Source organism: Aeromonas sp. A04 (genome assembly GCF_047780465.1).
GTDB classification, from domain to species: domain Bacteria; phylum Pseudomonadota; class Gammaproteobacteria; order Enterobacterales; family Aeromonadaceae; genus Aeromonas; species Aeromonas bestiarum.
Genome location: NZ_JBLNHP010000009.1, coordinates 1 through 56,980, shown reverse-complemented (window position 1 = coordinate 56,980; position 56,980 = coordinate 1). Strand labels below are relative to the sequence as shown.

At 59.9% G+C, this 56,980-nt stretch carries 51 protein-coding genes and 1 tRNA gene (1 of these 52 cut by a window edge); 33 read left to right on the top strand and 19 right to left on the bottom strand.

Annotation, left to right across the window (positions count from 1 at the left end):
• Both ACM3N8_RS19685 and barA read right to left on the bottom strand, forming a co-directional pair.
• Positions 1-81, bottom strand: partial view of a DUF1456 family protein gene (locus tag ACM3N8_RS19685; protein WP_005318863.1) — the start only. The gene continues 399 nt to the left of window position 1, outside the view; 81 of the gene's 480 nt are visible here — the first part of the coding sequence; it begins with the start codon at positions 79-81; its stop codon lies beyond the left edge, outside the window.
• 131 nt (positions 82-212) lie between these two features.
• On the bottom strand, positions 213-2,924 hold the full coding sequence (gene barA, locus ACM3N8_RS19680; RefSeq protein ID WP_043142137.1) for a two-component sensor histidine kinase BarA: 2,712 nt from the start codon (positions 2,922-2,924) through the stop codon (positions 213-215).
• Positions 2,925-3,154: 230 nt separating this feature from the next.
• Between barA and rlmD the strand changes: the two genes are divergently transcribed.
• The 14 genes from rlmD to rpoS all read left to right on the top strand — a co-directional run bounded on the left by rlmD (position 3,155) and on the right by rpoS (position 18,106).
• A complete protein-coding gene (gene rlmD, locus ACM3N8_RS19675; protein ID WP_290019308.1) occupies positions 3,155-4,474 on the top strand; it encodes a 23S rRNA (uracil(1939)-C(5))-methyltransferase RlmD in 1,320 nt (439 codons plus the stop codon).
• A gap of 373 nt (positions 4,475-4,847) precedes the next feature.
• Entirely contained in the window at positions 4,848-7,058 is a 2,211-nt protein-coding gene (gene relA / locus ACM3N8_RS19670) for a GTP diphosphokinase (protein ID WP_043142131.1), read from the top strand.
• Between the two features lie 175 nt (positions 7,059-7,233).
• Positions 7,234-8,031, top strand: a complete 798-nt coding sequence (mazG, locus tag ACM3N8_RS19665; RefSeq protein WP_043554948.1) for a nucleoside triphosphate pyrophosphohydrolase — start codon at positions 7,234-7,236, stop codon at positions 8,029-8,031.
• A gap of 141 nt (positions 8,032-8,172) precedes the next feature.
• A complete protein-coding gene (gene pyrG / locus ACM3N8_RS19660; protein WP_042872670.1) occupies positions 8,173-9,810 on the top strand; it encodes a glutamine hydrolyzing CTP synthase in 1,638 nt (545 codons plus the stop codon).
• An 89-nt stretch (positions 9,811-9,899) separates the two neighbouring features.
• The gene (gene eno / locus ACM3N8_RS19655) at positions 9,900-11,201 is read left to right on the top strand and encodes a phosphopyruvate hydratase (protein ID WP_103472742.1); all 1,302 of its coding nucleotides are present in this window, start codon (positions 9,900-9,902) and stop codon (positions 11,199-11,201) included.
• A 179-nt stretch (positions 11,202-11,380) separates the two neighbouring features.
• Positions 11,381-11,698, top strand: coding sequence for a cell division protein FtsB (gene ftsB / locus ACM3N8_RS19650; protein WP_042872668.1), 318 nt, complete (start codon positions 11,381-11,383; stop codon positions 11,696-11,698).
• Positions 11,691-12,377: a 2-C-methyl-D-erythritol 4-phosphate cytidylyltransferase gene (ispD, locus tag ACM3N8_RS19645; protein WP_098980695.1), complete on the top strand. Its 687-nt coding sequence runs from the start codon at positions 11,691-11,693 to the stop codon at positions 12,375-12,377. Before ftsB ends, ispD begins: the two co-directional genes overlap by 8 nt.
• A gap of 168 nt (positions 12,378-12,545) precedes the next feature.
• Complete coding sequence (gene ispF, locus ACM3N8_RS19640; RefSeq protein WP_042872662.1) at positions 12,546-13,022, top strand: 2-C-methyl-D-erythritol 2,4-cyclodiphosphate synthase; 477 nt, start codon at positions 12,546-12,548, stop codon at positions 13,020-13,022.
• On the top strand, positions 13,022-14,080 hold the full coding sequence (gene truD / locus ACM3N8_RS19635; protein WP_290019309.1) for a tRNA pseudouridine(13) synthase TruD: 1,059 nt from the start codon (positions 13,022-13,024) through the stop codon (positions 14,078-14,080). Before ispF ends, truD begins: the two co-directional genes overlap by 1 nt.
• Positions 14,061-14,822: a 5'/3'-nucleotidase SurE gene (surE, locus tag ACM3N8_RS19630; protein ID WP_042872659.1), complete on the top strand. Its 762-nt coding sequence runs from the start codon at positions 14,061-14,063 to the stop codon at positions 14,820-14,822. Before truD ends, surE begins: the two co-directional genes overlap by 20 nt.
• A 4-nt stretch (positions 14,823-14,826) precedes the next feature.
• Positions 14,827-15,444 carry a protein-L-isoaspartate(D-aspartate) O-methyltransferase gene (locus ACM3N8_RS19625; protein ID WP_043142113.1) on the top strand — a complete coding sequence of 206 codons (618 nt, stop codon included), beginning with the start codon at positions 14,827-14,829 and terminating at the stop codon, positions 15,442-15,444.
• The gene (locus ACM3N8_RS19620; protein ID WP_181003708.1) at positions 15,441-16,022 is read left to right on the top strand and encodes a YqaA family protein; all 582 of its coding nucleotides are present in this window, start codon (positions 15,441-15,443) and stop codon (positions 16,020-16,022) included. Before ACM3N8_RS19625 ends, ACM3N8_RS19620 begins: the two co-directional genes overlap by 4 nt.
• 9 nt (positions 16,023-16,031) lie before the next feature.
• Complete coding sequence (locus ACM3N8_RS19615) at positions 16,032-17,075, top strand: peptidoglycan DD-metalloendopeptidase family protein (RefSeq protein WP_241280531.1); 1,044 nt, start codon at positions 16,032-16,034, stop codon at positions 17,073-17,075.
• Between the two features lie 47 nt (positions 17,076-17,122).
• The gene (gene rpoS / locus ACM3N8_RS19610) at positions 17,123-18,106 is read left to right on the top strand and encodes an RNA polymerase sigma factor RpoS (RefSeq protein ID WP_042872653.1); all 984 of its coding nucleotides are present in this window, start codon (positions 17,123-17,125) and stop codon (positions 18,104-18,106) included.
• Between the two features lie 88 nt (positions 18,107-18,194).
• Here the strand turns inward: rpoS and tsaD are convergent, their stop codons facing one another.
• Positions 18,195-19,208 carry a tRNA (adenosine(37)-N6)-threonylcarbamoyltransferase complex transferase subunit TsaD gene (gene tsaD / locus ACM3N8_RS19605; protein ID WP_043142105.1) on the bottom strand — a complete coding sequence of 338 codons (1,014 nt, stop codon included), beginning with the start codon at positions 19,206-19,208 and terminating at the stop codon, positions 18,195-18,197.
• A 179-nt stretch (positions 19,209-19,387) separates the two neighbouring features.
• On the opposite strand from tsaD, the gene rpsU reads away from it, so the two are divergent.
• From rpsU to ACM3N8_RS19580, 5 genes are all read left to right on the top strand, one after another.
• Entirely contained in the window at positions 19,388-19,603 is a 216-nt protein-coding gene (gene rpsU / locus ACM3N8_RS19600; RefSeq protein ID WP_005309452.1) for a 30S ribosomal protein S21, read from the top strand.
• A gap of 15 nt (positions 19,604-19,618) precedes the next feature.
• Positions 19,619-20,062 (top strand): GatB/YqeY domain-containing protein, encoded by a 444-nt coding sequence (locus ACM3N8_RS19595; protein WP_290019310.1) that lies wholly within the window; start codon positions 19,619-19,621, stop codon positions 20,060-20,062.
• 88 nt (positions 20,063-20,150) lie between these two features.
• On the top strand, positions 20,151-21,938 hold the full coding sequence (gene dnaG / locus ACM3N8_RS19590; protein ID WP_043142101.1) for a DNA primase: 1,788 nt from the start codon (positions 20,151-20,153) through the stop codon (positions 21,936-21,938).
• 183 nt (positions 21,939-22,121) lie between these two features.
• Entirely contained in the window at positions 22,122-24,017 is a 1,896-nt protein-coding gene (rpoD, locus tag ACM3N8_RS19585) for an RNA polymerase sigma factor RpoD (protein ID WP_290019324.1), read from the top strand.
• A 195-nt stretch (positions 24,018-24,212) separates the two neighbouring features.
• Positions 24,213-24,289 (top strand) — tRNA-Ile (locus tag ACM3N8_RS19580).
• Positions 24,290-24,426: 137 nt separating this feature from the next.
• Here the strand turns inward: ACM3N8_RS19580 and ACM3N8_RS19575 are convergent.
• From ACM3N8_RS19575 to purH, 4 genes are all read right to left on the bottom strand, one after another.
• Positions 24,427-24,990, bottom strand: coding sequence for a cytochrome b/b6 domain-containing protein (locus tag ACM3N8_RS19575; RefSeq protein ID WP_098980690.1), 564 nt, complete (start codon positions 24,988-24,990; stop codon positions 24,427-24,429).
• Positions 24,971-25,345 (bottom strand): cytochrome b562, encoded by a 375-nt coding sequence (locus tag ACM3N8_RS19570; RefSeq protein ID WP_103472747.1) that lies wholly within the window; start codon positions 25,343-25,345, stop codon positions 24,971-24,973. Before ACM3N8_RS19570 ends, ACM3N8_RS19575 begins: the two co-directional genes overlap by 20 nt.
• 280 nt (positions 25,346-25,625) lie before the next feature.
• Positions 25,626-26,915, bottom strand: coding sequence for a phosphoribosylamine--glycine ligase (gene purD, locus ACM3N8_RS19565; protein ID WP_290019311.1), 1,290 nt, complete (start codon positions 26,913-26,915; stop codon positions 25,626-25,628).
• A 117-nt stretch (positions 26,916-27,032) separates the two neighbouring features.
• Complete coding sequence (purH, locus tag ACM3N8_RS19560) at positions 27,033-28,625, bottom strand: bifunctional phosphoribosylaminoimidazolecarboxamide formyltransferase/IMP cyclohydrolase (RefSeq protein WP_098980688.1); 1,593 nt, start codon at positions 28,623-28,625, stop codon at positions 27,033-27,035.
• Between the two features lie 420 nt (positions 28,626-29,045).
• On the opposite strand from purH, the gene zntR reads away from it, so the two are divergent.
• The 3 genes from zntR to ACM3N8_RS19545 all read left to right on the top strand — a co-directional run bounded on the left by zntR (position 29,046) and on the right by ACM3N8_RS19545 (position 30,392).
• Positions 29,046-29,483: a Zn(2+)-responsive transcriptional regulator gene (gene zntR, locus ACM3N8_RS19555; RefSeq protein ID WP_043142084.1), complete on the top strand. Its 438-nt coding sequence runs from the start codon at positions 29,046-29,048 to the stop codon at positions 29,481-29,483.
• A gap of 4 nt (positions 29,484-29,487) precedes the next feature.
• Positions 29,488-30,039, top strand: coding sequence for a dihydrofolate reductase family protein (locus ACM3N8_RS19550; protein WP_416016524.1), 552 nt, complete (start codon positions 29,488-29,490; stop codon positions 30,037-30,039).
• 134 nt (positions 30,040-30,173) lie between these two features.
• Positions 30,174-30,392 carry an alternative ribosome-rescue factor A gene (locus tag ACM3N8_RS19545; RefSeq protein ID WP_043554937.1) on the top strand — a complete coding sequence of 73 codons (219 nt, stop codon included), beginning with the start codon at positions 30,174-30,176 and terminating at the stop codon, positions 30,390-30,392.
• A 117-nt stretch (positions 30,393-30,509) separates the two neighbouring features.
• Here ACM3N8_RS19545 and hemW read toward each other — a convergent pair whose 3' ends face one another.
• Positions 30,510-31,655, bottom strand: a complete 1,146-nt coding sequence (gene hemW, locus ACM3N8_RS19540) for a radical SAM family heme chaperone HemW (RefSeq protein ID WP_290019315.1) — start codon at positions 31,653-31,655, stop codon at positions 30,510-30,512.
• Positions 31,656-31,738: 83 nt separating this feature from the next.
• Positions 31,739-32,335 carry an XTP/dITP diphosphatase gene (locus tag ACM3N8_RS19535; protein ID WP_042872625.1) on the bottom strand — a complete coding sequence of 199 codons (597 nt, stop codon included), beginning with the start codon at positions 32,333-32,335 and terminating at the stop codon, positions 31,739-31,741.
• 236 nt (positions 32,336-32,571) lie between these two features.
• On the opposite strand from ACM3N8_RS19535, the gene ACM3N8_RS19530 reads away from it, so the two are divergent.
• The 3 genes from ACM3N8_RS19530 to ACM3N8_RS19520 all read left to right on the top strand — a co-directional run bounded on the left by ACM3N8_RS19530 (position 32,572) and on the right by ACM3N8_RS19520 (position 35,430).
• Positions 32,572-33,735, top strand: coding sequence for a multidrug effflux MFS transporter (locus ACM3N8_RS19530; protein WP_043142070.1), 1,164 nt, complete (start codon positions 32,572-32,574; stop codon positions 33,733-33,735).
• 102 nt (positions 33,736-33,837) lie between these two features.
• The gene (locus ACM3N8_RS19525; RefSeq protein ID WP_416016510.1) at positions 33,838-34,887 is read left to right on the top strand and encodes an oxidoreductase; all 1,050 of its coding nucleotides are present in this window, start codon (positions 33,838-33,840) and stop codon (positions 34,885-34,887) included.
• Between the two features lie 309 nt (positions 34,888-35,196).
• Positions 35,197-35,430, top strand: coding sequence for a hypothetical protein (locus tag ACM3N8_RS19520; RefSeq protein WP_043142271.1), 234 nt, complete (start codon positions 35,197-35,199; stop codon positions 35,428-35,430).
• Between the two features lie 98 nt (positions 35,431-35,528).
• Here ACM3N8_RS19520 and ACM3N8_RS19515 read toward each other — a convergent pair whose 3' ends face one another.
• From ACM3N8_RS19515 to ACM3N8_RS19505, 3 genes are read right to left on the bottom strand one after another with little or no spacing between them, the layout of a single operon-like run.
• A complete protein-coding gene (locus ACM3N8_RS19515) occupies positions 35,529-35,723 on the bottom strand; it encodes a hypothetical protein (RefSeq protein ID WP_416016509.1) in 195 nt (64 codons plus the stop codon).
• Positions 35,689-36,240, bottom strand: a complete 552-nt coding sequence (locus tag ACM3N8_RS19510) for a GNAT family N-acetyltransferase (RefSeq protein WP_098980682.1) — start codon at positions 36,238-36,240, stop codon at positions 35,689-35,691. Before ACM3N8_RS19510 ends, ACM3N8_RS19515 begins: the two co-directional genes overlap by 35 nt.
• 55 nt (positions 36,241-36,295) lie before the next feature.
• Positions 36,296-36,850 (bottom strand): GNAT family N-acetyltransferase, encoded by a 555-nt coding sequence (locus ACM3N8_RS19505; protein WP_098980681.1) that lies wholly within the window; start codon positions 36,848-36,850, stop codon positions 36,296-36,298.
• A gap of 352 nt (positions 36,851-37,202) precedes the next feature.
• Here ACM3N8_RS19505 and ACM3N8_RS19500 point away from each other — a divergent pair, with 352 nt between their 5' ends.
• Complete coding sequence (locus ACM3N8_RS19500; protein ID WP_290019317.1) at positions 37,203-38,972, top strand: M4 family metallopeptidase; 1,770 nt, start codon at positions 37,203-37,205, stop codon at positions 38,970-38,972.
• Between the two features lie 51 nt (positions 38,973-39,023).
• Here the strand turns inward: ACM3N8_RS19500 and ACM3N8_RS19495 are convergent, their stop codons facing one another.
• Positions 39,024-39,923, bottom strand: coding sequence for a LysR family transcriptional regulator (locus ACM3N8_RS19495; RefSeq protein WP_043142060.1), 900 nt, complete (start codon positions 39,921-39,923; stop codon positions 39,024-39,026).
• Positions 39,924-40,132: 209 nt separating this feature from the next.
• Between ACM3N8_RS19495 and mdtH the strand changes: the two genes are divergently transcribed.
• A complete protein-coding gene (gene mdtH, locus ACM3N8_RS19490; RefSeq protein WP_416016508.1) occupies positions 40,133-41,326 on the top strand; it encodes a multidrug efflux MFS transporter MdtH in 1,194 nt (397 codons plus the stop codon).
• An 88-nt stretch (positions 41,327-41,414) separates the two neighbouring features.
• Here mdtH and ACM3N8_RS19485 read toward each other — a convergent pair whose 3' ends face one another.
• The 3 genes from ACM3N8_RS19485 to aspA form a co-directional block, all read right to left on the bottom strand.
• Positions 41,415-42,500 carry a porin gene (locus ACM3N8_RS19485; protein ID WP_290066385.1) on the bottom strand — a complete coding sequence of 362 codons (1,086 nt, stop codon included), beginning with the start codon at positions 42,498-42,500 and terminating at the stop codon, positions 41,415-41,417.
• Between the two features lie 200 nt (positions 42,501-42,700).
• Positions 42,701-44,020, bottom strand: a complete 1,320-nt coding sequence (locus tag ACM3N8_RS19480; RefSeq protein ID WP_042872604.1) for an anaerobic C4-dicarboxylate transporter — start codon at positions 44,018-44,020, stop codon at positions 42,701-42,703.
• Positions 44,021-44,147: 127 nt separating this feature from the next.
• The gene (gene aspA, locus ACM3N8_RS19475; RefSeq protein ID WP_043142053.1) at positions 44,148-45,590 is read right to left on the bottom strand and encodes an aspartate ammonia-lyase; all 1,443 of its coding nucleotides are present in this window, start codon (positions 45,588-45,590) and stop codon (positions 44,148-44,150) included.
• A 451-nt stretch (positions 45,591-46,041) separates the two neighbouring features.
• On the opposite strand from aspA, the gene ACM3N8_RS19470 reads away from it, so the two are divergent.
• Positions 46,042-46,518: an FxsA family protein gene (locus tag ACM3N8_RS19470; protein ID WP_043142052.1), complete on the top strand. Its 477-nt coding sequence runs from the start codon at positions 46,042-46,044 to the stop codon at positions 46,516-46,518.
• A 24-nt stretch (positions 46,519-46,542) separates the two neighbouring features.
• On the opposite strand, the gene ACM3N8_RS19465 is transcribed toward ACM3N8_RS19470, so the two are convergent.
• Complete coding sequence (locus ACM3N8_RS19465; protein WP_181003711.1) at positions 46,543-47,895, bottom strand: MATE family efflux transporter; 1,353 nt, start codon at positions 47,893-47,895, stop codon at positions 46,543-46,545.
• A 233-nt stretch (positions 47,896-48,128) separates the two neighbouring features.
• Here ACM3N8_RS19465 and ACM3N8_RS19460 point away from each other — a divergent pair, with 233 nt between their 5' ends.
• The 5 genes from ACM3N8_RS19460 (at position 48,129) to ACM3N8_RS19440 (ending at position 52,892) form a co-directional block, all read left to right on the top strand.
• Positions 48,129-48,422 carry a co-chaperone GroES gene (locus ACM3N8_RS19460; RefSeq protein ID WP_005318973.1) on the top strand — a complete coding sequence of 98 codons (294 nt, stop codon included), beginning with the start codon at positions 48,129-48,131 and terminating at the stop codon, positions 48,420-48,422.
• Between the two features lie 39 nt (positions 48,423-48,461).
• Entirely contained in the window at positions 48,462-50,096 is a 1,635-nt protein-coding gene (groL, locus tag ACM3N8_RS19455; RefSeq protein WP_043554921.1) for a chaperonin GroEL, read from the top strand.
• A 96-nt stretch (positions 50,097-50,192) separates the two neighbouring features.
• Positions 50,193-50,690, top strand: coding sequence for a molybdopterin-binding oxidoreductase (locus ACM3N8_RS19450; protein WP_172955411.1), 498 nt, complete (start codon positions 50,193-50,195; stop codon positions 50,688-50,690).
• Positions 50,691-50,713: 23 nt separating this feature from the next.
• Positions 50,714-52,645 (top strand): putative bifunctional diguanylate cyclase/phosphodiesterase, encoded by a 1,932-nt coding sequence (locus tag ACM3N8_RS19445; RefSeq protein ID WP_098980676.1) that lies wholly within the window; start codon positions 50,714-50,716, stop codon positions 52,643-52,645.
• A 58-nt stretch (positions 52,646-52,703) separates the two neighbouring features.
• Positions 52,704-52,892, top strand: coding sequence for a hypothetical protein (locus ACM3N8_RS19440; protein WP_080741189.1), 189 nt, complete (start codon positions 52,704-52,706; stop codon positions 52,890-52,892).
• Positions 52,893-52,949: 57 nt separating this feature from the next.
• Here the strand turns inward: ACM3N8_RS19440 and rluA are convergent, their stop codons facing one another.
• Positions 52,950-53,606 (bottom strand): bifunctional tRNA pseudouridine(32) synthase/23S rRNA pseudouridine(746) synthase RluA, encoded by a 657-nt coding sequence (gene rluA / locus ACM3N8_RS19435; protein ID WP_290019321.1) that lies wholly within the window; start codon positions 53,604-53,606, stop codon positions 52,950-52,952.
• A gap of 109 nt (positions 53,607-53,715) precedes the next feature.
• On the bottom strand, positions 53,716-56,583 hold the full coding sequence (gene rapA / locus ACM3N8_RS19430) for an RNA polymerase-associated protein RapA (RefSeq protein WP_290019322.1): 2,868 nt from the start codon (positions 56,581-56,583) through the stop codon (positions 53,716-53,718).
• Between the last annotated feature and the right edge of the window lie 397 nt (positions 56,584-56,980).

The following is a 56,980-nucleotide window of genomic DNA, read 5'->3' as shown; positions in this document are numbered from 1 at the left end:
CTTGGCAAACATCTCGACCATCTGGTCATTGCTGATGGTGAGGGCGTAGCGCAGACGGCGCAGAATATCGTTGTTGGTCATGTTGACTCCTGTAGAAACGGCGCAACTTTACCATCTGGCGCGCCCCGCGTCAGAAAAAGCGGGGCAGGCCCTGTCAGGAAAAGGGGGCAAGGGACTGCTGCCAATGGCGGGCAGCCCTGCATCCCGCTCATTCAGACGAGGTAGCGTGGCGCCTCCTGACGCACCTGCTCCATCGCATCCTGCAACTCCAGCAATTCGGGTTCCAGCTCGCTGACCGGCACCCCGTCGCGCAGCTGCTGTTCCAGCTGGGAGAGCAGCCGTTGCAGGCCGGGCACCCCGGAATAGGCGCAGCCGCCGTTGAGGCGGTGCAGCTGGGCCAGCACCTCGGCATCCTCCACCTGACCGGCGAGGGCCGCCTCCAGCACGGGATCCACCTCGTCGAAACTGGCCATCAACATGGTCAGCATCTCCTTGGCGAGATCCAGCTTGCCGGCGGCCTGACGCACCGCCAGAGACCAGTCTATCTGCTGATCCGCGTGGTTCTGGTGGCGACGGTGGGCGAAGTCGGTGATCAGCTGGGCCAGCATGCTCTCGTCGATGGGCTTGGCCAGATAGTCATCCATCCCCTGCCGGATCAGCCGCTCCCGCTCGCCGGGAATGGCGTGGGCGGTCACCGCCACGATCGGCGTCTCTGTGTTGAGGGACTGGCTGCGGATCGCCTGGGTGGCGCTGATGCCATCCATGATCGGCATCTGTATATCCATGAAGATGATGTCGAATGGCTGGCTCTGGGCCAGTCTGACCGCCTCCTTGCCGTTCTTGCACACCACCACCTGGCTCACCATCTCCTTGAGCATGGCGGCGATCAGCTTGAGGTTGGCCGCATTGTCGTCCACCGCCAGCACCTTGACTTGCTGCACCTGGCGCTGGGTCGGGGCGGGCAGCGGCGCGCTCTTGGCTGCCTCGGGGGAGAGCAGGGCGTGCAGCAGCTTGCGGTGGTTGGTGGGCTTGGAGAGACAGTGCTGGGCGCCGTGGGCCAGCATGGCGTCATAGAGCGCGGGCTCGTGGCTGCTGAGCAGCACTATGGTGTTCTGCTGGCCGTCCAGCCCGTCGAGGCGGGCGATCACCTGCTGCGGTGTGTGCAGTGTGCTGCTGCCGATGATCACCATGTCCTGGTTGCTCATCTCGGGCCAGATGGTGTCGATGGCGAGCGACTGCACATCCAGCTGCCACTCCGCCAGCAGGGCGCAGAGGGAGGAGTGGCTGAAGGGATCCGGCTCCAGCAGCCAGACTCGTTTGCCCTGGATGCGATCCAGCGGCAGCTTGTCGGTCTGGGGCAGGGGAGAGACGTCCATGTCTAGGCTGAAGGAGAAGATGGAGCCCTTGCCCAGTTCGGATTCGAAACGGATCTGGCCCCCCATCTGCTGCACCAGCTTCTGGGTGATGACGAGGCCGAGGCCAGTGCCGCCATAGCGGCGCGAGATGGAGGAGTCGGCCTGGTTGAAGGCCTGGAACAGCTGGCGCTGCTGCTCTTCCGAGATGCCGATGCCGGTATCGCGGATCAACACGTTGAGCCGCACCTTGTTGCCGTTGCTGCCCCCGGTCTGCTCGATGCGCACATCCACGTTGCCGCGCTCGGTGAACTTGATGGCGTTGCCGGTGAGGTTGGTCAGCACCTGCTGCAGGCGCATGGGGTCGCCGGTGAGGTAGTCCGGCACCTCGGCATCCACCTGCAGGGAGAGTTCGAGCTGCTTGTCGTGGGCGCTGGGGCCGAGCAGGTGCATGGTCTCGTTGAGGGTGTCGCGCAGGCTGAAGGGTATGTGCTCCAGTTGCAGCTTGCCCGCCTCCAGCTTGGAGAAGTCGAGGATGTCGTTGATGATGCCGAGCAGGTTGCGGGCCGACTTCTCTATGGTCTGCATGTAGTCGGTCTGGCTCGGCGTCAGCGCCGTCTTGAGCAGCTGGCGGGTGAAGCCGATGACGCCGTTGAGCGGGGTGCGCAGCTCGTGGGACATGTTGGCGAGGAACTCGGATTTGACCCGCGCCGCCTCCTGCGCCCGCTTCTTGGCCATGTCGAGCTCGACGTTCTGGATCTCGATCTGCTCCAGCGTCTCGCGCAAGTCAGAGGTGGCCTGATCGATGTTCTGCTGCATCTCCTCGTGATATTCCGAGAGCGCCTTGGCCATGGCGTTGATGCCGTTTTTCAGCATGTCCAGCTCGCCGGTGAGCTGGCCGCTGACCCGGGTGTCGAGCCGCCCCTCCCTGATCTTGTGCACCGCCTGCACCATGTCGGTGATGGGCTGGGTCACGCTCTTGACCAGCCTGAAGCCAAACAGGGTACTGACGGCCAGACCGATGAGCACCATGATCACCGCGAAGAAGGTGTCGCGATACTGCAGGATCATGGCCCTGTCTGTGGTCATCTGCATGGAGATGTAGCCGATCATGGGCGGCTCCACGTCGCTGGGCAGCGGGAAGCCATCCATGCTGGTCTCGGCCTGGATCGGGGTGCGCAGTATGATGTCGTCACCATAGAGGGTGACGCTGGTCAGCTCGGGGATCTGGCTGCCATCGGGCAGCCGCAGCCGGGTGAAGTCCCTGTGGTAGTTGGACGTCACGAACAGCTGGTTGTCCTGGGTGAAGACGGCGATGGACTTGATGAGCGGCGAATTCTTGCGGTGAGTCAGGCCAATCAGCCGCTTGAGCGACTCCCGGCTGTGCTGGGTCATGCCGTATTCACTGGCGATGGCCAGCGGCTCTATGATGTTGATGCCCTGATCGATCAGGTTGTTTTCCAGCTGCTGGTAGCGGTGGAAGGTGAAATAGCCGGCCATCAGGCCGCCAATGATCAGGGTCGGCAATATGGTAAAGGCCAGCACCCGGGCTCGCAGGCCGTACTTGGTCATGCGAATGGTCCCCCGATGAGCAGGGTGGGCAAGATGGTCAATGGCACGACATGAGCGCGCAGGCCGGATTGGGTCATGCGGATAGTCCCCCGAAGAGCAGGGTTGGCAAGAAGGCAAACGACAGTGGGCGGGCCCGCAGGCCGGATTTGGTCATACTATTATTCTTGTGGGACAATAGCCTGCTGCAGATTCCACAATCATGACATAGCCACCTATAGGCACCAAGTTTTATGGCCCAGTTTTTCAAGCCCCAAAAGAAATCCACCCAGCCCCAACGTATTGAATTTACGGTAGACAGTCTGGATCACCACTGCGTCGGTATCGGCCGTCATCAGGGCAAGGCGATCTTCATCGAAGGGGCGCTGCCCGGCGAGCAGGTCAAGGCCCGCATCCTCGAAGACAAGAAGCAGTATGCCCACGCCGCCTTGCAACAGGTGGTGACCCCGGCAGCCAATCGCATCGCCCCCTTCTGCAGCCACTACCGCGAGTGCGGCGGTTGCAATGCCCAGCATCTCGGTGAGGCGGATCAGCAGGCCGCCAAGGAGGCCGGTTTGGTCAGCCTGTTCGAGCGGCTGGGGCAGATCAAGGCGCCAGCGCTGGAGCCCGTGCTGACAGGGGAGTCTCGCGCCTACCGCCGGGTCTGCCGGCTGGCCATCAAGTTTGACAAGAATGGCCGCTGCACCCGGGTCGGTTTTCGTCGTCGCCAATCCAACGACCTGGTGGAGATCGAGGACTGCCCCGTGCTGGCCGAGCCGCTCTCTGCCCTCATTAACCCTCTGCGCGACTGCCTCAATCGCCTCAAGAGCCAGCGTGAGCTGGGCCATGCCGAACTCATTCAGGCCGAGCAGGGGATCATGATGCTGCTGCGCCATACGGGTCGTCCCAACGAGGGGGATCGCGCCCTGCTGGTGGCGTTTGCGCAGACGCAGGGGATAGACCTCTATCTGCAGGCTGCCGATGAACGCATCGAGCCATTGCACCAGGTATTCCAGCCATCCTACTCACTGGATGGCCTGTCTCTTGCATTTGCTCCTGGTGACTTCATTCAGGTCAACGGCCCCATCAACCAGAGCATGGTGGCCCAGGCGCTGGCGTGGCTCGGGGCGAGCAAGGATGACAAGGTGCTGGATCTGTTCTGCGGCATTGGCAACTTCACCCTGCCACTGGCCCGTCAGGCCCGGGAAGTGGTGGGCGTGGAAGGGGAGCTGGCCATGGTGGCCCGCGCCGAGGAGAACGCCCGTCGCAACGGCATCGACAATGCCCGTTTCTACAAGGCGGACTTGAGCGGTGACATAGTCGGCATGTCCTGGGCGCGGGAAGGGTTCGATCTGGTGCTGCTGGATCCGGCCCGCCCCGGTGCGCTGGAGGTGATGGGGCACGTCGTGAAACTTTCACCCAAGCGAGTGGTCTACGTTTCCTGTAACCCGGTCACCCTGGCCCGTGACAGCCAGGTGCTGGTGAAAGGGGGCTACCGACTGGTACGTCTGGGGATGCTCGACATGTTCCCCCACACCGGCCATCTGGAGTCCATGGCCCTGTTTGAGCGGTAATGAACGGAGTAATCCAGCCCCTTGGTCTGATGCGTGTGGGGGCCGGATATGTTCTTTTATTCCGGTATATCTGGTGTCCATCAGGCTGTTTGAGCGGGAGTGAACTGAGTAATCCAGCCCCTTGGTCTGATGTGTTTGGGGGCCGGATATGTTCTTTTATTCTGGTGTATCTGGCGTCCATCAGGCTGTTTGAGCGGGAGTGATTGGGGTAATCTAGCCCCTCGTAAATCGGCTGGGCCTGTTGGAGAACTCTATTGTCTTTATTGACAATATGCCTTGAAAAGTTCTCCAGATATCCCCATCTGAGGCAGTCTCATCAGGTGAGGGGGAGGAAGCGGTAGCTTTCGGCCCAATAATTTAAAGGATTGATACCATGGTTGCGGTTCGCGATATTCATTTGAAAGACAACTTCACCCTGGAAGAGTGGGTCAGCTCGCTCTCCTTGAGTGACAGTGACAAGGATCAGTTGCGAACCGTCTACCAGTATTGTCTGACGCTCGGTGACGAGGCGCTCACCAACCGCCTGCTGGTGCGTGGCGTCGAGATGGCGGGCATTCTGCTGATGCTCAGCATGGATCTCGGCACCCTCAAGGCCGCCATCATCTACCCCTTCGTCGAAGCCGGCCTCATCAGCCAGGAGCGGATGGACGAAGACTTCGGTCCCAAGATCGCCAAGCTGGTGGAAGGGGTGCTGGAGATGGAAGCCATCCGCTCCCTGCAGACCCTGCACCGCAGCGAGACCTCGCCGGAACAGGTCGACAACGTGCGCCGCATGCTGCTCGCCATGGTCGAGGATGTGCGTGCCGTGGTCATCAAGCTGGCGGAGCGGATCGCCTGCCTGCGGGAAGCGAAGAAGGCGGATGAAGAGACCCGGGTGCTGATGGCCCAGGAGATCACCAACATCTATGCCCCGCTGGCCAACCGGCTCGGCATAGGTCAGCTCAAATGGGAGCTGGAAGATCTTGCCTTCCGTTACCTGCACCCGGACACCTACAAGCAGATCGCCAAGCAGCTCGACGAGAAGCGCCTCGACCGGGAGCGCTACATCCGCGAGTTCGTGCAGTCCCTGCGCGATGCCCTCAAGGAAGCGGATGTGGAGGCTGAAGTCTATGGCCGTCCGAAACACATCTACAGCATCTGGCGCAAGATGCAGAAGAAGCACCTCGAGTTCAACGAGCTGTTCGACGTGCGCGCTGTGCGGGTGGTGACCAAGCGGCTGCAGGATTGCTACGCGGCGCTCGGCATAGTCCATACCCATTTCCACCATATTCCCCGCGAGTTTGACGACTATGTCGCCAACCCCAAACCCAACGGCTATCAGTCGATCCACACAGTGGTGGTGGGGCCGGAAGGCAAGACGGTGGAGATCCAGATCCGCACCGACCAGATGCATCAGGATGCCGAGCTGGGGGTGGCCGCTCACTGGCGCTACAAGGAAGGGGCCCAGGCCGCCAACAAGGCCAACAACTTCGAAGACAAGATCGAGTGGCTGCGCAAGCTGCTCGCCTGGCAGGAGGATCTCTCCGAGAGCGGCTCCCTGCTCGAGGATCTGCGCAGTCAGGTGTTCGAGGACAGGGTCTATGTGTTCACCCCGAAAGGGGATGTCATCGACTTGCCGGCGGGTGCCACCCCGCTCGACTTCGCCTATCACGTGCACAGCATGATCGGCCACCGCTGCATCGGCGCCAAGATTGACGGTCGTATCGTGCCCTTCACCTATGCGCTGCAAACCGGCGACCAGGTGGAGGTGATCACCCAGAAGGAGCCGAACCCGAGCCGCGACTGGATGAACCCCAACTCGGGTTTCCTGCGCTCCAGCCGGGCGCGGGCCAAGGTGGCCACCTGGTTCAGAAAGCTGGATCGGGACAAGAACATAGCCGCCGGCAAGGAGCTGCTGGAGAAGGAGCTGGACAGACACAACCTGACCCTCTCCAAGGTGGACAAGGTGGTGCTCGAGCGTTTCCACGCCGAGGAGCTGGAAGACCTGCTGGCCGGTATCGGCAGCGGCGACATCCGCATCAACCAGCTGCTCAACTACCTGGACACCCGTTACAACAAGCCGACGGCGGAAGAAGAAGATCGCCGTGTGCTGGAAAAACTGGAGCAGAAGGCCAATACCCCGTTCCGGCCCAAGCCCAAGGATCACATAGTGGTGGAAGGGGTCGGCAATCTGATGACCCACATCGCCCGCTGCTGCCAGCCCATCCCGGGCGACACCATTCAGGGCTTCATCACCATGGGGCGCGGGGTATCCATCCACAGGGATGATTGCGAGCAGCTCAAGGAGCTCTCCCGTCGCAACCCGGAACGACTGATCGATGCGGTGTGGGGGGAGAACTACTCGGGTGGTTATGGCCTCACCATTCGCATCCTCTCCAACGATCGCTCGGGTCTGCTGCGGGACATCACTACCGTGCTGGCCAACGAGAAGATCAACGTGATGGGGGTGCGTTCGCGCTCCAACGTGCGCGAGCAGACCGCCGAGATCGACATGGAGCTGGAGATTTACAACATCAACGCCTTCAACCGGGCGTTGGCCAAGCTCAGCCAGCTCAACGACGTGATCAGCGCCAAGCGCCTCTGATACCCAGCGACCGGCCCAGGGTGGGCCGGTCGCTTTTCCTCTGTTTGAACGACCTGAAAGCGGATCTCCCATGTCCCAACGTTACGACCTGCCCCAACTGCTCGACATGAGATTGATCGGCTGCACGGCTTGATGTCGCTTCATCCCCATTTAACGAATCGAAAGTGAGTAGCTCATGTCTCAACGTTACGACCTCTCTCAATTGCTCGATATCATGTCTCGCCTGCGTGACCCGCAAGAGGGTTGCCCCTGGGATCTCAAGCAGAGCTTCCAGACCATAGTGCCGCACACCCTGGAAGAGGCCTATGAGGTCGCCGATGCCATCGAAACCCGAGATTGGCAGGGATTGAAGGGGGAACTCGGTGATTTGCTGTTCCAGGTGGTCTTCTACGCCCAGCTGGGCAAGGAGCAGGGGCTGTTCGATTTCGCCGATATCGTCGATACGGTGAGCGAGAAGCTCATTCGTCGCCATCCCCATGTGTTTTCCGATGCGGATCTCGGTGACGAGCAGGCGGTGAAGGTGAACTGGGAGGCCGAGAAGGCCAAAGAGCGGGCCGCGCTCGACAAGGAAAGCGTGCTGGATGACATACCGCTCGCGCTGCCGGCCCTGACCCGTTCGGCCAAGATCCAGAAGCGCTGTGCCACTGTTGGCTTCGACTGGAAGACGCTGGGCCCTGTGGTGGACAAGATCCACGAAGAGATCGACGAGGTGATGGAAGAGGCGCTGATGGCCGACGTCGACGAGGCGCGGGTGAGCGATGAGCTCGGTGACCTGCTGTTTGCCACCGTCAACCTGGTACGTCATCTTGGCAAGGATCCTGAGCAGGTGCTGCGGGGCGCCAACAGCAAGTTCGAACGTCGCTTTCGTCAGGTTGAGCAGTTTATCGCCGCGGAAGGGCTGAAAATGACCGATTGCTCTCTGGAAAAGCTGGACGCAGCCTGGGACAAGGCCAAGGAAACCGAACAAAGTTGATTTGGCGCAAGATGAGGGGGCGGTGAGCCTGATAGATTTTTGTTCATTGTTTGGGAGAGGGGGTTTTGGTATACTGTTTCCCCGTCCTGCTTCATCCCCGAAGCACCCCTTAAAATTCCCTAAACTTCTTTCAGGTTCAGCATGACGACAAAATATATTTTTGTAACTGGTGGCGTTGTTTCATCCCTCGGCAAAGGCATTGCCGCAGCTTCTCTGGCAGCCATTCTGGAAGCCCGTGGTCTGGATGTGACCATCATGAAACTGGACCCCTATATCAACGTGGATCCGGGCACCATGAGCCCGACCCAGCACGGTGAAGTATTCGTAACCGAGGACGGGGCCGAAACCGATCTGGATCTGGGCCACTACGAGCGTTTCATCCGCACCAAGATGACTCGCCGCAACAACTTTACCACTGGTCGCATCTACGCCGACGTGCTGCGCAAAGAGCGCCGTGGCGACTATCTGGGCGCCACCATTCAGGTCATCCCGCACATCACCAACGCCATCAAGGAGCGGGTGATTGCCGGTGCCGAAGGCCATCAGGTTGCCATCGTCGAAGTGGGCGGTACCGTGGGCGATATCGAGTCCCTGCCGTTCCTCGAGGCCATTCGTCAGCTGGCTGCCGAAGTGGGCCGCAACAGCGCCATGTTCATGCACCTGACCCTGGTGCCTTACCTGGCTGCCGCCGGTGAAGTGAAGACCAAGCCGACCCAGCACTCGGTGAAAGAGCTGCTCTCCATCGGGATCCAGCCGGATGTGCTGATCTGCCGATCTGACCGTGCCATTCCGGCCAATGAGCGTGCCAAGATTGCCCTGTTCTGCAACGTGCCTGAGCGCGCCGTCATCTCCATGAAAGACGTCGACTCCATCTACAAGATCCCGGCCCTGCTCAAGTCCCAGAATCTGGACTCCTACTTCACCGAGCGTTTCGGTCTGGAGTGCAAGGAGGCCGACCTGTCCGAGTGGGAACAGGTGGTCTTCGAAGAGGCCAACCCGACTGCGGAAGTGACCATCGGTATGGTCGGCAAGTATGTCTCCCTGCCGGATGCCTACAAGTCCGTCAACGAGGCGCTCAAGCACGGTGGCCTCAAGACCCGTCTCTCCGTCACCATCAAGTACATCGATTCCCAGGATATCGAGACCCGTGGCTCCGAGCTGCTGGAAGGCCTGGACGCGATCCTGGTGCCGGGTGGCTTCGGTGAGCGCGGCGTGGAAGGCAAGATCCAGGCGGCCCAGTATGCCCGTGAAAACAAGATCCCTTATCTGGGTATCTGCCTCGGCATGCAGGTTGCCATGATCGAATTTGCACGCAACGTGGCGGGCATGACAGGGGCTCACTCCTCCGAATTCAAGAAAGATTGTGCCTATCCGGTCGTCGGTCTCATCACCGAGTGGGTGGATGACGAAGGCAACGTCGAGACTCGTACCGAGAAGTCTGATCTGGGCGGCACCATGCGTCTGGGCTCCCAGCTCTGCCACCTGGTCGAAGGTTCCAAGGTGCGTCAGATGTACGGCAGCCCGACCATTTACGAGCGCCACCGTCACCGTTACGAAGTGAACAACAAGCTGCTGCCGCAGATTGAAGCGGCAGGTCTGAAAGTGACCGGTCTCTCCGCCGACAAAAAATTGGTGGAAATTATCGAGATCCCGGATCACCCTTGGTTCGTGGCGGCGCAGTTCCACCCGGAGTTCACCTCGACTCCCCGTGATGGCCACGCCCTGTTCGCCGGTTTTGTGAAGGCGGCAGGCGAGTATCAGAAGCGTAATCTGAAGTAATTGAAAATAAATGCGGTTGAGGCTCTGTGCCACAGCCGCTTTTTTTGGCATATTTTTGTTGTTTTTTTACGAAACCTGAGGAAATACACATGTCCAAGATCGTTAAAGTGATCGGTCGTGAAATCATCGACTCCCGTGGTAACCCGACCGTTGAGGCCGAAGTTCACCTGGAAGGTGGTTTTGTTGGTATGGCAGCCGCTCCGTCTGGCGCGTCCACCGGTTCCCGCGAAGCGCTGGAACTGCGTGACGGCGACAAGAGCCGTTTCCTGGGTAAAGGCGTTCTGAAAGCCCTCGCCGCCGTCAACGGCCCGATCGCTCAAGCTCTGCTGGGTAAAGATGCCAAGGACCAGGCCGCTATCGACCAGATCATGATCGACCTCGACGGCACCGAGAACAAATCCAAGTTTGGCGCCAACGCCATCCTGGCTGTTTCCCTGGCCAACGCCAAAGCCGCCGCTGCTGCCAAAGGCATGCCGCTGTACGCTCACATCGCCGAGCTGAACGGCACCGCGGGTGTTTACTCCATGCCGCTGCCGATGATGAACATCATCAACGGTGGTGAGCACGCCGACAACAACGTCGACATCCAGGAGTTCATGATCCAGCCGGTTGGCGCCAAGACCCTGAAAGAAGCCGTTCGCATGGGCGCCGAAGTGTTCCACAACCTGGCCAAAGTGCTGAAGTCCAAGGGCTACAACACTGCTGTTGGTGACGAAGGTGGTTTCGCTCCCAACCTGAAATCCAACGCCGAAGCGCTGGAAGTGATCGCAGAAGCCGTTGCTGCTGCTGGCTATGTCCTGGGTAAAGACATCACCCTGGCCATGGACTGTGCTGCTTCCGAGTTCTATGACGCAGAGAAGAAAGAGTACAACCTGAAAGGCGAAGGTCGTATCTTCACCTCCAACGGTTTCTCTGACTACCTGGCTGACCTGACCACCAAGTTCCCGATCGTCTCCATCGAAGATGGCCTGGACGAATCTGACTGGGACGGTTTTGCTTACCAGACTGCTGAACTGGGCAAGAAAATCCAGATCGTGGGTGACGACCTGTTCGTAACCAACACCAAGATCCTGAAGCGCGGTATCGACAACGGCGTTGCCAACTCCATCCTGATCAAGTTCAACCAGATCGGTTCCCTGACCGAAACTCTGGCTGCCATCAAGATGGCCAAAGACGCTGGCTACACTGCCGTCATCTCCCACCGCTCCGGTGAGACCGAAGACGCGACCATCGCCGACCTGGCTGTTGGTACCGCTGCTGGCCAGATCAAGACAGGTTCCATGAGCCGTTCTGACCGTGTTGCCAAGTACAACCAGCTGATCCGTATCGAAGAAGCTCTGGGTGCCAAAGCTCCTTTCCGCGGTCTGAAAGAAGTTAAAAACCAGGCTTAATTCCAGCCCGCCCTTAATCTGCTCAAAGCCCCGCCAATCTGGCGGGGCTTTTTCGTTTCCGTCATCGCCGGGTGCGGTTTCTGCATTTTTTATTCCGGCCCAGCCCATCCGGGACACAGGCTTCCTTTTGTCTTGCCTGCGAATATGGGAAACTAGGCCGCTTGAAGGAGACTCAGTGCATGCGGCTACTCACTCTTATCCTGCTCTTCCTGTTGGGAGGGCTTCAATATGACCTCTGGCTGGGGAAAAATGGCCTGTCCGATTATCACGAATTGTCTGACGCCATCTCCCGGCAGCAGCAGGACAATCTGGTACTCAAGGATCGCAACAACCTGATTTATCGCGAGATTGACGATCTGACCTCGGGCCTCGAGGCCATAGAGGAGCTGTCGCGCAACGATCTCGGCTACATCAAGCAGGGCGAGACCTTCTACCGGATCATCCCCAAGGATAAGGACAAGGGCTCCAGCTCGGGAGACGCAGCCTACGATGACTGATCGCCAGACCGGGCTGACCGCCATAGTCCCCGCCGCCGGGATTGGCAGCCGGATGGGCGCCGATTGTCCGAAACAGTATCTGCAGCTGGCGGGACAGACCATTCTCGAGCATACCCTCGGCGCCCTGCTGTCACACCCGGCCATTGCCCGGGTGATAGTGGCGCTGGCGCCCCACGATCGCTGGTTTGATGCCCTGCCCGTTGCGACAGACCCGCGTGTCCTGCGGGTAGAGGGGGGCGCCGAGCGCGCCTTTTCCGTTCTCAATGCGCTGCATGTGGCAGAGGGGGAGTGGGTGCTGGTGCACGATGCCGCCCGTCCCTGTCTGACCCACGGCGATCTCGACCGGCTCATCGCCACCGCCATCCAGTGTGGTGGCGCCATTCTCGGCAGCCGGGTGCGCGACACCATGAAGCGTTCAGACGCCATGGGCAACATACTCGGCACCGTCGATCGCGAGCAGCTCTGGCATGCCCTGACGCCGCAGATGTTCCCCGCCCGCACCCTGCTGCGGGCGCTGGAGGAGGGGCTGGCCTTGGGGGCCACCATCACCGACGAGGCCTCCGCCATGGAGCGTGCCGGTTTCACAGTACGCATGGTGGAAGGGCGTGCCGACAACATCAAGGTGACCCGGCCGGAGGATCTCTCTCTGGCGGGGCTGTTTTTAAGCCAGCAGGCATAAGTCGATACACCCAGACAAGGAGCGAGCATGATCCGGATGGGACATGCGGTTGAGGTGCACAGGGTTTGGGTGGATGAGTCTCCTGCCTGTTTGGAGGATGTCAGGCCGATCTTGAGGTGAACAAGGTTTAGGCGGAGAAGTTTCCTGCGTGTTTGGAGGATGTCAGGCGTGATACGAATTGGACATGGTTTTGATGTACACAAATTTGGTGGGGTTGGCCCCTGCATGCTGGGTGGCGTCGCCGTGCCGTATGAACAGGGCCTGCTGGCCCATTCCGACGGCGATGTGGTACTGCACGCGGTGAGCGATGCCCTGCTTGGCGCCATAGGCGCCGGTGACATAGGCCGCCACTTTCCCGATACCGCCGCGCAATTCAAGGGGATCGACAGCCGGATCCTGCTGCGGGACGTGTTTGCCCGAGTAAAAAAGGCGGGTTATGCCATCGGCAATCTGGACGTGACCATCATAGCCCAGGCCCCCAAGATGGCGCCCCATATCGACGCCATGTGCGCCGTGCTGGCCGCCGACCTGATGTGTGATTTGAACCGGGTGAATGTCAAGGCGACTACCACAGAACAACTCGGGTTTACGGGGCGCAAGGAAGGGATCGCCACCGAAGCCGTCGTCTTACTGGTGAAACAATAATGTTGGAACAACTCAGTTATCTGCACGGAGCGCCCGCCGCCCGTGGCATCCTCAAGGCCGAGGCCAGTGATTTCGTGGTGGTTGAGGATCTCGGCTTCGAGCCCTGCGGCGAGGGCGAACACATTTTCGTGCGGGTGCGCAAAACCGGCGAGAACACCGCCTGGGTGGCGGGCCTGCTGGCCGATGCGGCCGGGGTCAATCGCAACGCTGTGACCTGGGCTGGCCTCAAGGATCGCCACGCCGTGACCGAGCAGTGGTTCGGCATTCACCTGCCGGGTAAGGCAGAGCCGAACCTTTCGGTGATCGAGAGTGACAGCATCCAGATCCTGCAGGTGAAGCGCCACAACAAGAAGCTGCGGGTTGGCTATCTCAAGGGCAACCACTTCACCCTGCGTCTGACCGGGCTGGAAAAGACCGAGGGACTGGCGTCCCGCCTGCAGGCCATCGCCAGTCAGGGGGTGCCGAACTACTACGGCGAGCAGCGTTTTGGCCGGGGTGGCAACAATCTGGAAGCGGCCAAGGCGATGTTTGCCGGCAAGCGGATCAATGATCGCAACAAACGCTCCCTCTACCTCTCCGCCGCCCGCAGCATGCTGTTCAATGCCATCGTCAGCGCCCGTATCGAGCAGGGGCTGGCTCACCAGCTGCTGGCCGGTGATTGTCTGATGCTCAAGGGCAGCCACTCCATCTTCAGCGAAGAGCTGCTGACCCCGGAGCTGGAGGCGCGTCTCGCCTCCGGTGACGTGCAGCTGACTGCTCCCCAGTGGGGCCGTGGCCGGCTGGCGAGCCAGGGGGCGGCGGCCGATTTCGAGCAGGGAGTGCTGGCCGCTTACCCCGAATGGTGCGCAGGTCTGGAGAAGGCCGGGCTGGATCAGGACCGCCGCCCGCTCCTGCTCAAGCCGGAACAGATGAGCTGGCAGCTGGACGGCGAGGCCTTGACCCTGTCGTTCTTCCTGCCGGCCGGTGCCTTTGCCACCAGCGTGGTACGCGAATTAATGCAGGCCGAAGAGGCCGATCATGGTTTCAGGAATCAGTCCGATGCGAATTCTGGTCAGTAATGACGATGGCGTGCATGCCGAGGGGATCAGAGCCCTCAGCGCTGCGCTGACGGCCTGTGGCGAAGTCATAGTGGTGGCGCCGGATCGCAACCGCAGCGGCGCGAGTCACTCCCTGACGCTGGAGGTGCCGTTGCGGGTTACCCGTCTCAGCGAAACCGGTTTTAATGGGATAGAGAGCTATGCGGTGAAGGGGACGCCGACCGACTGCGTGCATCTGGCGGTCAACGAACTGGTGCGCCCTGAACCCGACATGGTGGTGGCTGGCATCAACCACGGTGCCAACCTGGGGGATGATGTCATCTACTCGGGCACGGTCGCGGCGGCTACCGAAGGGCGTCACCTCGGCTTTCCCTCGCTGGCCATCTCGCTGGTAGGCAAGACCCATTTCGCCAGCGCGGCCCACTATGCGGCCCTGCTGGTGAAGGGCATGATGGTGCACCCGCTGCCTGCCGATCAGATCCTCAACGTCAACGTGCCGGACCTGCCCCTCGATCAGATCAAGGGGATCAGGGTGACTCGCCTTGGCAACCGCCATCGGGCGGAATCTGTGATCTGCAGCGAGGATCCCCGTGGTCAGCCCATCTACTGGATCGGCCCCCCCGGCAGCCAGCAGGATGCGGGAGAAGGCACGGATTTCGCCGCCATCGAGCAGGGCTACGTCTCGATCACCCCCCTGACCATCGATATGACTGCCTACAGCAGTCTGGCGGGTCTGGGGGCTTGGTTAGACCTGCAGGGATGAAGGTGTGATAGTACAGCGCCTGTTAAACCAGCTGATCGCACAGGACATTCGTGATTTCCGCGTACTCGCGGCGATTGCGAAAGTGCCGCGTCAGCTGTTTGTGGATGAAGCCATGGCCCACAAGGCCTGGGACAACACGGCGTTGCCCATAGGCCACGGTCAGACCATCTCCCAGCCTTATATGGTGGCGCGGATGACAGAGTTGCTGATCCAGAATGATCCGGCCCACGTGCTGGAGATCGGCACCGGCTCCGGTTATCAGACGGCGGTGCTGGCTCACCTGGTGGAGCATGTCTACACGGTGGAGCGGATCAAGTCGCTGCAGTTCCAGGCCAGACGCCGGCTGCGGCAGCTCGATCTGCACAATGTCTCCGCCAAGCATGGCAACGGCTGGTTGGGCTGGCCCAACAAGGGGCCGTTTGATGCGATCCTGGTGACGGCGGCGGCCAGCGAGGTGCCCACAGCCCTTACCGATCAACTGGCCGATGGCGGCCGTCTGGTACTGCCGGTGGGGGACAGCCAGCAGACGCTGCAGCTGATCGAGCGATCCGGCTCCCAGCTGACCAGCAAGATCCTGGAGCCGGTGCGGTTTGTTCCCCTGATCGACGGAGATGTTGAGTGACCTTGTTTTCTCGTCTGTACGTGCTGGTGATGCAGTGGGCCCGCCACAGGTACGCCCCTTATTATCTGGCGATCACCGCCTTTGTCGAGTCGGTGTTCTGGCCGATCCCGGTGGACGTCATGCTGGCGCCCATGGCGCTGGCCAGGCCGCACAAGGCGTGGCACTACGCCGGGTTGGCGACAACCTTCTCCGTATTGGGGGCGTTGTTTGGCTATGCACTCGGCTATGCCCTGTGGGAGCCCGTGGTGCAGCCGTTGGTTGCCTCGGTGGGATATGAAGAAAAAATTAGCCTGGCCCGGCAGTGGTTCGAGCAGTGGGGCATCTGGGTGATTTTTATTGCCAGCTTCACGCCGATCCCCTACAAGGTGTTTACCGTCACGGCAGGCCTGCTGCAAATGGCGCTGTTGCCCTTCATCGTGACCTCGTTGATCGGTCGTGGCATGCGTTTTTTCCTGGTGGCAGGCCTGATGCGCTGGGGCGGTGAGAAGATGGAGCGCAAGCTGATGCACTATGTGGATGTGCTGGGCTGGCTCTGTATTGGTTTGGCCGTTGTGGCCTATTTCTGGTTTAGTCGTTAAGGATCCACTATGCGTTCGCGTGTTTGGCAAGGAAGCAGTATCGTCGTGTTGTCATGGCTGCTGCTCGCTTGCTCTTCCAGCAAGACTGCTGCTCCGGTACAGGGATTGGGCAATGATCGCCTCGTCTCTACCGTACCGACTCGTCAGGGGTCGGCTCAGCCGGCCATTCAGGGCAACAGCTACACGGTGAAAAAAGGGGATACCCTCTACTCCATCGCCTTCAACTCGGGCAATGATGTGCCGTCTCTGGCCAGCCTCAACGGCATCAGCCCTCCCTATAACATCTATCCAGGGCAACAGATCCGGTTCGATTCATCCGCTGGCAGTCAGACTGTTGCCCGCAGTGCCGGCACCTACCAGGTACGGCGCGGTGATACCCTGAGCAGCATAGGCCGTCAGTTTGGCATGTCGAATCAGACGCTGGCACAGAGCAACAGTCTGCAGGCTCCCTATGCACTCCACGTTGGCCAGGTGCTGAATGTACAGTCTGCCAGCACGGGAGACAGCCAGATGGTTGCCGCGACTCGTCCGGTCACGCCACAAAGTACCGGCCCCAAACCTCTGGCGACAGCGCCATCAGGTACGACCACCCCATTTATCAAACAGAAAACGATTGCTCAGCCATCTTCAAAAGAATACGCTCAGATCAAAGAACAAAAAACAGACAATAAGCCTCAGTCGAGACTTTCTTGGCACTGGCCGACACAAGGCCGGATCGTCGAGGGTTTCTCCGTTGCAGAACAGGGAAACAAGGGCATAGATATCGCTGGTCAGAAGGGACAACCCGTCTACGCAGCGAGTGGCGGCAAAGTCGTCTATGCGGGTAGCGCACTAAGGGGTTATGGCAAGCTGATCATCCTCAAGCATGATGATGACTACCTCTCTGCCTACGCTCACAACGATGAGTTGCGGGTCAGGGAAGGGGACAGCGTCAAGGGCGGAGCAGTCATTGCCAACATGGGTAGCACGGACGCACCGGATGTGCGATTGCACTTTGAAATCCGGTATCGAGGCAAATCGATAAACCCGATGAGCCATTTGCCAAAGCGTTAACCCCAGAGAGTTAAGTCTTACTCTGGTTCAGGTCAGGGAGACACGCCATGAGCCAAGAACAACTGGTTATGCAGGATGCAGAGTTAGAGTTCGACGAGGAGCTGGAGACCCACGAGGAGGAAGAGGTTCGGGAAGTAGCGGCCGAGGTCGAAGAGACTATTTCCGACGAACTGATGGCACCGGAACTGAACAAGGTGATGGATGCCACCCAGCTCTATCTGGGGGAGATAGGTTTCTCCCCCCTGCTCACCGCCGAAGAAGAAGTTTATTACGCTCGTCGTGCCTTGCGAGGCGATAAAGCCGCCCGCAAGCGCATGATTGAGTCCAATCTGCGACTGGTGGTCAAGATCGCCCGTCGCTACAACAACCGCGGCCTGGTGCTGCTGGATCTCATCGAAGAGGGCAACCTCGGTCTCATCCGTGCGGTAGAGAAATTTGACCCGGAACGCGGCTTCCGTTTCTCGACCTATGCCACCTGGTGGATCCGCCAGACCATAGAGCGGGCCATCATGAACCAGACTCGCACCATCCGTCTGCCCATCCATGTGGTCAAGGAGCTGAACGTCTATCTGCGTACCGCTCGTGAGCTCTCTCATCGCCTCGATCATGAACCGACCGCAGAAGACATCGCCTTTGCGCTGGATCGCTCGGTAGACGACGTGAATCGCATGCTCAAGCTCAACGAGAAGATCACCTCTGTGGATACCCCCATCGGCGGCGATCGTGACAAGGCGCTGCTGGATGTGCTCTCTGACGAACGTGGCATGGGGCCCGAGCTGGAGTCGCAGGATGACGACATGCGTGCCAGCATAGTGCACTGGCTGGAGGAGCTTAATCCCAAGCAGCGCGAGGTGCTGGCGCGTCGTTTCGGTCTGCTCGGTTATGAACCGGCCACGCTGGAAGATGTGGGGTCCGAGATCGGCTTGACCCGGGAGCGGGTACGCCAGATCCAGGTGGAAGGACTGCGCCGCCTGCGGGAGATCCTGCTGGGGCAGGGACTCTCCATCGAGGCGCTGTTTCGTACCAATTAGCGAGTACCAATCAGGCCGCATTGGCGCGGCTGACAACAACAAAAAAGGGGCCATGAGCCCCTTTTTCATTGCAACCGGATCCGCAGGATCACACCGGATCCAGGGTGTCCAGCGGCCAGCGCGGCACCGCCTTGACCGCCAGCGGCTCGAATACACCGGCTTTGAGGCGCTGCATGCCCGCATAGGCGATCATGGCACCGTTATCGGTGCAATATTCGGTGCGAGGATAGAACACCTCGCCTTTGAGGCTCTCCATCAGCTCGGCCAGCTGGGCACGCAGGTGACGGTTGGCGCTGACACCACCGGCGACCACCAGCCGCGTGAGGCCGGTCTCCTTCAAGGCACGGCGGCACTTGATGGCCAGGGTATCGACCACTGCATCTTCGAAGGCGCGGGCGATATCGGCGCGGGTCTGCTCATCGTCGCCGTTGGCGGCAATGGTGTTGGCAGCAAAGGTCTTGAGGCCGGAGAAACTCATGTCGAGTCCGGGCCTGTCGGTCATGGGGCGGGGAAAGTGGAAGCGGCCGCTAGCGCCTTTCTCGGCCAGCCGGGAGAGCAGGGGGCCACCCGGGTAGTCCAGCCCCATCAGCTTGGCGGTCTTGTCAAACGCCTCACCGGCGGCATCATCGATCGACTCGCCCAGCAGCTGATAGCTGCCGATACCGTCGACCCGCACCAGCATGGAGTGACCGCCGGAGACCAGCAGCGCCACGAAGGGGAACTCGGGTGCTCTCTCTTCCAGCATGGGAGCCAGCAGGTGGCCTTCCATATGATGCACGGCGATGGCCGGTTTGTTCCACGCCATTGCCAGCGAGCGGCCTATGGTGGCCCCTACCAGAATGGCGCCAACCAGCCCTGGACCCGCGGTATAGGCGATGCCGTCTATGTCATCTTTATCCAGTCCCGCCTCTTGCAATGCGGCCTGGATCAAGGGGATCGTCTTGCGAACATGATCCCGGCTGGCGAGCTCGGGGACGACGCCACCGTAGTCCGCATGTAGCTTGACCTGGCTGTATAACTGATGGGAAAGGATCCCTTTTTGATCGTCGAAGATCGCGATCCCGGTTTCGTCACAGGATGTCTCTATGCCCAATACACGCATTGCTAAAAAATTTCACTGCTAAAATGAGACGGCTATGGTAACCTTCGCGGGTTTTTTAAACCAGAGCGATCTCTGCGGGTTTACTTTCATTCCCTGTCCAGAGTATAATTTCGCACCATTTTAAGACATGCTGATCGACTGATGGTCAGCTAACAATATATCACTGAGGTGAAAGGCACATGCCAGTAATCAAAGTCCGTGAAAATGAGCCGTTTGACGTTGCTCTGCGTCGCTTCAAGCGTTCTTGCGAAAAGGCCGGTATCCTGTCTGAAGTTCGTAGCCGTGAGTTCTACGAGAAGCCGACTACCATTCGTAAGCGCGCCAAAGCGTCTGCTGTAAAGCGTCACGCCAAGAAGCTGTCTCGCGAAAACGCACGTCGTATCCGCCTGTACTAATCGGGAGATAATGCCGTGTCTCTGAAGGATCAACTCAAGGATCAACAAAAACTCGCCATGCTTGCCAGAGATAAGGCTCGCTTGGGGGCGATCCGTTTGTTGATGGCAGAAATCAAGCAACGTGAAGTTGATTCCCGTATCGAGCTCAAGGATGAGGATATCCTCGCTGTCGTGACCAAAATGGTCAAACAGCGCCGCGATTCCATCAGCCAATTTGAAGCTGCCGGTCGCCAGGATCTCGCCGACAAAGAGTCCGCAGAGATCGTTGTGCTGCAGGAATTCCTGCCACAACAGCTGACCGCAGACGAAATTGCCGCACTGATTGAGCAAGCCATCGCTGAAAGTGGTGCTGCCGTCATGGCTGATATGGGCAAGGTCATGGCTGTCTTGAAGCCGAAAATTCAGGGGCGTGCCGATGTCGGCGCCGTCAGTGCTCAGGTGAAAACCCGCTTGGCGTAACAGGCAACTCTCTTGTTTGGTCGAAGAAGCCGTGCTTCCCTGGGAATGCGCGGCTTTTTTATTTTCTACGCAGTGAAACAGGACGGTTATGGCAGGCAGGATCCCACAATCCTTTATCGATGATCTGCTCGTACGCACAGACATAGTCGAGCTGATCGACTCGCGAGTGCGGCTGAAAAAAGCCGGTAAGAACTACCAGGCTTGCTGCCCTTTTCATAACGAAAAAAGTCCTTCTTTTACCGTCAGCCAGGAGAAACAGTTCTATCACTGCTTCGGTTGTGGCGCCCACGGCAATGCCATCGGCTTTGTCATGGAGTACGACGGTCTCGAATTCCCCGATGCCATCGAAGAGCTCGCCAGCATGCAGGGCATGCAGGTGCCTCGCGAGCAGAGCATTGGCGGCTCGACCAATAGCCAACCGGCCGTCAGCAAGGATCTCTATGAGCTGATGAACCAGATCGCACGCTTCTACGAGAGCAATCTCAAGAGTGCACCCCAGGCGGTGGAATACTTGAAGGGGCGCGGTCTGACTGGTGAAGTGGTCAAGCGTTTCAATATCGGTTATGCCCCTGCAGACTGGGATCAGGTGAGACGCCGCTTTGGTGCCAGCCGGGATCACGAGCAGCTGCTCATCTCGGGTGGCATGCTGATCACGCGTGACAGTGGCCCCGGCAGCTATGATCGCTTTCGCGATCGCATCATGTTCCCTATCCGGGACAAGCGAGGCCGGGTCATAGGTTTCGGTGGCCGGGTGCTGGGAGAGGGGACGCCCAAGTACCTCAACTCGCCGGAAACCCCCATCTTCCACAAGGGACGGGAGCTGTTCGGCCTCTACGAGGTGAAGCAGGCACACAAGGATCCTCGCAGGATCCTGGTGGTGGAGGGCTACATGGACGTGGTGGCGCTCGGTCAGTACGACATCGATTATGCGGTGGCTGCACTGGGTACTGCCACCACCACTGACCATATTCACACCCTGTTTCGTACCACGGCTGAGGTGGTCTGCTGCTATGACGGCGACAAGGCCGGCCGTGAGGCGGCCTGGCGGGCGCTGGATAATGCCCTCTCTCATCTGCAGGATGGGCGTGAACTCAAGTTCGTATTCCTGCCCGATGGTGAGGATCCCGATTCGCTGGTCCGCCAGATTGGCAGGGAGGGTTTCGAGGCCCTGCTTGATCAGGCACAGCCTTTCGCCGACTTCATGTTCGAGCGTCTGGGGCGGGATGCGGCACTGTCCGGTGAGGCGGGCAAGTTCGAGGTGGCCAACAAGGCTGCCGAACTGATCCGCCGGGTACCGGAGGGGTTTACCCGTGAGGGGCTGATCACCCGTCTCTCCAGCATGATGCGCTGGGGTGAGAACAAGCAGCGAATTGCCGAACTGTTCGCCCGCAATAGCCAACCCAAGGCCGAACTCACCAAACCCAAGGCCGCCAAGCTGACGCCGCTGCGTCGGGCACTGGCCCTGATGGTGCAATATCCGGCAGTGACGGCCGAACTGCCAGCCATGCCTGAGCTGGCCGGGCTGCGGGTACAAGGAATCAAGTTCCTGTTGCAGCTGCATCAGCAGATCCTGGCGCAGCCCGGGATCACCACGGGCATCTTGCTGGAGCACTGGCGCGGCACCAAAGAGGGCGAGATCCTCGCCCAGCTGGCGATGCACGACTTGTTTGAAGAGATCAAGCTCGACCAGGAGCCGGATATTCTGGGAGAGCTGCAGGATACCTTCGTCGGTTTCATCAACCAGTTTCTGAAGCAACGAATTGAAGAACTGCAGGCCAAGGTGGCTCAGGAAGGGCTAAGCTCTGAGGAAACGCAGGAGCTGATGATGCTGATCAGAGAGGTACAGATTGAGAAAAGAAATGAGAGTGGGGCTTGATATTTGAGTGATTAGTCCCAATATGAATATCGTTGCCCGAATCGACGGGATTAAAAGCAAAAATTTTATAACCGCCTGGCCCCGACAATACTGCGGGCAGGGGTTTCTCATGACCGACGCCGCAACCAGACATAGCATGTCTGGCGGTTTTCTATTAGAATTGGCTATTTGCGCAGCAGCGCACTGTACGCGCAACCTAGCAACACCAACCGGATGAGTTCTATGGAGCAAACCCCGCAGTCTCAGCTTAAACTCCTCGTTGCCAAAGGTAAAGAACAGGGCTACCTGACCTATGCCGAGGTGAACGATCACCTCCCGCAAGACATTGTCGACTCTGACCAGATCGAAGACATCATCCAGATGATCAACGATATGGGTATTCAGGTGGTTGAAAACGCCCCGGATGCCGATGACCTTATCATGGCTGAAGGTGGTACCGCCGATGAGGACGCTGCCGAAGCAGCTGCCCAGGCACTGGCATCTGTTGAATCTGAGATTGGTCGTACGACCGATCCCGTCCGCATGTACATGCGGGAAATGGGTACCGTCGAACTGCTGACCCGTGAAGGCGAAATCGACATCGCCAAGCGGATCGAAGACGGTATCAACCAGGTACAAAGCTCCGTTGCCGAGTACCCGGAAGCGATTACCTATCTGCTTGAGCAGTATGATAAATACGAAGCCGAACAGCTTCGTCTGTCCGACATCATCTCGGGTTTCATCGATCCTAACGAGACCGATGACGTCGCGCCGACCGCGACTCACATCGGTTCTGAACTCGGCGAAGACGATCTGGCCGACGAAGATGAAGATGAAGACGAAGATGAAGACGAAGACGGCGAAAGCTCGGACGACGACGGTGACGGTGGTCCGGATCCGGAAGTCGCTCGCGAAAAGTTTGGCGAGCTGCGTGCCCAGTATGAGGTAACGCGCCTCTCCATTCAGAAGAATGGCCGCGCGCACGAAGATACCCAGGCTGCGATTGCCCTGCTGGCCGATGTGTTCCGTCAATTCCGCCTGATGCCCAAGCAGTTTGATCGCCTGGTCAACAACATGCGCGAGATGATGGAGCGGGTCCGCGTACAGGAACGCATCATCATGAAACTCTGCGTTGAGCAGGCCAAGATGCCGAAGAAAACCTTCGTCGCGGCCTTCACCAACAACGAGTGTGAAACTGCCTGGTTTGAATACCAGAAACAGGCTGGCAAAGCCTGGTCTCCGCGTCTGGTCGAGATGGACGAAGAAGTGCTGCGTTCCATCGGCAAGTTGCAGCAGATCGAAGAAGAGACAGGTCTCTCCATCGCCCAGATCAAGGATATCAACCGTCGCATGAGCATAGGTGAGGCCAAGGCCCGCCGTGCGAAGAAAGAGATGGTCGAGGCCAACCTGCGTCTGGTTATCTCTATCGCCAAGAAGTACACCAACCGCGGTCTGCAATTCCTGGATCTGATCCAGGAGGGCAACATAGGTCTGATGAAGGCGGTAGACAAGTTTGAATACCGTCGTGGCTACAAGTTCTCGACTTACGCTACCTGGTGGATCCGTCAGGCCATTACCCGCTCCATCGCGGATCAGGCCCGTACCATCCGTATCCCGGTACACATGATCGAGACCATCAACAAGCTCAACCGTATCTCCCGTCAGATGCTGCAGGAGATGGGTCGTGAACCGAACCCGGAAGAGCTGGCCATGCGCATGGGCATGCCGGAAGACAAGATCCGCAAGGTATTGAAGATTGCCAAGGAGCCCATCTCCATGGAGACGCCCATCGGTGATGATGAAGACTCCCACTTGGGCGACTTCATCGAAGATACCACGCTCGCTCTGCCGGCTGATGCGGCGACCAGCGAAAGCCTGCGCAACGCGACCCGCGAAGTGTTGGCCGGTCTGACCGCCCGCGAAGCCAAGGTACTGCGGATGCGTTTTGGTATCGACATGAACACTGACCACACTCTCGAGGAAGTGGGCAAGCAGTTCGACGTCACCCGTGAGCGTATTCGTCAGATCGAAGCCAAGGCACTGCGCAAATTGCGCCACCCGAGCCGCTCGGAAGTGCTGCGCAGCTTCCTGGACGAATAGTCCCGGATATGTGCCAGAGCCGTCGTCTCAAAAGCCCCGCCATGCGGGGCTTTGTTTTATCCGGACTTTACGAGACGTGAGCGGGTTGGCAGGAATATTGGCAGGAAAGTGGACAAAATGTCGCCAAGTGGTTGATCTACCTATAGACTGGCTTCTCTACATCCCCTATAATCCACGCCGCAAAACCAACAATCTGGCCCCTTAGCTCAGTTGGTTAGAGCAGTCGACTCATAATCGATTGGTCGCCCGTTCAAGTCGGGCAGGGGCCACCAAATTCCGTAAAAAGGCCGCTCATCATGAGCGGCCTTTTTGTTTCTGGCTATTTACCAACCTAGATCCAGATCGGCGGCATAGAGGGCAATGGTGAATCAACAAGGGACAGACCCGAGGCGCGGGTCTGTCTGACATGTCAGGAGTGCTGATCCTGACGCGCCGGCGCTTGCTGCGGGCGTGCGCCGCGCACCGCAGGCAACATGCGCACCACCAGATTGCTGCGCTGGCGCAAGGAGGTGAATGCGAGGGCCGTCAGGTGCAACGCGATCAGCCCTTGCAGCACCCAGGTACACCAGAGGTGCCAGTCGTCGGCTCCCAGTTCGAAACCCAGCTCTGTGTTCTGGAACCAGCCGCTACCGGCGGTGGCCAGTACGGTCAGCCAGAGCGCCCATACCGCCAGCTTGCCGCTGCCGTGATGGCCTGGGGTCGCCGGGGTGCGTTCACGCAACTCCACGGCCTGCTGGCGAAAATCTGCCCGGCTCGGGATCAGGGCTCGCAGCCGGGCATGGCCCCTGGCGAAAGAGAGCCCCCACACCAGGCGCAGGCTGATCAGTGCCATGGCGGCATACCCCAGCCATTCGTGCCACTCTTCCCCGGCCTCGTTGAGCCAGAGGTTGCCGATACAGGCGGCCGCCACACCCCAGTGGGTGAGGCGGACCAGACTATCCCAGTGAAAGGGCTCAGCCTTTTTGCTTGGCATATTTGTGGTACTCCTTCTTCAGGTCATTGACCTTGGCCAGGTGCTCGCGCGCCTTGGCTTCGTCACCCGCCTTGAGGGCTGCCAGGCTGGCATCCAGCTCGGTCTGCACCTCGTTCATGCCTTCCAGAAACTTCTCTTTCTTGGCGGCAGGCATGTTCTTCTGCTTGGCGACGTCGAGCTGAGCCTTCATCTCGTTGATGTGTTTCTCCATGGAGGCTGCGTCGCCGGCCTTGACGGCCTGCTTGTAGCTGAAGCCGATCTTCTTCATCGGTTGTTCCAGCTCGCCGGCCATGGCGGGCAGGGTCATCAGGCCAAACATCAGGGGCAGCAACAGGGGGCGAACAGTTTTCAACATGGGATTTCCTTATTTAACGACATGCTTATCAATTTAGATTGGTTTCTTATGAACCCTTATTTGGCGTTCATGTCAGGCATGATGCCATGAGCCACCGTGAACTGTTTGTGAAAATTGCTGTTTTTTGTCACAAATGGTAACGCCAGAGGGGAAAATGTGAGGGAGATGGCGAGGGATCCCCCTGGGGCAAGGGTGAGAGCCGTTAACAAATCCAGCCGGTCGCACCATGTGAAAAAGGGCCCGCAGGCCCTGATGATAATCTGTGTGTCACAGGTGGAAATTACTGCTCCTGCTCGCGTTCTATGGCACGCCAGCCGATGTCCTTGCGGTAGAAGAGGCCGTCCCACTTGATGCGAGCCGCCAGCTGATAGGCCCGCTGCTGGGCTTCGGCGACGGTATGGCCGAGGGCGGTGGCGCACAGTACGCGGCCACCCTGGGTCAGGCTGGTATCCCCTTCCAGCCGGGTACCGGCATGGAATACCTTCTCGCCGGCCACTTCATCCACCGGCAGCCCGCTGATGGGGCGATTGCTGCTGTAGTCGCCAGGATAACCACCCGCTGCCAGCACCACGCCGATGGCGGCGCGGGGGTCATAGATGGCCTCCTTCTTATCCAGCTCGCCTGCGCAGGCGGCCAAGCAGAGCTCCACCAGATCGGATTGCATCCGCAGCATGATGGGCTGGGTTTCCGGGTCGCCGAAACGGCAGTTGAACTCGATCACCTTGGGGTTGCCCTGGCCATCTATCATCAGGCCGGCGTAGAGGAAGCCGGTGTAGACATTGCCTTCGGCCGCCATGCCACGCACGGTCGGCATGATCACCTGCTCCATCACCTTCTGGTGCACGTCAGCCGTCACCACGGGGGCCGGGGAATAAGCTCCCATGCCACCTGTGTTGGGGCCTGTGTCGCCATCGCCGACTCGCTTGTGATCCTGACTGGTGGCCATGGGCAGCACGTGCTCGCCATCCACCATGACGATGAAGCTCGCCTCTTCCCCGTCCAGAAACTCTTCGATCACCACCCGGGCACCCGCTTCCCCGAACGCATTGCCGGAGAGCATGTCGCGCACCGCTTCCTCCGCCTCGGCGAGGGTCATTGCGACGATCACGCCCTTACCCGCCGCCAGACCATCGGCCTTGATGACGATGGGGGCGCCCTTCTCACGCAGGTAGGCCAGTGCCGGCTCCACCTCGGTGAAGTTCTGGTAGTCGGCGGTCGGAATGGCGTGACGGGCCAGGAAATCCTTGGTGAAGGCCTTGGAGCCTTCCAGCTGGGCGGCGGCGGCGGTCGGGCCGAAGATGGGCTGACCGGCGGCGCGGAAGGCATCGACCACCCCTTTCACCAGCGGCGCTTCCGGCCCGACTATGGTGAGGCCTATCTGTTTTTCCCTGGCGAAGGCCAGCAGCCCCTCGATGTCGGTCGCCTCGATGGCGACGTTCTCGACGCCCGGCTCCAGCTGGGTGCCCGCATTGCCCGGTGCCACGAAGACGTGGTGTACCAGTGGGGAGTGTTTGGCCTTCCAGGCCAGGGCGTGTTCACGACCGCCATTGCCAATGATCAGTACTTTCATCGTATCGCTCGCTTCTATTCGTGGTAACCGGCTCGGCCCGCAGATGGCGCGTCGCCGGTTGAAAATAGTCAGTGGAAAAGAGACAACAAAAGGGCCGCCAGCGGCGACCCTGACCCATCAGTGACGGAAATGGCGCATGTTGGTGAACACCATTGTCATGCCGTGTTCGTCGGCGGCGTCGATCACCTCCTGATCGCGCATCGAGCCACCCGGCTGGATGACGCAGGCGATGCCGGCGGCCGCGGCGGCATCTATGCCATCGCGGAACGGGAAGAAGGCATCGGAGGCCATGACGGAGCCCGCCACCGTCAGCCCTTCATCCTCGGCCTTGATGCCGGCGATCTTGGCGGAGTAGACCCGGCTCATCTGGCCGGCGCCGACCCCTATGGTCTGGCCCTCTTTGGCGTAGACGATGGCGTTGGATTTGACGAACTTGGCCACTTTCCAGCAGAACAGCAGGTCTTTCAGCTCGGCCTCGGTCGGCTGGCGCTTGCTGACCACCTTCAGGTCGTCCTGGGTCACCATGCCAAGATCCCGCTCCTGCACCAGCAGGCCGCCGTTGACCCGCTTGAGGTCAAAGCCCTGGGCCGGCGCAGTCCACTGGCCGCATTCGAGCAGGCGTACGTTCTGCTTGCTGGCAACGGCGTCACGGGCTGCCTGGCTGACGCTCGGAGCTATGATCACTTCCACGAACTGGCGGGCGACTATGGCGGCGGCGGTGGCCCCATCCAGTTCGCGGTTGAAGGCTATGATGCCGCCAAAGGCGGAGGTGGGATCGGTCTGGTAGGCGCGATCGTAGGCCGTCAGCAGGTCGTCACCTATGGCCACGCCACAGGGGTTGGCATGCTTGACGATGACGCAGGCCGGCTCGTTGAACTCCTTCACACACTCCAGCGCCGCATCGGTATCGGCGATGTTGTTGTAGGAGAGCGCCTTGCCCTGCAGCTGTTGGCTACTTGCGACTGAGCCCGGTGCGGCCTGCTCTTCGGCATAGAAGGCGGCAGCCTGATGGCTGTTTTCGCCGTAGCGCATGTCCTGCTTCTTGATGAACTGGCTGTTGAAGGTGCGCGGGAAGCGGGACTCGGCATCGCCTTCCTTGTTGTCACCATAGCTAGGCACCATGGTGCCGAAGTAGTTGGCGATCATGCCGTCATAGGCGGCTGTGTGCTCGAAGGCGGCGATGGCAAGGTCAAAACGGGTAGCAAGCTGCAGGCTGTTGCCGTTGGCATCCATCTCGGCGATCACGCGCGCGTAGTCGGCTGCCTTGACGACGATGGCCACGTCTTTGTGGTTCTTGGCGGCGGAGCGAACCATGGTCGGGCCGCCGATGTCGATGTTCTCGACCGCATCGGCCAGGGTGCAGCCCGCTTTGGCCACGGTCGCGGCGAAGGGGTAGAGGTTGACGACAACCATGTCGATGGGGGAGATAGCGTGCTGGGCCATGATGGCGTCATCTTGATCGCGACGACCGAGAATGCCGCCGTGGACCTTGGGATGCAGGGTCTTGACCCGGCCATCCATCATCTCGGGGAAACCCGTGTAGTCGGAGACCTCGGTCACCGGCAGACCCGCGTCGGCGAGCAGCTTGGCGGTGCCGCCGGTGGAGAGCAAGGCCACGCCACGTTCGTTGAGTGCCTTGGCAAATTCCAGGATGCCAGTCTTGTCAGACACACTCAGCAGTGCACGGCGAATGGGTCGAGCTTGTTCCATCACACTATCGTCCTCAGCATAACGGGGACCGTTCCATGGGAGACGAGGCTCAACACAGAGAGTCCCCAAATAAATGGAAGTGGGGGATTTCGCAAACCACTCTCGCCAAAAAGACCTGCTGTTGGCAAACGTGTTTTAGGAAATGCCCGCTTGACGCGACGCTCTCTTGTGGGCGCGTATTCTACACAAAAAATGTGAGCCGTGGTGGATTTTTTAAGGTGACAAAGCCTTGCCTGGTGCGGTGTTAAACGTTTTCTGGTGGTTTTTTGTGAAACGTTTGTCTTTTCAGTGTTTTGATGGAAAAAAGTGACCGCGGCACCTTTTGCTTGCCCGTTTTCTGCCCCTGGCTGGTAATCCATTGGCAAAGGGGCGATAGTGGGTTCCGGTTTTTTGAACGGCAAATCCAATGGGGGAGAGGGCATGTATCGGATCGGGGAATTGGCCAAGGCGTGCGGGGTAAAGGCGGATACCCTGCGTTTTTACGAGAAGAACGGCCTCATCTCGCCCGGGATCCGCAACGAGTCCGGTTACCGCCTCTATGGCGAGCAGGACAGGCGGCGACTGGAGTTCATCATACGTGCCAAGTCGGTGGGCTTCTCCCTTGCCGACATAGGTGAGCTGCTGGATCTGGACACCAACAAGGCCAAAGTCACCTGTCAGGAGGTGAAGGCGGTGGCCGACACCAAGCTGGCCCAGGTGGAGCAGAAGATCATGGAGCTGACCCGCTTTCGCGAGAACCTGCGCGAGCTCTCCAACATCTGCTGTGGCGGCCCGCGCTCGGCGGAGCACTGTGCCATCCTAGAGACCCTGGAGTCCGGAGCCCCGTCCCGCCACGAGCATCACGATCATGAGCACTGAATCTATCAGCACCAAGCAGCGCCCACGGATCTCCGCCTTCCTGGCGCTCTCCCTCGACGGCTTCATCGCCGGGGAGGGGGACAGTCTCGACTGGCTGGCCCCCTTTTCCGGTGACTCGCCGGAGGAGACCGGCTACAACGCCCTGATGGCGAGCGTGGATGCACTGCTGATGGGGCGCAACACCTTCGATGTCGTGCGCGCCTTCCCGGAGTGGCCCTACGGCGACAAGCCGGTGGTAGTGCTGACCCACAGGCCGGCCGAGCCGGCTGTGAACGTCTCTTTCCGGCAAGGCGCCCTGGCACAGGTACTGAGCGAGCTGTGGCAGGAGGGGGCGGGCCACCTCTATCTGGACGGCGGCAATCTGGTGCGCCAGGGCCTGCAAGCCGGGCTTGTCGACGAGCTGACCCTGTTCTGGGTGCCGGTCACCCTGGGGGCCGGCGTGCCGCTGTTTACGGGCGCCCTGCCCGGCGGCCTCAACCCCGTCTCCAGCACTCTGCTGCCGAGCGGTCTGGTGCGGGTCGTCTACCGGCCAGGATCCTTGCCGCCCACCGCTTGAATCCTTGCGCCACCCTCGCTTGCACTCGGCTCCGGGGAGGCGCACAATCGGCGCGTTTTTCGCCACCTGGGGATCCACTTCGGCCAGGCGTTGAACAATCGCTTATTAGAGTCAGCCATCGCAAAGGAGCCGATATGGCCAAGCAGAAGGTGGCCATCGCCACCACAGAGCCCGCTCACGATCATCAGCGCGGGGTCATCCAGGACAATCACCTCAAGGCATTGGTGACCTCCCCCCTGTTCCAGGCAAGGGTTGAGCCCAGCAAGAAGGGCAAGGGCAGTTATCAGCGCAAGGCCAAGCACGGCAAGCGGTGGGAGCCCGGCCAACAGCAGATGATGAGCGTCTGCTGCTGAGCGGGTTTCTGCCGAAGGCAGGAAGTAAAAACAATCGGGGCGCCAATGGCGCCCCGATTGTTTTTCTCTGTCTGCAAAACGAGATCCCGGTCTTGCAGCAAGACAGTGAGCTGGTGCTCATTCATCCATAAAGAGCTCGAGCAGCACATTCAGATAGCGATGGCCGAGGGACGTCAGCTGCCAGCTGTCGCCGAGATCCTCGATCAACTCCTTGGTCTGGGCAATCGCCAGCATGGTCTCCACCCGCTCCAGGCCTAGGCCGGTGTAAGCCTCGAACTCCGCCTTGGGGGCCGGCTCGAACAACCTGAACCGGTTCATGAAGTACTCCAGCGGCAGTTCGTCCTCGCTCACCTGCCACTGCTTGTCCAGATAAGGACGGGTGGGATCCAGATAGCCTTTCGGGTGCTTCACCTTGGCGCTGCGCAGTATCTGGCCGGAGGCCAGATCCGTCATCTTGCCGTGGGCGCCGCAGCCGATCCCGAGATAATCGCCGAAGCGCCAGTAGTTGAGGTTGTGGCGGCACTGATAGCCCGCCTTGGCATAGGCCGAGATTTCGTACTGCTGATAGCCCTGGGCGGTGAGCATGGCGTGGCCCTGCTCGTAGATGTCCCACAGGGTGTCATCCTCCGGCAGGGTGGGCGGCTTGGAGGCAAAGGCCGTGTTCGGCTCTATGGTGAGCTGATACCAGGAGAGGTGCGGCGGTGCGCAGTCGATGGCCTGCTGCAGGTCATAGAGGGCGTCGTCCAGGCTCTGATCCGGCAGGCCGTGCATCAGATCCAGGTTGAAGGTGGGCAGTGCGATGGCGTGGGCCAGTTCGGCGGCCTTGCGCGCCTCTTCGGGGCCGTGGATGCGGCCGAGCCGGGTCAGTTTTTCTTGCTGGAAGCTCTGCACCCCGATGGAGATGCGGTTGATGCCAGCCCGCTGGAAGCCGGCGAATTTGTCCGCCTCAACCGTGCCCGGGTTGGCCTCCATGGTGATCTCGCAATCCGGGGTCAGCGCGATACGGGCGCGCACCCCATCCAGCAAGGTTTGCATCGCCTCTACCGTCAACAGGCTGGGGGTGCCGCCACCGATAAAGATGGAGGAGAGCGGACGCCCCTGGGCCCACTTCAGATCCTGTTCCAGATCCTCCAGCAGGGCCGCCACATACTCGAGGTGAGGCAGCTCCCCTTTCTGGGCATGGGAGTTGAAGTCGCAGTAGGGGCACTTCTGGACGCACCAGGGCACATGGATATAGAGGGAGAGGGGCGGCAGTTGCAGCATGGGGCTTCCAATAATCAAACATAAAAACGGGGGCTGACGGCCCCCCATTGTAGATGAAATGCGTGCCGGCGTATGGTCCGGACTCAGTGAGTCGCAGCCAGGGCCTCTTTCAGTCTGGCCAGCGCCTGGCCGCGATGGCTGAGCTGGTTTTTCAGCTCGCTCGGCATCTGGGCAGAGGTGCAGTCATGGTCGGGCACGAAGAACACGGGATCATAGCCAAAGCCGTGCTGACCGCGGGGTTCGTCGATGATCATCCCTTCCCAGCTCGCCTGGCAGATGATGGGGGTGGGATCATCTGCGTGGCGCATGTAGACCAGCACGCACCAGAAGCGGGCGCTCTTGAGGTAATCGGGGGCGCCTTTGAGCTCGGCCAGCAGCTTGTCGATGTTGTCCTTGTCGCTGGCATGCTCGCCGGCGAAGCGGGCTGAGTAGACGCCGGGGCGACCGTGCAGCAGATCCACTTCCAGACCCGAATCGTCGGCGACGGCGGGCAGACCCGTGATGCGGGCGGCGTGGCGGGCCTTGATGATGGCATTCTCGACGAAGGTAGTGCCTGTCTCTTCGGCATCAGGCACAGCGAACTCGCTCTGTGGGATCACCTGGATCTTCATATCGGCCAGCATGGCGGCCAATTCCTTCACCTTTTTCTGGTTACCTGTTGCCAGGACAAGCTTGTTCATCGAGCACCTCCGCAAAAATAATCTGCGCATTCTATGCGGGGCACGCCTTGAGTAAAAGCGCCAATTGCCCTCAATACCGCCCTGGCTTGCCACTCCTGTGACCCCGGTGGAGATGCGAACAAGATACATGTTTCCATATAGGAATAACCAAAGTGATTAAATACCATTTCAATTCATTACTGTGAGTCAGTAGACTCGCGCCCCAATCGATTTTCCCTTACGGCTTGAGGTGACTGATGCCATTGATTCTTCTGCTTGTCCTGCTGGTGCTGTTCAGTCCGTTGGCCATCGACATCTACCTGCCCGCCATCCCGCAGATGGCCGAGCAGCTCGGTGCCGAAGTGACCCTGATGCAGGGCACCATCACCTGGTTCCTGTTCAGCATGGGACTGGGTCAGCTGCTGGTAGGGCCGCTCGCCGACCGTTATGGCCGCAAGCCCATCGCTCTGGGCGGCGTGCTGCTCTACGGCCTGAGCGCACTGGCGGCCGGTTTTGCCGCCAGCCTGGGTGAGCTGATGCTGGCGCGGGTGCTGCAAGGCTTCGGTGCCTGTGCCACCTCGGTCGCCGCCTTCTCTGTGGTGCGTGACAGCTATGGCCCCAAGAAGAGCGGCCAGATGATCTCCTACCTGAACGGCGCCATCTGCTTCATTCCTGCGCTGGCGCCGCTGCTCGGCGGCTGGCTCACCGCCAAGGCGGGCTGGTCTGCCAACTTCTGGTTCATGGCCGGTTATGCGGTCGTCGTCGGCAGCTGGCTGCTGTGGCGAATGCCGGAGACCCGCCCGGACGAGACCAGCAGCAGCGGTCCGCTCATCAGCTGGTCCCGCTACAGCCCTGTGCTGCGCTCCCCGAGTTTTCTGTTCAACGCCTCTCTTTGCATGTTGGCGATGGCGGTGATCCTGGCCTATGTCACGGCTGCGCCGGTGCAGCTGATGGTGAAGCTGGGGCTGGACATGAGCGGCTTCAGCTACTGGTTCACCGCCAATGCGGCGCTGAACATACTGGCCTGCTTCCTGGCGCCCCGCTTCATCGCCAGAGTGGGACCGAGACGCACGCTGCGCATCGGCCTGCTGGTGATCACGCTGTCGGCCATAGCACTGACCCTGGTGCAGCACGTCGAGCATCCGCTGGCCATGATGGGGCCCGTGTTCTTCTCCAGCATCGGCTTTGCCATGGTGCTGGGGGCGGCAGCCGGCATGGCACTGGCCCCCTTCGGCCACTGCGCCGGGACGGCGGCGGCCCTGCTCGGTCTGTTCCAGATGAGCGGCTCTGGCGCCCTGGTGGGGATCACAGGTTGGTTGATGCCGGATCCGCTCAATCAGCTGGCGCTGCACATGTGGCTGCTGTTGCCGCCGCTGTTGCTGCTGTTGACCCGGCAGGGCCGGCGCTTGTGTTTGCAATAAATCCTGTGCTCTGATGGGCACACTCAGGGGGCCATGAGCCCCCTTCTCTTTTGCAGGCGATACCTCGCCTGACCCTAATGACAGACCCGTGGAGAAAACCGGATGAGCCAGACTCTCAACGCCGCCCTGGTGGGCTATGGCTTCGCAGGCCAGACCTTTCACGCCCCCTTCCTGACCAGTACCCCGGGGCTCTCCCTCGATTGGGTGGTGAGCCGGGATGCCGCCAAGGTGCAGGCCGAACTGCCCGGTTGCCGGGTCGGTTCGCTGGAGCAGGTGCTGGCCGATCCTTCGGTGGATCTGGTGGTGATCGCCACGCCGAACGATACCCATGCCCCCATAGCTCGTCAGGCGCTGCTGGCCGGCAAACACGTGGTGATCGACAAGCCGTTCGCGCTGGATCTGGCCGAGGCGAAGGCTCTGGTGGAGCTGGCCGGGAAGCAGCAGCGGCTGCTCAGCATCTTTCACAACCGGCGCTGGGACGGAGACTTTCTCACCGTACGCCGCCTGCTGGCAGAAGGTGCCTTGGGGCAGATCGCCCAGTTTGAATCCCACTTCGATCGCTATCGTCCACAAGTGCGCCAGCGCTGGCGCGAGGCGGGCGGTCCGGGCTCGGGTCTGTGGTTCGATCTCGGTCCCCACATCCTGGATCAGGCGTTGCAACTGTTCGGCCAACCGGACTGGCTGCAGGCGGATTTGGCGCAGCAGCGCCCAGGCGCCCTGGCGGATGACTACTTCCACCTGGTGCTGGGCTATGGCGAGTTGAGAGTGATATTGCACGGCAGCTGTCTGGTGTCGGCCACCATGCCCCGTTTCGTCATCCACGGCAGTGAAGGCTCGTTTATCAAGTTCGGCATGGATGTGCAGGAAGATCAGCTCAAGCTCGGCAAGCGGCCACCGGCGGCGGACTGGGGCCTCGACAGCGAACCCGGCCAGCTCAGCCGCATTCGGGATGGTCAGCTCCAGCAGCAGACTGTGGTCGGTGAGGCCGGGGATTACGGCGCCTACTATCGCGGCGTCTGCGCCGCCATCAAGGGGGAGGGAGAGAATCCGGTGCCGGCCAGCGAGGCACTGGCGGTGATGGCGCTGCTGGATCTGGCCCGTGACAGCCACCAGCAAGGGAAACGGCTGGCTTGTCAGAACTTGTCTGACTGATATGGATATCTCGCCTCTCACCCGAATGGGGAGAATCGCCGTTTATCGCCAGTAATCACGCCAGTTGCGGTGTTTTATTGTACAGGTTGACTGAATGGCGAGTGTTTTGTATTAATGTTTGTCGTTGTAGCAGTTCTTTTCATCCAGCCAACGAGAAAATATCATTGTGATACTCGTTTTCATTGGGCGCGTATGGGGATATATTTCGCGCGCCTCTTGGCTCCCGGCCTATGGGTTTCTAACCGGGTGAAAGGACGCACTGTGATGGTTGAACGAACCATCTCTCCATATTTTTTTGAGGGTATGCACATGAACAAAGTACTGGTAGCCGGTATCCTGGGTCTGATGTTGACCGCTTGTGGTCAGAAAGAAGAAGCCGCCGCTCCGGCTGCTACTCCGGCCGCCGACGTTGCTGCAACTGTTGAGAAAGCCGCTAGCGAAGCCACCTCTACCGTAGAGAAGGCTGCTTCCGAAGCGACTGCAACCGTCGAGAAAGCTGCCTCCAAGGTTGAAGCTGCAGTGAGCGATGCCAAGGCCAACTAAGCCTGCACCTCTGCTGAAGACGGGTCCGGAGCCAAGCTCCGGACCCGTTTTTTATGCCTGACGGGCAAGGTCCCCGCGGTTGGCCAGCCCCTTCTTGCCTAGACCGCCGGGTTGAGCCGGGCGGTGAGCACATGATCCTCCCAGCGGCCGTTGATCATCAGATAGTCCTGGGCCAGGCCCTCCCGCTCGAAGCCGAGGCGCTCGAGCAGGGCACCGCTGCGCAGTGTGATGGACTGGCATATGGCTGGCCTGATGGCGTTAGACCGCCGGGTTGAGCCGGGCGGTGAGCACATGATCCTCCCAGCGGCCGTTGATCATCAGATAGTCACGGGCCAGGCCCTCCCGCTCGAAGCCGAGGCGCTCGAGCAGGGCACCGCTGCGCCGATTGGTGGGCATATAGCTTGCCATGACGCGGTGCAGGCCGTGCTCCCGAAACAGGTACTCGATGCCGGCCTCGACCACCTCCTGCATCAGACCCTGGCCTTCATGGGCCTGATCGATGGCATAGCCAAGATGGCAGGCCTTGAACATGCCCATCAGTATGTGGGTGAAGTTGCAGGTGGCGATCACCTGCTCGCCCTGGGGATCTAGCGCCACCAGATGAACGGCGCTGCCGTTGAAGAACTGGCCATAGCTGTCGCGCAGGCGGCCATGCCAGTGGCTCAGGGTATAGAAACTCTCGTCCCGGCTGGGTTCCCAGGGGGTGAGGTGAGCGCGATTGCGCAGATAGAAATCCAGCATCAGGTCGGCCCGCTCGGGCGGCAATACGGTTAGTCGGGTACGGGCCGTGCTGAGGTGCGGTAGTGCCATCAAGGTTCCCTCTGTGGATTCATAAGCATGGTGCCGGCCAGGGCTGCCTCGGCCATCAGTGATCTCGTTGCCTTAACCACTCATCGCGCAGCAGGCCGTAATGGACGTGATCCACCACCCTGTCCGCCAGCCGTTCGGCCCGCCGGCTGATCCCCTCCTGCTGCATGCCGAGTCGCTCGCACACAGCCCGGCTGGGCTCGTTCTCCACCGCCGCGCTGATCTCGACCTTCTCCATCCCCATCTCCTCGAAGGCGTGGTGGATCAGGGCCTGACAGGCGCGGGTGATGATGCCGTTGCCCTGCCAGCGTTCCGCCAGCCAGTAGCCTATGGTGACCTTGGCCAGCGCCGGATCGATCTGGTTGTAGCCGATGACGCCGACCACCTCGCCCTGATACTCGATGGCGGTGGTCAGCCCCTCGCCGCGGGCAAACTTCTCGATGGCGTGGCGGATGAAGGTGGCGCTGTCGGCCGGTTGCTGTATGTAGGGGGGCCAGGGCAGCCATTGGGTCAGGTAGTCGCGGTTCTCCCGGCACAGGCCGAAGAGTTCGCTGGCCATGTCGGGCTGCAGGAACAGCAGCGCCAACTCATCGTCCAGTTGCCATGAAAACATCCTTACCTCCCTGCCGCGTCTTGGCCCGGTGCGGGCCGCCAAACAGCCAATGTAGCCAATCAACCCCTTGTGCGCCAAGGACTTTCAGTCTCTCGCCTGCGTTCGCTATCCCCATATGGAGGGGCCTGTCTTGGGGGCTGTACGAGGCCTTGTCATTCTCCACCCTTTTTTAGCGTCATTCACTGCCTTTGGTTATGTTTTCGCTACCAAACATATGAAACAGCAGATCCTGCTACCGGTTCGTGCTGCGCTGTCACATATGACAGGCAGCAATTTCGATCGTGCCAACTAGTGTAGGAACGCCGGGCAACGGACCCGGCGTGCAATCTTCATCGACTTAAGGAAAGACGAGATGAACAAAGTCTATTTGGCCGTGGTATTGGCCTGCTGGGGAAGCGCAGCCTTGGCTGCAGAACAGGTTGACGTACATCAGGTGGCGGGCATTCAGGGGGCACCGAGCGGTGCCGCGGGGGTGAGCGCGCTGGCCGGGGATGGCGAGTTTCGTCAGGTGAGGGCGGTCAAGCTGCCCAATGGCCAGCAGCGGGTGCGCTATGAGCAGACCTGGCACGGCATCCCGGTCTGGGGCCAGGTGCTGGTGGCCGAACAGTCCCTCGGTGGTCAGATAAGCCAGGTCTCCGGCCAGATCCTGCGCCAGATCGATGCCGACGTGGCCAGCCCGACTGCCGCCCTGTCACCGGCCGATGCCGCTGGCAAGGCCCGTGCCGGGGCCAAGGGCAGCAACGAGCGGGTCAAGCTGTTCGTGATGCAGGATGAGGCTGGTCAGGCCCGTCTGGTCTATCTGGTCTCCTGGCTGGCGGCAAGCGAGCAGCCGAGCCGTCCCTTCGTGGTGATCGATGCCCAGAGCGGGGCCGAGCTCAAGCGCTGGGAGGGGATCAACCACAAGGACGCCACAGGCCCGGGTGGCAACGTCAAGACCGGCAAATACTTCTACGGCTCCGACTTCGGCCCGCTGCTGGTGGACGACAGCTGCCGCATGACCAGCCCGAACGTGGACACGGTCAACATGAATCACGCCACCACGGGTGGTGCCGTACACCAGTTCACCTGCCCGGAGAACACGGTCAAGGAGATCAACGGTGCCTACTCGCCGCTCAACGATGCCCACTACTTCGGCAACGTGGTGTTCGACATGTACCGCAACTGGTACAACACGGCGCCGCTCAGCTTCAAGCTGAAGATGCGGGTGCACTACAGCCGCAACTACGAGAATGCCTTCTGGGACGGCAGCCAGATGACCTTCGGTGACGGCGCCACCACCTTCTACCCGCTGGTGAGCCTGGACGTGGCCGCCCACGAGGTGAGCCATGGCTTCACCGAGCAGAACTCGGGTCTGGTCTACTCGGGCCAATCGGGTGGCATCAACGAAGCCTTCTCCGACATGGCGGGGGAAGCGGCTGAAAATTACATGAAGGGCAGCAACGACTGGCTGGTCGGGGCCCAGATCTTCAAGGGCAACGGCTCGCTGCGCTACTTCGAGGATCCGACCCGGGACGGCAGCTCCATCGGTCATGCCAGTGATTACTATGACGGCATCGACGTACACCACAGCTCGGGTGTCTACAACCGTGCCTTCTACCTGCTGGCCAACACCAATGGCTGGAATACCCGCAAGGCCTTCGAAGTGTTCGTGCTGGCCAACCGCCTCTACTGGGGCGCCAATACCACCTACGATCAGGGCGCCTGCGGCGTGACCAAGGCGGCCACCGATCTGGGCTACAGCCTGACCGACGTGGCGGCGGCCTTCACCACGGTCGGCGTCAACGCCTCCTGCGGTACCACACCGCCCCCCCCCGGCAGCGTGCTGCAAAACGGGGTCCCGGTGAGCGGGCTCTCCGCCGCCAAGGGTGGCAAGGTGAACTTCACTATCGACGTGCCGGCCGGCAAGAGCCAGCTGGTGGTCGCCAGCAGTGGCGGCACTGGCGATGCGGATCTCTATGTGAAGTTCGGGGCGCTGCCGACCGGCACCAGCTATGACTGCCGCCCCTACAAGAGTGGCAACACCGAGACCTGCACCCTGAATTCGCCCAAGGCGGGTACCTGGTATGTGCAGCTGAGCGGCTTCAGCGCCTTCTCCGGTGTGACCCTCAAGGCGACCTACTGATCCCTGCTTGATGTGACTTAGCGTTTGGCGCCGGACTTGTCCGGCGCTTTTTTATGCGGGTTTGCCCGACCAGCGCCGGGCCAGGGTGCGAGCGGCTTCCAGTACCCGCTCCTTGGCGGGGTTGGGCCGCTTGCCGCTGCGCCAGGCCATCATGACATCCCAGTGATCCTGCGGCAGATCAACCACATCCAGCTGGACCAGGCGGCCAAACTCCAGGTCCCGGCTGATGGCGAGCGCCGGCATCAGTGTGATGAAGCCGTGTTCCAGCGCCAGTTCCCGCGCCGCGCTGGCGGGCTGGATGGCGTGCAGCGGGCTTGCCACCTGGCGCAGCAGTCGCAGTTGCAGGATCAGCTCGTCGCAGCCTGTGCCCCACTGCTGGGGGGCCAGCCGTTCGTTGGCTATGTCCTGCAGGGTCAGCCCCTGCCGCCCGGCCAGCGGATGGGTGGCGCAGGCCACCGCTATGATGGGGGAGCGGTAGAGCAGTTCGAGCTGGATGCCGGCGATGGCCGGGCATTTGAGGATGAAGCCGACGTCTGTCTCACCGGTCAGCAGCTCCTGCATTATGATGCCGGAGTGATCCGTGTTGCAGCGGATCTCGAACGCTTCATCCACCAGCGCCAGCAGCAGGGGGCCAAACACCACAGTGGTCAGGGAGGGCAGGCAGGAGAGCTTGATGCGGGGCAGGGCAGGCGCCCCCTGCATCGCCAGGCGTCCCCCTTCCAGTGCACTCAGGGCTGCCGCCGCCGCAGGCAGAAACTGCTCGCAGGCTGGGGTGGGCGTGGCGCCGCGTCTGTGGCGGCGAAACAGGGGTTGTCCCAGCGCCTGTTCCAGCACGGCGATCCGCTGGCTGACCATGGGTTGCGACCAGCCGCGAATGGCTGCCGCCTTGCTGAAGCTGCCGCGATTGACCACATCCAGTAGTAATTGCAAGTCATCCAGGGTCATAGCCATAACGTAATCCAATATGAAATATAGCCAGTTGTCGGCTACCACTATATCTGGCGGCCTTCCAGAATAGCAGTATCAATCGTTGTGCATTGGCATATTGCCATGCCGGGTCAGAGGGTTGCAGTCACCCTTGACCCAGTTTGGCGACGGCGTCATCCGGGCGATGAGACGAGCGAGTTGGATGTCATTAGCGAAGCAGGGGTCAGGCAGTCATGGTAGAGCGGGCGAGGCGGTTGGGGCGGTGGTTTTTGGCGTTGGATTCCCTCTTGGTGATCCTGGGTTTTTTCGTGGTGATGCCCATGATCAGCCTGCGCTTCGTGGATCAGCTTGGCTGGGCGGCTGGGGTGGTCGGTCTGGCGCTGGGGCTGCGTCAGCTGACCCAGCAGGGGTTGGGGGTGCTGGGGGGCTCGCTGGCGGACAAGTTTGGCGCCCGGCCACTCATAGTGGGCGGCATGCTGTTGCGGGCCGCGGGCTTTGCCAGTCTGGCCTATGCCCAGAGCGGGCTTGAGCTGATCCTTTCCTGCATCATCTCGGGGCTGGGGGGCTGTCTGTTCGACCCACCCCGCGCCGCCTTGGTGATCAAGTTCACCCGTCCGCGCCAGCGGGGTCGCTACATCTCCCTGCTGATGATGCTGGAGAGCGCGGGCGCCGTGGTGGGGGCTCTGCTCGGCAGCTGGCTGCTCAACTTCGACTTCGAGTATGTCTGCCTGCTGGGGGCCGGTCTGTTTGTCTGTGCGGCCCTGTGCAACCTGCTGATCCTGCCGCCCTACAAGCTCTCGCAGCGGCCGACGCCGATCCGGGCCGGCCTCGGCCAGGTGCTGGCGGACAAGGCGTTCTGCCGGCTGGTGCTGATCCTGAGCGGCTACTACGCGCTCTGGGTGCAGGTGATGCTGATCTTCCCCATCCTGGTGAAACAGATGGCGGGCAGCACCACGGCAGTGGGCTGGATGTATACCCTGGAGACCGCCATCTCGCTGGCGCTGCTCTACCCTCTCGCCCGTTATGGCGAGAAGCACTTCAAGCTGGAGAGCAGGCTGATGGCGGGCGTGTTGCTGATGACGGCCGGTATCGGGCTGGTGGCGTTTGCGACCACGTTGTCCGCCGTCTTCATGCTGCTTGCCTGTTTCTATCTGGGGATCGTCATCGCCGAGCCGGCGCGGGAGACCCTCATGACCAAGCTGGCGCAGCCGGGCGCGCGTGGCAGTTACATGGGCTTCAGCCGGCTGGGGCTGGCGCTCGGTGGCATGACGGGATACGTGGGGGGCGGTGCCCTGCATGATTACGCCAATGCCCAGGGGCAGCCCTGGTTACCCTGGCTGGTGCTGGGGACGGTCGGCGTGACGACCTTGCTGTTGCTGGTGAACTGCTTTCACCGCGAGCCGAGTCTGGCGCGGGTCAACATCTGACGGGCAATAAAAAACCGGCCGCAGGGCGGCCGGAAGTAATTCAAACAGTAGACATTGGTATCACAGGGTATAACTGACTTCCAATTCCTTAGAAGTTGTACTGCAGGGCCACGGCGACCACGTCGTCGGTGTTCTTGCCCAGCGAGTTGGTGTGGGTACCGTTGACGTTGTCCAGCAGGTTGATCTTGTAATCAACATAGGCGTTGAAGTTGTCGGTGAAGTTGTACCAGGCACCGATGGATACGTATTCGGTGGCGGTGTCATCGATACCGCGGGCGTTGTCCTTCACGTCGGTGCGCAGGTAGGCCAGGGACGGCTTGAACTTGCCGACTGTGTACTGGGCGACGGCTTCGTAGCCATCCATCTTCTCGGCGTAGCCGTTGTTGACGAACAGGTGGTCTTCACCGTGGGAGTAGGTCGCGGCCAGGTAGAGATCGCCGGCTTCGTACTTGGCGCCCACGCCGTACAGCTTGGCATCGCGGTCGCCACCGAAGGCGGCGTTGTCAGCCTGCTCGTCGGTCTTGCCAGCCTGGTTATAGGCGGCACCCAGACTCAGACCCATGTCGAAGTCATAGTTGGCGGACAGGGCGAAGCCTTCAGCAGACCCTTCAGAATTCCAGTTGCTGTTCGGGCCGTGCATCACGGAACGGTCGGCGTTCTGCGGATCGTTGTTGCCGGTGAACTGGGCACCCAGGGTCAGCCCCTGATAGGTGTAGATGTACTGGGCCAGGCCGTTGGTGCGGCCGGTGCCGAACACTTCGGTGTCTTTACCCAGGCCGTCACCGCCCCACTCAGGCAGCACGTCTGTGTAGTCGTTCACGGCTTTGGTGAACAGACCATCCTGACGGCCATAGCTGAAGGCACCGAAACGATCGTGCTTGATGCCGGCGTAAGCCAAACGCAGCTCGTCGTTGTCGGAGCCGGAGACCGGCAGGTTGTATTCAGCGAAGCCGAACGCGGTCAGCTCGTTGTCGATCTTGGTTTCGCCGGCAACGTGCAGACGGAAGTAGCTCTGATCACCTTCGGCGCCGTTGTCATCGGTACCGTAGTACATGCCTTGAGCACGGCCACCGATCTCGAGTTTGGTGCCATTCTGGTCATAGACGGTAGCGGCTTGCGCACCACCGGCCAGCAGCACGCTGGAGATGGCCATAGTCAATGCGGTCTTTTTCATTGTTCATTCCTCTGGTGTAAACACTGTCGGACCTGTGCTCGGCCCTGTTGATCGGTCTCTGTTCCGATACCCCAGAGTAGATCTGCGAACCTTGATAGAAACTGAAGCGCATGAGGATTAATTAATGATTTGACGTAAAAACGAGGCATAAAAAACGGCCCAGAGCGGGCCGTTTGAAGGTTTATGGCATGAAATGCTGATCAGAGTATCAGACCGCCGAAGAAGAAGCCCAGTGCCACGGCGAAAGCGATGGTCGCTGTGCCGGGGATGAAGAAGGGGTGGTTGAACACGGCCTTGCCGATGCGGGTCGAGCCGGTGTCGTCCATCTCGACCGCGGCCAGCAGGGTCGGGTAGGTCGGCAGTACGAACAGGGCGCTCACGGCTGCGAACGAGGCGATGGCGGTCAGCGGGCTGACACCCAGTGCCAGTGCGGCCGGCATCAGGGCCTTGGTGGTGGCGCCTTGTGAGTAGAGCAGCATGGCGGCGAAGAACAGCACCACGGCCAGCAGCCAGGAGTACTGGTTCAGCAGGTCGCCGGCGATCAGCTGTATGGTGTCCATGTTGCCTTTCACGAAGACGTTGCCCAGCCAGGCCACACCCAGTACGCAGATACAGGCGGACATACCGGACTTGAAGGTCGGCATGTTGGTCACTTGAGTGGCGTCCAGTTTGCAGACCAGGGTCATGATGGTGGCAGCAGCCAGCATGATGCCCATGATGGCACCGTCACGGGGGATCGGCGGATTGGCGATCAGGCCCACTTTGCCCGAGATGGCGGTGGCATAGGCCATGACGGCCACGATGGCGGCGATGAAGATCCAGACAGAAACCTTGGCGTAAGGCTTCAGCTCCAGCTTGGTGGTGCCACGCAGCTTGATCAGCCCCTTGGCTTTACGCTCCAGATAGACTTCATCCAGCTCCAGCGGTTTGCCCATCATGTTGGCAATGAAGGCGCCCAGGATACAGGCGAGGAAGGTGGACGGAATGCAGATGGCCAGCAGGGTCAGGTAGTCGACACCGAACGGCTCCAGCATGCCGGAGAAGGCAACCACGGCCGCAGAGATCGGGGAAGCCGTGATGGCGATCTGGGAGGCGACAACCGCGATGGAGAGCGGACGGGAAGGACGAATGCCCTGCTCCTTGGCTACTTCGGCGATCACCGGCAGGGTGGAGAAGGCGGTGTGACCGGTACCGGCCAGCATGGTCATCAGATAGGTGACTATGGGGGCGGCGAAGGTGATGTACTTGGGATTCTTGCGCAAGGCCTTTTCTGCCAGCGACACCAGGTAGTCCATGCCACCGGCCAGTTGCATACAGGCAATGGCACAGATGACGGACGCGATGATCATGATCACGTCCCAGGGGATGAAGGTGACCAGCTGGTCGCTCGGAATTTGTACCCCCAGGCCCCAGGTCAGTACCAGCACACCCAGACCACCGGCAAAGCCGATACCGATACTGCCTATCCGGGCTCCCAGATAGATAGCGGCGAGCACGACAAGTAACTCGATAACAATCATAGTGAACACTCCATTTTCCAGTTTTTTTAGGTTTTATTTGGCAGAAAAGCCAATTCCCGATGGGGCTGGGTGAGACCGATCGGGAACTGACTTTATGGGCCGGGATAAACCCGGCCCATTTGCTCGCTTATACGGTGGCTTCGCGGGTGTAGCGCTTGGCTTTGTATTGCGGGTTCATCAGGTTCTCGATGGAGAGAATTTCATCCAGCTGCTCTGCGGTCAGCAGGCCGCGTTCCAGCACGACTTCGCGGACGTTCTTGCCGGTCTGGGCGCAGATCTTGCCGACTATGTCCCCTTCGTGGTGGCCGATGAAGGGGTTCAGGTAGGTCACGATACCGATGGAGTTCAGCACGTGGTTCATGCAGATTTCCGGGTTGGCAGTGATGCCTTCGACGCACTTCTCGCGCAGGGAGATACAGGCTTTTTCCATCAGACTCAGGGATTCGAACATGGCCTGACCAATCACGGGCTCCATGACGTTCAGCTGCAGCTGACCGGCTTCGGCGGCGAAGGTGATGGTGACGTCGTTACCGAATACCTTGAAGCAGCTCTGGTTGACCACTTCCGGGATAACCGGGTTGACCTTGGCCGGCATGATGGAGGAACCCGCCTGCATTTCCGGCAGGTTGATCTCTTTGAGTGCGGTGCGCGGGCCGGAGGAGAGCAGACGCAGATCGTTACAGATCTTGGACATTTTCATGGCCAGACGCTTGATGGCGCCGTGCAGCATCACGTAGGCGCCGCAGTCGGAGGTCGCTTCGATCAGATCTTCAGCCGGTACGTAGGCACGACCGGTGATCTCGGCCAGGCGCTTGATGGCCAGGGCTGAGTACTCGGGCGGGGTGTTCAGGCCGGTACCGATGGCGGTCGCGCCCAGGTTCACTTCCAGCAGCAGCTCCTGGCAACGCTTGATGGACTTGATCTCTTCACGCAGGGTGACGGCGAAGGCGTGGAATTCCTGGCCCAGAGTCATGGGAACCGCGTCCTGCAGCTGGGTACGACCCATCTTCAGGATGCTCTTGAATTCGGCGGCCTTGGCATCGAAGGCGGCGATCAACGCTTCCAGCGCATGCAGCGTGGTGTCAGTGCTGTTCACCACGGCAACGCGGAAACCGGTAGGATAGGCGTCGTTGGTGGATTGGCACTTGTTGACGTGGTCGTTCGGGTTGATGACGTCGTAACGGCCTTTCGCCAGACCCATGATCTCGAGGGCTATGTTGGCCAGTACTTCGTTGGTGTTCATGTTAACGGAGGTGCCGGCACCACCCTGATAAACGTCGACCGGGAACTGGTCGAAGCATTTACCGGTGTTCAGCATCAGGTCGCAGGCTTCTACGATCTTGTCAGCAATCTCAGGACGGATGGTGCCCAGTTCGCCGTTCGCCATGGCGGCGGCCTTCTTGGTCAGTACCATGCCGCGGACGAATTCCGGAACGTCAGAAATCTTCTGAGAGCTGATCTTGAAGTTCTCGACAGCGCGCAGGGTGTGCACACCGTAGTAGAAATGATTGGAAACTTCTTTGGTGCCCAGCAGGTCTTCTTCAATGCGGACGTTCTTGATGTCGCTCATTGTAATGCCTCAGAAATCAGATAAATGGAAACGATCCTCACCGAGTGGTCGCGAGTTCCTTACGCACGGCTCATCCTGAAGCACCACACATCGAGTGGGGCAGTTGGGGGCTTTTTTGCTCCCTTAATTACTGGCGTCGATATTACCTCAATTGAGGTATCTGATATTAGACCTGGATCACTAAATTTGAGACAACCTCAAATAACTTGTGGTCATTAAACAGATATTGCAATCGAACGATTTACTTTGACAGAACAAGGACTTCAATCACAGTCCAGCAGGCCGTTTTTTCTGAATATCCGGCGTGCTATCACCCTTCAGACTTGAAAAACGAGGGGGTACCCCCATTTTAATTATCAAGGACCTATATCATGGTGGGTTGGCAGCAACATTATTCCGGTGGCTGCCACCGACCTGAGATTCATTCAAATTCACCCGCACTGAGGTTGTTATGGGCAAGTTATTTCTGTTGTTGGTCGGTCTGGTGCTGCTCGAGCTAACCGTGATGATCGAGGTGGGCTCGGTGATTGGCGCCTTGCCAACCGTCGGCTTGCTGGTGCTGACCGCCGTGATCGGATCATCGCTGGTGCGCAGTGAAGGCATCAAGACCCTGCTCAATGCGCAGCAAAAGATGCAGCAGGGCGAGATGCCGGGCCGCGAGGTGATAGGGGGCATGATGCTGGCGCTGGCCGGCTTGCTGCTGATCATCCCGGGGTTTGTGACCGATATCTTCGGTATCCTGCTGTTGCAGCCCTGGCTGCGCAACAGGTTGGCCGACAAGCTGGTGGGCAGCGGTCAGTTCAGGATGCAGATGGGCGGTTTTCAGGCGCAGCAGCCTACGTTCGAGGCGCGTCCTGGTGAGGAACAACCGGGTGAGGCCAATCGTGGCGGGACCACCATAGAAGGCGAGTTTGAACGTAAAGAATAAACCTCAGTATTGAGACTGTGCCTGTCAGGGCCTGCCCTGATGGCACAGCCGTTCGAAGCGGTGACGGGCATACCACCAGGCCAGTATGCCCGCCGCCAGATTGGCCAGCAGTATCCCCAGATAGACCCCCTGCTCCCCACCCAGTTCCGCCCCCAGCCAGGCCCCTGGCAGCAAGAAGACAAACAGTCGCAACCCGTTGAACAGAAACGAGACGCTCGAGGCCCTGACACCGTTGAGCGCCGAGGCCAGCAGCATCACCATGCCCTGGAAGCCGTAACCTATGGGCACCAGGTGCAGATAAAGGATGATGAGACGGACCACCTGCGGGTGATCACTGAACAGGTTGGCGATGAGCGGTGCCAGCAGCCAGGTCAGGCCGTAGACGCCGAGCTGGAACAGCAGGGCGAAGCGCATGCAGAACTGCAGCGCCGCCTTGGCGCGGGCCGGGTTGCCTGCTCCGCAGTTTTGAGAAATGAAGGGGGCCAGCACGGAAGAGAGCGCCATCATCACGATAAGCAGCAAGGCTTCCACTCTCGATGCGGCGCCATAGGCGGCCACCACCTCGGTGCCCAATCCGGCGAAGATGGTCATCAGCACGGCATTGGCCAGCGGGTTGAGTATGTTGGTAAAGGAGGCCGGTACCGCCACGTGCAGCAGGGCGCGCCAGTGAGTAAGCAGTCTTGGCCGGGGTGACAGGCGCCACAACAGCAAGCCTTCCCGATGGCGCAATATATAGAGGCTGACCAGCATGGCCATCAGCCAAGAGAGTGAAGTGGCAATGGCAGCCCCGCGGATCCCCCACTCGGGAAAAGGGCCTATGCCGAAGATGAGCAGGGGATCCAGCACACCGTTGACCAGTCCCGCCACCCCCATCACCAGGCTCGGGGTCTTGGTATCGCCTGTGGCCCGGATGGCGGCATTGCCCACCATGGGCAGCGCCAGCAGAGGCACAGTGAGGTACCAGATCAGCATGTAGTCGTGGATCAGCGAGATGAGCTCACGGCTGGCCCCGAGCAGGGTGAAGAGGGGAACTATCGTCAGGGCGCCCAGTACGGAGAGCAGGGTCACCAGCACCACGGCCAGAAACAGGCTGTCGGTGGTGATGCGGGCGGCCTCGTCATGCCGGCCCTGGCCGAGTGCGTGACCAATCACGGCCGAGAGCCCGGCCCCCAGCCCCATCGCCAGCGAGGTCACCACGAAAGTGACCGGAAAAGTGAAGCTGATGGCCGCCAGCGCCTGGGTGCCCAGCATGCCGATGAAGAAGGTGTCGACCAGGTTGAAAGCCAGTATGGCGACTATGCCGAGTATCATGGGGCCCGTCATGCGCAACAACACGGACGTCATGGGGGCGGTCAGCATAGGATTGGGTCGGGTCACGGGCTCGTCTCTTGCATCTGGCGAAGTGCGTTCTGGCTGCAAGCAGCGCAAATCCGGTTTCCTGACCGGGACACGGGCGATCCATCGAAGATATTCATAGTACGTGAAAATATTTTTTTTGTATTTGCCCTTGAAGGGTTAACAAAAACGCCCCACATCAGAGGCATATCTAATTTGGCCAGGAATGGCCATTCCTCAAAGCAACACAGAGACTCATTTTGGGAGAGTTATCGATGAAAATTCGTCCACTGCACGACCGCGTCATCATCAAGCGCATCGAAGCTGAAGCCAAATCCGCTGGCGGCATTGTCTTGACTGGTACTGCGGCCCAGAAGTCCACCCGTGGTGAAGTACTTGCCGTGGGGACTGGCCGAATTCTGGACAATGGCGACGTCAAAGCCCTCGCCGTCAAGGTGGGTGACAAGGTGATCTTCAACGAAGGCTACGGTGTGAAGACCGAGAAGCTGGATGGTCAGGATGTACTGATCCTGTCCGAGACCGACATCCTGGCGATTGTCGAAGCGTAATTCACCCTTTTCCCCGAATTGATTTAAGGATTGAAGAAAATGGCAGCTAAAGAAGTCAAGTTTGGCAACGAAGCCCGCATCAAGATGCTCGAAGGCGTCAACATCCTGGCCGATGCCGTCAAGGTCACCCTGGGCCCGAAAGGCCGCAACGTGGTACTGGACAAGTCCTTCGGTGCCCCGACCATCACCAAGGATGGCGTCTCCGTTGCTCGCGAAATCGAGCTGGAAGACAAGTTCATGAACATGGGTGCCCAGATGGTCAAGGAAGTTGCTTCCAAGGCCAACGATGCCGCCGGTGACGGTACCACCACGGCGACCGTACTGGCTCAGGCCATCGTCAACGAAGGCCTGAAGGCCGTTGCCGCCGGCATGAACCCGATGGATCTGAAGCGCGGCATCGACAAGGCCGTCATCGCTGCCGTTGCCGAGCTGCAAGTGCTGTCCCAGCCGTGTGCCGACAACAATGCCATCGCTCAGGTGGGTACCATCTCCGCCAACTCCGATGAGAAAGTGGGCAAGCTGATTGCCGAAGCCATGGATAAAGTCGGTCGTGATGGCGTCATCACGGTTGAAGACGGTCAGGGCCTGGACGACGAGCTGGCTGTAGTAGAAGGCATGCAGTTCGATCGCGGCTATCTCTCTCCCTACTTCGTCAACAAGCCGGAAACCGGTTCCGTCGAGCTGGATGATCCCTTCATCCTGCTGGTTGACAAGAAAGTGTCCAACATCCGCGAGATGCTGCCGGTGCTGGAAGGCGTTGCCAAAGCAGGCAAGCCGCTGCTGATCGTTGCCGAAGACGTGGAAGGCGAAGCGCTGGCGACCCTGGTGGTCAACACCATGCGCGGCATAGTGAAAGTGGCTGCCGTCAAGGCACCCGGTTTCGGTGACCGTCGCAAGGCCATGCTGCAGGATATCGCCATGCTGACCGGTGGTACCGTGATCTCCGAAGAAGTGGGCATGGAGCTGGAAAAAGCGACTCTGGAAGACCTGGGCCGTGCCAAGCGCATCGTCATCACCAAAGAAAACACCACCATCATCGATGGCGTGGGTGATGCAGCCCTGATCGAGAGCCGTGTGGCCCAGATCCGTCAGCAGATCGAAGATACCTCTTCCGATTACGACCGTGAGAAGCTGCAAGAGCGCGTAGCCAAGCTGGCTGGCGGCGTTGCCGTGATCAAGGTCGGCGCCGCTACCGAAGTCGAGATGAAAGAGAAGAAAGCCCGCGTTGACGATGCCCTGCACGCAACTCGCGCTGCCGTAGAAGAAGGCGTGGTTGCCGGTGGTGGTGTCGCGCTGGTGCGCGTCGCTGCCAAGCTGGCCAATCTGCGCGGTGACAACGAAGACCAGAACGTGGGTATCAAGGTTGCCTTGCGCGCCATGGAAGCACCGCTGCGTCAGATCGTCATCAACGCCGGCGAAGAAGCCTCCGTCATTGCTAACGCCGTGAAGAATGGTGAAGGCAACTTCGGTTACAACGCTTACACCGAGCAGTACGGTGACATGCTGGCCATGGGTATCCTGGATCCGACCAAGGTGACCCGTTCTGCGCTGCAGTTCGCCTCTTCCATCGCCGGCCTGATGATCACCACAGAGTGCATGATCACCGAGCTGCCGAAGAAAGATACCCCTGCCATGCCTGACATGGGCGGCATGGGTGGCATGGGCATGATGTAATTCTGCCATGGTTACCAAACGGCTCGCTTTTGCGAGCCGTTTTTTTTTATGGCGACTAAACTGAGTCTATCGTTGGCAACTTTATCTGAGGTGAATATGCGTGTACTGGGTTTGATTACATTACTGTTTTCTCTGGCAATGCCAGCCATGGCCCTGGAGGCGCCGCAGGGACCCGTCATCTTGAAGGTGACCGGCAATGTGATGCCCGCCGAGGCGACCGAGGGGGTCGTTGCCTTCGATCTGGCCATGCTCAAGGCGCTGCCACAGCACGAGATAGTGACGAGCAACCCCTGGGTTGACAAACCGCACAAGTATGTGGGGCCCAAACTGGCAGATGTGCTGACTGCCGTCGGGGCGGATGGTAAGGCCATTACTCTGACCGCATTGAACAGTTTCCAGATCAGGATCAACTGGGATAAGGTCAAACAATATGATCCCATTCTGGCCTGGCAGGATGACGGGGTTACCATGCGGGTACGGAATAAGGGGCCGCTTTGGTTTATCCTACCGCTGGATCAGTATCCTGAGCTGAAACGGTCAGAATTTACCGACATGATGATCTGGCAACTGAGTTCGGTTGATATCCAGCATTGATAGAATGGTTTGCGGGAGTGCGGGTGAAAGCAAAGACCAAGGCGTGGCCTTTACTTGTGGTGCTTTATCTATCCATCCTGTTGTTCACGGGAAGTACCCTGTATTGCCTCGCGCAGATACAGAATGCGACCCGGGTGATGGAGAAATATACCTATGATGTCTCCTGGGCCCTGATGCAACTGCAGCTGGAGTTGGGGCGCTTCCTCAACTCCGTCGAGATCTATCATTATGGCGGTATCGATCACGACACCCTGATGCTGCGTTACGACATCCTCTGGAGCCGCACGCCCATTCTGCTCAGTGGCCAGCTGCGCCAGAGCATGAAGGACAAGCAGAAGACGCTGCGGTTGGTGCAGCTGATCGAAAGCAATATCCGCGAGATGGAGCCCAACATAACCCAGCTGAAGTCTGGTACGCCGGACTATCAGCAAATAATGATGCGACTGGCCCCCTTGCAGGAACCCCTTTCTTACTCCCTTGCGTCTGTCATGCAGAAGAACATCAACGTCTATTCGGGCAATGACAAGCGTTTCGGCCAGCTGCGCAATGCCCTGCTGTTCATGGTGTCCGGCCTGGTGCTGTCGGTAATGCTGCTCAGTGGCCTGCTGATCCGCGAGGCTCGCCGGCACTTCCGCGCGGCACGGGTCGATCCCCTGACCGGGCTGGCCAACCGGCTGGCGCTGCTGGAGAAGATGGAGTCCTACGCGACCAAGGAGACACCGTTCGGGCTGGTGCTGGTAGATATCAACGATTTTCGCGATATCAACAGCAAGTTCGGCTACAACACGGGTGATTTCCTGCTGCAGGAGCTGGCAAAGCGGATCCGCAGCCTGTGTGAAAACGGCGAGTGGGTAGCGCGCCTGGGGGGCGATCAGTTTGCCATGATCCAGCGCGAGAGCAGTGATCTGCGACAGGTGAGGGAGCTGGTGGCCCGACTGCTCCATGCACTCAAGCAGGACATCATCATCGACAATTATCCGTTCCGGCTGGAGGTGGGGATCGGCATAGCCTTCTTCCCGATGGACAGCAAGCTGACGCAGGAGCTGCTCAGTCGGGCCGAGCAGGCGCTGTTCCACAGTCGCAAGACCCATGTCCCTTATGTCATCTATGACAATTCGCTGCTCAATGAGACGGCGCGCCGCAAGCATCTGGCCAGCGACATGATAATGGCGCTGGAGCACAACGCACTCGAGCTCTATTACCAGCCTATCGTCAATCTCGAAAGTGGCCGCTGCGAGGCGGTCGAAGCTTTACTGCGCTGGCGCCACCCTGAATTGGGTTTCATTCCGCCCAATGAGGTGATCCAGGTGGCGGAAGAGTTCCAGCTGGCCGAGAAACTGGGTAGCTGGGTGCTGAATACCGCCTGTGAACAGCTTTATCAGTGGCAGCAGCTCGGGCTGGTCGACTTGCAGATGTGCGTGAATATCTCGCCTGGCATGTACCAGCGCAACTTGTTGAAGCTGGTGGCCAAGGCCTTGATGGAGCACCATATCCCGGCTGCCAGCCTGGTACTGGAAGTGACGGAAGACACCACCATGCGCGAGGTGAAAAACTCCTTGCAGCTGATGCAGGATCTCAATCAGCAGGGGGTACAGCTGGCATTGGATGACTTCGGGACCGGCTACTCCTCCCTCAGTTATCTGCAGAAACTGCCGGTCAGCAAGGTGAAGATAGATCGCTCTTTCATTCAGGGGATCGATACCTCGGTAGAAGCCTCGGAGCTGGTCGCCAACATTTGCCGCATGGGCTCCATGCTGGGCAAGAGTCTGGTGTGTGAGGGAATAGAAACCCAGGCCCAGCTCGATGTGCTGCGCACCCTCACTGACATTCATCTTTACGGACAAGGCTATCTGTTCAGTCGTCCCGAGCAGGCAGAGAAGGTCTATCAAACCTTGCTGGAGATGGAAGAGCAGTGGCTGGAGCGGCGTCAACCCAACAAGACGTATTTAATTTAGCCAAAATGATTCATGTCTGGCACAGGATGGCCGATAGTCTTAGGGCAGGAGGTACACCATGGATATATCTAGTTCTGCATCAACGTCATTTGGTTCTGCTTTGCTGACAGCCAGTCTGGCCAAGAAACAGCAAACCCAGGATGGTGAAGCCGCATTGAAACTGCTCCAGACGGCTGCTCAATCAGCCCCGACCGCAGCGACATCGGCCAGCTCCACACTGGGGAGTAAAATCGATATTCGCGTCTGATCATAATGAAAAAGCCCCCATCAACTGATGGGGGCTTTTTTATGTCCACGATCTGGCCTATAGCGGAAAAGGTGCGGGAGCTTCAAAGGTCATCCGCTGGCCGCTGCGCGGGTGGCTGATGGTCAGCATGGCCGCATGCAGGTAGAGATGGGGGGCCGCCGCCAGCGCGTCCGGATGGGCATAGAGGTTGTCACCCAGTATGGGGTGCCCCAGCTCCAGCATATGGACGCGCAATTGGTGTGAACGGCCCGTGATGGGGGTCAGCTTAATCAGGCTGTTGCCGTTCTCCACCTTCAGTTTTTCCCATAGTGTCAGGGCGTGGCGCCCCTCCTCAAAGTCCACCTTCTGTTTCGGACGGTTGGGCCAGTCGACACAGAGCGGCAGATCTACCTGACCCGAGTCCGCTTCCGGCTCGCCCCACACCCAGGCGAGGTAGTGCTTCTCGGTCTCCCGCTCGCGAAATTGCCGGCTCAGCTCCCGATGGGCATTGGGAGTGAGAGGGATGACAATGACCCCCGTGGTCGACATGTCGAGGCGATGGGCTGCCGCCGCCTTGGGGTGCTGCTGCTTCACCCGATGCAGGACGCTGTCTTCATTCTCGGGGCCGCGCCCGGGGACGCTCAGCAGGCCAGTGGGCTTGTTGACCACCATGATGTCCTTGTCCTTGAACAGGATATCGAGCCAGGGTTCCAGAGGCGGTGAGTATTCAAACATAAATGTCTCGCATCAGAAGGTGGGGGCAAGCCCCCATCGGTTATGGGTAACCACAATCATAAAGGGCATGGGATCCCGCGTGAGCCGGTCATGTCTCTTCAGTATCGCGTCAGTTATGGGTGACCACGATAAAGCGGATGGCATCCAGCTTGAGTTGGGTCTGATCGATCAGGTGGTGCAATTCTGCCTGCAGATTGCGCAGATAATCCAGTTCGCTGTCGCGCACGTTCGGGTTGACCGCCTTGAGTGCTTCGAGACGATCCAGGTCCTGCTGCAGGGTCTGCGCCATCCGGGCGCGCGCCTTGTCGACAATCCCGGCTTTCAGCTCTTCGGCAATCGGCTGGCCCTTGCCAATCAGGCCGTGGATCACCGGCTGGGAAGCGGTCACCAGCTTGCTGCCGAGATGGCGGTTGACCGGGGTCAGCTGGCGGTTGAAGGCATCAAATGCCACCTTCTCACCCAGGTTCTGGCCGTTCTTGTCCATCAGCAGGCGAATTGGCGTCGGCGGCATGAAGCGGTAGAGCTGGGGATGAGCCGCAGACTCGGCCACGAAGATGAGCTCAAGCAGGATGGAGCCGACCGGCAGCGCCTTGTTCTTGAGCAGAGCCACCGAGGTGGCGCCGATCTCGGAGCCCAGGATGAGGTCGATGCCACCGCGCATCATGGGGTGATCCCAGGAGAGCAGCGCCATGTCATCCCGCGACAGTGCGGTCGGACGATCGAAGGTGATGGTCATGCCATCCTGGGGCAGGCCCGGGAAGCTGGAGACCAGCATGTGATCCCCCGGCGTCAGCACCAGCGCGTTTTCGCCACGGTCATCCTGATTGACGCCGATCTCGTCGAACATCTTGAGGGCGAAGGAGATCATGCCGGTGTCGTCATCTTCGGCAGTCAGCTTGTCGACCAGTTGCTGCGCAGCTACGCCACCGCTGGAGTGGATCTCCAGCAGGCGATCGCGCCCCTGCTCCATGCGGGATTTGAGCGGCTCGTGGATCTCCCGTGTCCTGGCCAGCAGGGCATCCAGAGCGGCTTGATCACCCGTGTTGGCGGCAAGCAGTTCGAACAGCTCGTCACGCACGGCTTCAAATACCGGGCGGGCGGTCGGACAGGTCTGCTCGAACGCATCCAGTCCATCGTGGTACCAGAGCTGCAAGGCACGCTGGGCAGTCCCTTCCAGATAGGGAACGTGGATCTCGACGGTATTTTGCTGACCGATGCGATCCAGACGGCCGATGCGCTGTTCCAGCAGATCCGGGTTGAGGGGCAGATCGAACAGCACCAGATGACTGGCAAACTGGAAGTTGCGACCCTCTGAACCTATCTCTGAACAGAGCAACACCTGGGCACCGCTCTCTTGCTGGGCGAAATAGGCGGAGGCCTTGTCCCGCTCCAGAATGGACATTCCTTCGTGGAATACTGTGCCGCGGATCCCTTCACGGGTGCGCAGCGCCTCTTCCAGCGCGATGGCGGTAGCCGCTTCCGAGCAGATCACCAGTACCTTCTGTTGGCGGGCAGAGAGCAGCAGCTCCAGCAGCCAGTCAACGCGGGGATCAAACTGGGTCCAGGTTGCGTTCTCACCTTCAAATTGCTGGAAGATCTTCTCTGGATAGAGGTAGCGCAGGGCGCGAGTCTGCAGCTCACCGCCGTTGCCGCCCATCATGCCCATCACCTTGATGGCGGTCTTGTACTGCTCCGGCAGCGGCATGGGGTAGACGTTGAGGTGACGCTCCGGGAAGCCCTGAATATTGGCGCGGCTGTTGCGAAACAGCACTCGGCCAGTGCCGTGCTGATCCAGCAGCGTGGCGACGGCCTGCTGGCGGGCGGCGGCATCGCTCAAATCCAGCCCTTCCAGCTGGCTGGCGAGGATCTGCTTGGCTTCGTCGCTCAGGCTCTCGCCATCCAGCAGCTCCTGGGCTGCGCTGGCGACCTGACCGTAAGCCTGCTCCTCAACGAGGAAGGCGTCGTAGTCGTAGAAGCGCTCGGGATCGAGCAGGCGCAGACGGGCAAAGTGGCTCTGGTGGCCCAGCTGATCCGGGGTCGCGGTCAGCAGCAGCACGCCAGGGACCTGTTCGGCCAGCGCTTCCACCATTTCGTAGGCGCGGCTCGGGGCCTCCTCGCTCCACTCCAGGTGGTGCGCCTCGTCGACAACCAGCAGATCCCACTCGGCTTCCAGCACCTGTTCGAAGCGACGACGCTTCTTGCGCAGGAAGTCGAGGCTGCAGATCACCAGCTGCTCGGTTTCGAAGGGGTTCTCCGCATCGGCGAACGCCTCGATGCAGCGCTCCTCGTCAAACAGGGAGAAGTGCAGGTTGAAGCGGCGCAGCATCTCGACCAGCCACTGGTGCTGGAGAGTCTCGGGCAGCAGGATCAGCACGCGATGGGCACGGCCCGAGAGCAGCTGCTGATGGATGATCATGCCCGCTTCTATGGTCTTGCCCAAGCCAACTTCATCAGCCAGCAGCACGCGCGGGGCGTAGCGGTGGCCCACTTCATGGGCGATATAAAGCTGGTGCGGGATCAGGCTGACCCGGCCGCCGGCCAGACCGCGGGTCGGATTGCGACGCCGCTGGTGCTGGTTGATCAGGGCTTCGTAGCGCAGGGTAAAACGGGACATACGGTCAATCTGACCGGCGAACAGGCGATCCTGCGGCTTGTTGAACTTGATGAAGTTGTTGAGAAACACTTCCTTGAGGGCAACGGGCTCATCGTTGTCGGTGCGTACACCTACATATATAAGCAGACCGTTTTTCTCCTGCACTTCTTCGACCGTCATGGTCCAGTCTTCATGACTGGCTATCTGATCGCCCACATTGAAGCTGACCCGGGTGACCGGCGCTTCTTCTTTGGCATACATGCGGTTTTCACCGGTAGCCGGAAACAACAGGGTCACCATGCGTCCTTCAACAGCAACGACAGTCCCCAACCCCAGATCCGTCTCTGTATCACTAATCCAACGCTGGCCAAGTGCAAAAGGCATTAAACTCTCCAAAGCCCAAGAGTGTGTGAATCGCAAAGGGGCGCTATGTTACCCGAAGGCGTGACCTCGATCACCATGCATATAGATGTGGTGACACCAAATCGCCACAACCTTGATCTATAACCGGCAAGGCATCACTGAAGAGAGGTTGATGTCGTCAAATGAGCGTCTTATTGCGGGATAAACAGGCTTTTTGGTGGATTGGTGAGCGGTTGAGCTAATAATTCGAATTTAATTCGAAACATCTCTTGCCAGCGTGATCCAGATCCCTATAATGCGCCACATCGACAGGGCAAGCGGCAACGCGAACAACCCCGTCGGTGCCTCGAAAAGCCTTTGAAAATAAGGCTTGACTCGAGAAGGCGGTTGAGTAGAATTCCACTCCCGCAGCAACACA

What these genes read in the sequence shown, in the direction of transcription:
- ACM3N8_RS19615 (WP_241280531.1), top strand. Translation starts at nt 16,032, where the DNA reads ATGCGTTCGCGTGTTTGGCAAGGAAGCAGTATCGTCGTGTTGTCATGG.
- ACM3N8_RS19485 (WP_290066385.1), bottom strand. Translation starts at nt 42,500, where the DNA reads ATGAAAAAGACCGCATTGACTATGGCCATCTCCAGCGTGCTGCTGGCC.
- purD (WP_290019311.1), bottom strand. Translation starts at nt 26,915, where the DNA reads ATGAAAGTACTGATCATTGGCAATGGCGGTCGTGAACACGCCCTGGCC.
- ACM3N8_RS19500 (WP_290019317.1), top strand. Translation starts at nt 37,203, where the DNA reads ATGAACAAAGTCTATTTGGCCGTGGTATTGGCCTGCTGGGGAAGCGCA.
- rlmD (WP_290019308.1), top strand. Translation starts at nt 3,155, where the DNA reads ATGGCCCAGTTTTTCAAGCCCCAAAAGAAATCCACCCAGCCCCAACGT.
- ACM3N8_RS19530 (WP_043142070.1), top strand. Translation starts at nt 32,572, where the DNA reads ATGCCATTGATTCTTCTGCTTGTCCTGCTGGTGCTGTTCAGTCCGTTG.
- ACM3N8_RS19525 (WP_416016510.1), top strand. Translation starts at nt 33,838, where the DNA reads ATGAGCCAGACTCTCAACGCCGCCCTGGTGGGCTATGGCTTCGCAGGC.
- ACM3N8_RS19575 (WP_098980690.1), bottom strand. Translation starts at nt 24,990, where the DNA reads ATGCCAAGCAAAAAGGCTGAGCCCTTTCACTGGGATAGTCTGGTCCGC.
- ACM3N8_RS19535 (WP_042872625.1), bottom strand. Translation starts at nt 32,335, where the DNA reads ATGAACAAGCTTGTCCTGGCAACAGGTAACCAGAAAAAGGTGAAGGAA.
- ispD (WP_098980695.1), top strand. Translation starts at nt 11,691, where the DNA reads ATGACTGATCGCCAGACCGGGCTGACCGCCATAGTCCCCGCCGCCGGG.
- aspA (WP_043142053.1), bottom strand. Translation starts at nt 45,590, where the DNA reads ATGAGCGACATCAAGAACGTCCGCATTGAAGAAGACCTGCTGGGCACC.
- ACM3N8_RS19440 (WP_080741189.1), top strand. Translation starts at nt 52,704, where the DNA reads ATGGATATATCTAGTTCTGCATCAACGTCATTTGGTTCTGCTTTGCTG.
- rpoS (WP_042872653.1), top strand. Translation starts at nt 17,123, where the DNA reads ATGAGCCAAGAACAACTGGTTATGCAGGATGCAGAGTTAGAGTTCGAC.
- rapA (WP_290019322.1), bottom strand. Translation starts at nt 56,583, where the DNA reads ATGCCTTTTGCACTTGGCCAGCGTTGGATTAGTGATACAGAGACGGAT.
- ACM3N8_RS19510 (WP_098980682.1), bottom strand. Translation starts at nt 36,240, where the DNA reads ATGGCACTACCGCACCTCAGCACGGCCCGTACCCGACTAACCGTATTG.
- ACM3N8_RS19570 (WP_103472747.1), bottom strand. Translation starts at nt 25,345, where the DNA reads ATGTTGAAAACTGTTCGCCCCCTGTTGCTGCCCCTGATGTTTGGCCTG.
- pyrG (WP_042872670.1), top strand. Translation starts at nt 8,173, where the DNA reads ATGACGACAAAATATATTTTTGTAACTGGTGGCGTTGTTTCATCCCTC.
- ACM3N8_RS19505 (WP_098980681.1), bottom strand. Translation starts at nt 36,850, where the DNA reads ATGTTTTCATGGCAACTGGACGATGAGTTGGCGCTGCTGTTCCTGCAG.
- zntR (WP_043142084.1), top strand. Translation starts at nt 29,046, where the DNA reads ATGTATCGGATCGGGGAATTGGCCAAGGCGTGCGGGGTAAAGGCGGAT.
- truD (WP_290019309.1), top strand. Translation starts at nt 13,022, where the DNA reads ATGTTGGAACAACTCAGTTATCTGCACGGAGCGCCCGCCGCCCGTGGC.
- ACM3N8_RS19460 (WP_005318973.1), top strand. Translation starts at nt 48,129, where the DNA reads ATGAAAATTCGTCCACTGCACGACCGCGTCATCATCAAGCGCATCGAA.
- surE (WP_042872659.1), top strand. Translation starts at nt 14,061, where the DNA reads ATGCGAATTCTGGTCAGTAATGACGATGGCGTGCATGCCGAGGGGATC.
- ACM3N8_RS19520 (WP_043142271.1), top strand. Translation starts at nt 35,197, where the DNA reads ATGAACAAAGTACTGGTAGCCGGTATCCTGGGTCTGATGTTGACCGCT.
- tsaD (WP_043142105.1), bottom strand. Translation starts at nt 19,208, where the DNA reads ATGCGTGTATTGGGCATAGAGACATCCTGTGACGAAACCGGGATCGCG.
- barA (WP_043142137.1), bottom strand. Translation starts at nt 2,924, where the DNA reads ATGACCAAGTACGGCCTGCGAGCCCGGGTGCTGGCCTTTACCATATTG.
- relA (WP_043142131.1), top strand. Translation starts at nt 4,848, where the DNA reads ATGGTTGCGGTTCGCGATATTCATTTGAAAGACAACTTCACCCTGGAA.
- rluA (WP_290019321.1), bottom strand. Translation starts at nt 53,606, where the DNA reads ATGTTTGAATACTCACCGCCTCTGGAACCCTGGCTCGATATCCTGTTC.
- mazG (WP_043554948.1), top strand. Translation starts at nt 7,234, where the DNA reads ATGTCTCAACGTTACGACCTCTCTCAATTGCTCGATATCATGTCTCGC.
- dnaG (WP_043142101.1), top strand. Translation starts at nt 20,151, where the DNA reads ATGGCAGGCAGGATCCCACAATCCTTTATCGATGATCTGCTCGTACGC.
- groL (WP_043554921.1), top strand. Translation starts at nt 48,462, where the DNA reads ATGGCAGCTAAAGAAGTCAAGTTTGGCAACGAAGCCCGCATCAAGATG.
- ACM3N8_RS19470 (WP_043142052.1), top strand. Translation starts at nt 46,042, where the DNA reads ATGGGCAAGTTATTTCTGTTGTTGGTCGGTCTGGTGCTGCTCGAGCTA.
- rpsU (WP_005309452.1), top strand. Translation starts at nt 19,388, where the DNA reads ATGCCAGTAATCAAAGTCCGTGAAAATGAGCCGTTTGACGTTGCTCTG.
- ACM3N8_RS19450 (WP_172955411.1), top strand. Translation starts at nt 50,193, where the DNA reads ATGCGTGTACTGGGTTTGATTACATTACTGTTTTCTCTGGCAATGCCA.
- ftsB (WP_042872668.1), top strand. Translation starts at nt 11,381, where the DNA reads ATGCGGCTACTCACTCTTATCCTGCTCTTCCTGTTGGGAGGGCTTCAA.
- ACM3N8_RS19480 (WP_042872604.1), bottom strand. Translation starts at nt 44,020, where the DNA reads ATGATTGTTATCGAGTTACTTGTCGTGCTCGCCGCTATCTATCTGGGA.
- mdtH (WP_416016508.1), top strand. Translation starts at nt 40,133, where the DNA reads ATGGTAGAGCGGGCGAGGCGGTTGGGGCGGTGGTTTTTGGCGTTGGAT.
- ACM3N8_RS19545 (WP_043554937.1), top strand. Translation starts at nt 30,174, where the DNA reads ATGGCCAAGCAGAAGGTGGCCATCGCCACCACAGAGCCCGCTCACGAT.
- purH (WP_098980688.1), bottom strand. Translation starts at nt 28,625, where the DNA reads ATGGAACAAGCTCGACCCATTCGCCGTGCACTGCTGAGTGTGTCTGAC.
- ACM3N8_RS19515 (WP_416016509.1), bottom strand. Translation starts at nt 35,723, where the DNA reads ATGTGCTCACCGCCCGGCTCAACCCGGCGGTCTAACGCCATCAGGCCA.
- ACM3N8_RS19495 (WP_043142060.1), bottom strand. Translation starts at nt 39,923, where the DNA reads ATGGCTATGACCCTGGATGACTTGCAATTACTACTGGATGTGGTCAAT.
- eno (WP_103472742.1), top strand. Translation starts at nt 9,900, where the DNA reads ATGTCCAAGATCGTTAAAGTGATCGGTCGTGAAATCATCGACTCCCGT.
- hemW (WP_290019315.1), bottom strand. Translation starts at nt 31,655, where the DNA reads ATGCTGCAACTGCCGCCCCTCTCCCTCTATATCCATGTGCCCTGGTGC.